The sequence below is a fragment of the Pseudocitrobacter faecalis genome, assembly GCF_965231525.1.
Lineage (GTDB): Bacteria > Pseudomonadota > Gammaproteobacteria > Enterobacterales > Enterobacteriaceae > Pseudocitrobacter > Pseudocitrobacter faecalis.
The window spans coordinates 4,544,074-4,601,253 of the sequence record NZ_CBDDNJ010000002.1 but is presented as its reverse complement, the minus strand read 5'-3'; the positions used below and the strand labels follow the sequence as shown (position 1 = coordinate 4,601,253).

Below are 57,180 nucleotides of genomic sequence, written 5' to 3'. Positions count from 1 at the left end.
TCACCTTAGCGGCGCCTGTCTTTGCGGGGAAGCTGGCGATTGTCATTGATGATTTTGGCTATCGTCCGCATAACGAAAACCAGGTGCTGGCAATGCCGTCAGCCGTCTCCGTCGCCGTTCTCCCTAATGCGCCACATGCCCATGAAATGGCGACTAAAGCGCATAATAGCGGGCATGAAGTGCTCATCCATTTGCCAATGGCGCCGCTTAGCAAGCAGCCGCTGGAAAGAGACACCCTGCGCCCGGAAATGAGCAGTGATGAAATCGAGCGCATTATTCGCGAAGCGGTAAACAAAGTGCCGTATGCCGTGGGCTTGAACAACCACATGGGCAGCGCGATGACCTCCAGCCTGTTCGGTATGCAGAAAGTGATGCAGGCGCTGAGCCGCTATAACCTCTATTTCCTCGATAGCATGACGATTGGCAACAGCCAGGCGATGCGCGCCGCCAGCGGCACGGGCGTGAAGGTGATTAAACGCAAAGTGTTCCTCGACGATACGCAGAACGAAGCCGATATCCGCCGTCAGTTTAACCGGGCGGTTGAGCTGGCACGCCGTAATGGTTCGGCGATTGCGATTGGGCATCCACACCCGACCACAGTTCGCGTGTTACAGCAGATGCTGCCCACGTTGCCGTCCGATATCACCCTGGTACGCCCGAGCAGCCTGCTGAATGAACCGCAGGTGGATACCTCGACGCCAAACGCGACGCCACCGAAAGGCACAACACCAGACGCACCGCGTAATCCGTTCCGCGGCGTGAAGCTGTGTAAAACGAAGAAAGCACCAGAACCGGTTTACGCCACCCAGTTCTTTACCGTAATGGCGGACAGCATCAGCAACAGCAGCGTGATGCAGTACCTGCGCTTACAGTGGCAGGGTTGGGATAAGCCGTAACCTGCGAAAATGCCCGGTGGCGCTTCGCTTACCGGGCCTACAGATCTCGCTGAACATTAACGCAGGCTAAGCGCCTTACGAGCCAGCCTGCGGCTCGCCAGTCCGCGATCCTGCCAGCTGTATAACCGCACCGACCACAGCAGCACCTGATACGCCATCTTCGGGCTACGAACATTCGCCACCATCCGTTTATACATCCCGGACGCAAATATCTCGGCGATCATCATTTTACGCGTAATCACATCCCGCTCTTTACGCACCGCATGACAAACACGTAATGCTTCATAGGTTATTTGCTGATAAAACTCGGGATACATCTTAATTTTATCCGCATAATCACGATTTAATTTATCCAGCAGACGGGTAATTTTAATGTAATGACGTTGATAGGAAAGGTTTTTACGTCCGGTACGTTTTTTACGGCTCACCGAAACATCATGCAGAAAATATTTATACAAAGATTCTTCGGTATATCGCGCGCGCGTGGCGTTATACATAAATTCCGTCGACCAGAGAATATCCTGGTGATGTAATCCCGGTACAAATTTGAGATTACATTGCTTAATTAATTCATGACGATAAACGCCCATCCAGACCACGTGCGTCCAGCGGCGGCTGGCTAACGCCATACGCAGCCACTCCGGGCCGCTCATTACACCGGTTGAGCGTATACGCTCCTGCGGAATGGATTGCCAGGTTTTGCCCGTCTCGCGTTCGCACCAATCAGCATTACACTGGGCGACGTCGAGATTATCCTGCAACGCCATGGTCATCAGCGTTTCATACATTTGCGGATAGGTAATATCATCGGCATCCACAAACGCGATGTACTCACCGTGTGCCAGCTCCAGACCGCGATTTCGGGCAACCGATGCCCCGGCGTTGGCCTGGTGCACCAAACGAACCTGCGGGTAATTCTCGGCATAATACGTTGCGATATCGACAGAATTATCCGTAGAGCCGTCATTCACAATGATAATTTCCAGCGCCGTCCAGGTTTGCGCCAGCAGAGATTCCATACAGGCTTTAAATGCATCGCCTGCGTTATAAAGAGGGATAATGACACTGAGTGTCCCTGGGCTATTCATCTTTTTCATTACCTGATCACCTTAACGTGTAGGTTACGTTTTATCCTTCACACCTTAAGAATGAATTAAGGGCGAAAGATATTTCGGCGTCATTCCTTCGATCCGGCGAAGTTTATTTTTATAAACAGAAGGTAGCGTGCAGCAGAGAGATTTGTAATGAAATAAGACTAACGCCCGAATACGAAACATTTATGACAATGACAAAGCTTTACATATATCAGGCGATTTTAAGATTAGCTTCAGGAAATACGCCTCATGCCTGAAGAGACATGAGGCGATGAGCCTTAATCCCAGCTCAGAACGACTTTACCAGACTGGCCCGAACGCATCGCGTCGAAGCCTTTCTGGAAATCATCAATGCCGAAGTGGTGGGTGATAATCGGCGTTAAATCGAGACCAGACTGAATCAGCGCCGCCATCTTGTACCAGGTTTCAAACATTTCGCGGCCATAAATCCCTTTGATAAACAGCCCTTTGAAGATGACCTTAGTCCAGTCGATCGACATATCAGATGGCGGAATACCCAGCATCGCAATACGCCCGCCGTGGTTCATGGTGTCGAGCATGGTGCGGAAGGCCGCTGGCGCGCCGGACATCTCCAGACCGACATCAAACCCTTCGGTCATACCCAGTTCAGCCATCACGTCAGTCAGGTTCTCTTTCGCGACGTTTACCGCACGGGTGACGCCCATTTTACGCGCCAGGTCGAGACGGTATTCATTCACATCAGTGATAACGACATTGCGTGCGCCCACGTGTTTGGCGACCGCCGCTGCCATCACGCCAATCGGGCCTGCGCCGGACACCAGTACATCTTCACCGACCAGGTCGAATGAGAGCGCCGTGTGTACCGCGTTGCCGAACGGGTCAAAAATAGAGGCTAAATCATCGGAGATATTATCCGGGATTTTGAAGGCGTTGAACGCCGGGATCACCAGATATTCTGCAAAACAGCCTGGGCGATTCACGCCCACGCCAATGGTGTTGCGGCACAGGTGCGTGCGCCCGCCACGGCAGTTACGACAGTGACCGCAGGTGATATGGCCTTCACCGGAGACGCGATCGCCGATTTTAAAGCCTTTTACTTCCTGGCCGATGCCGACGACTTCGCCGACATACTCATGACCCACCACCATCGGCACCGGGATGGTTTTCTGCGACCATTCATCCCAGTTATAGATGTGTACATCCGTACCGCAAATCGCCGTTTTACGGATTTTAATCAGCAGATCGTTATGGCCCACGTCCGGTTTCGGCACGTCGGTCATCCAGATCCCCTCTTCCGCTTTCAGTTTCGACAACGCTTTCATCTGGCTTCCTCAGGCAATCACGCCCAGTTGTTTACCAATGCGGATAAAGGCTTCCACCGCACGTTCGATTTGTTCAGGGGAGTGTGCCGCCGACATCTGGGTGCGAATACGCGCCTGACCCTTTGGCACCACCGGATAGAAGAAACCGGTCACGTAGATCCCCTCTTTTTGCAGCAAGCGCGCAAACTCCTGCGCCACCACCGCATCGCCCAACATCACCGGGATAATCGCGTGATCGGCACCCGCCAGGGTGAAACCTGCGGCACTCATTTTTTCGCGGAACAGGCGGGCGTTAGCCCACAGGCGATCGCGCAGTTCAGCGCCGCTGGCGACCATTTCCAGCACTTTGATAGACGCAGAGACAATCGCTGGAGCCAGCGAGTTGGAGAACAGATACGGGCGGGAGCGCTGGCGCAGCCACTCAACCACTTCTTTACGCGCCGCGGTGTAACCACCGGATGCGCCGCCGAGCGCTTTGCCGAGCGTGCCGGTGATGATGTCCACGCGGCCCATTACGTCGCAATATTCGTGGGAACCACGACCGTTTTCACCGACAAAACCGACGGCGTGGGAGTCATCGACCATCACCAGCGCGTCGTACTTGTCTGCCAGATCGCAGACACCTTTCAGGTTGGCAATCACGCCGTCCATTGAGAATACGCCGTCGGTGGCGATCAGCACGTGGCGCGCCCCGGCGTCACGCGCCTCTTTCAGACGTGCTTCCAGTTCCTGCATGTCATTGTTGGCGTAGCGGAAGCGCTTCGCTTTACACAGGCGCACACCGTCAATAATGGATGCATGGTTCAGGGCGTCGGAGATAATCGCATCTTCCGGGCCGAGCAGCGTTTCAAACAGGCCGCCATTGGCATCAAAGCAGGAGGAATAGAGAATCGCGTCTTCCATACCGAGGAATTCCGCCAGTTTCTGCTCCAGCACTTTGTGGTTATCCTGGGTGCCGCAGATAAAGCGCACGGACGCCATACCAAAACCGTGGCTGTCGAGGCCTGCTTTCGCGGCGGTAATCAGCGCCGGATGGTTCGCCAGCCCAAGGTAGTTATTGGCGCAGAAGTTGATCACGTGGCTGCCATCACCCACAGTGATATCTGCCTGCTGCGCAGACGTGATAATACGTTCTTCTTTAAACAACCCTTCCGCGCGGGCGGTATCCAGGTCACCGGCTAACTGTTTGTAAAAATCACCACGCATTGCAACTCTCCAGATTCGGCAAATGTCGGCACATATTACCTAAAGCTATACGTATGTACGAGATGACGCAGCACCAGTTACATTTTTTGTAGCATAAATCACGCGTCACACGGGGCTTTGATGGCGAAAGGCTGAAGGCGGGTCGATGTGATGTTATGATAAGAGTCATTAGCGCCCTGGATTGTCCAGGGTACTCACATTTCAAAGGTTACAGTTATGATCATCGTTACCGGCGGCGCTGGCTTTATCGGCAGCAACATCGTTAAAGCGCTCAATGACAAAGGCATCACCGACATTCTGGTGGTAGATAACCTGAAAGACGGCACCAAGTTCGTAAACCTGGTCGACCTGAATATCGCCGACTACATGGATAAAGAAGATTTTCTGATCCAGATTATGGCGGGTGAAGAGTTCGGTGAAATCGAAGCGATCTTCCACGAAGGCGCCTGCTCCTCTACCACCGAGTGGGACGGCAAGTACATGATGGATAACAACTATCAGTACTCCAAAGAGCTGCTGCACTACTGCCTGGAGCGCGAAATTCCGTTCCTGTACGCCTCTTCCGCAGCCACCTACGGCGGTCGCACCAGTGACTTCATCGAATCCCGCGAATATGAGAAACCGCTGAACGTTTACGGCTACTCGAAGTTCCTGTTCGACGAATATGTCCGTCAGATCCTGCCAGAAGCGAACTCACCGATTGTCGGCTTCCGTTACTTCAACGTCTACGGCCCGCGTGAAGGTCACAAAGGCAGCATGGCGAGCGTGGCCTTCCACCTCAACACCCAGTTAAACAACGGCGAAAGCCCGAAACTGTTCGAAGGCAGCGATGGCTTCAAACGCGATTTCGTCTATGTGGGCGATGTGGCAGATGTGAACCTGTGGTTCTGGGAAAACGGTGTATCCGGCATCTACAACCTGGGTACCGGTCGCGCGGAATCCTTCCAGGCCGTAGCGGATGCTGCGCTGGCATATCACAAAAAAGGCACGCTGGAATACATTCCGTTCCCGGAAAAACTAAAAGGCCGCTATCAGGCATTTACTCAGGCTGACCTGACAAACCTGCGCGCTGCTGGCTACGACAAGCCATTCAAAACCGTCGCCGAAGGCGTGGCGGAATATATGGCCTGGTTGAACCGCGACAGCGATACCCATTCACAAAATTAATCGAGCGGTATCAAGGCGGCAACCAAGTGAATCTCCGGGAGCTTACAAAAGTAAGTGACCGGAGTGAACGCGGGCAGCCAACGCAGAGACAGCTTGAAGGATGAAGTGAATGAATATTTTGGTGATTGGCCCGTCTTGGGTAGGCGACATGATGATGTCGCAAAGTCTCTATCGCACGCTCAAGGCGCGCTATCCCCAGGCTATCATTGACGTGATGGCACCCGCGTGGTGCCGTCCGCTTTTAGCACGAATGCCGGAAGTCAACGACGCGATCCCAATGCCGCTCGGCCACGGGGCGTTAGCGCTGGGTGAACGTCGCAGACTGGGTCACAGCCTGCGTGAGCGCCGCTATGACCGTGCGTACGTGCTGCCTAATTCGTTTAAATCGGCACTGGTTCCCTTCTTTGCCGGTATTCCACTGCGGACAGGCTGGCGTGGCGAAATGCGTTACGGCCTGCTCAATGACGCCCGCGTGCTGGATAAAGACGCCTGGCCGCTGATGGTCGAGCGTTATGTGGCGCTGGCCTTTGATAAAGGCGTGATGCGCTGCGCGAAAGATTTGCCGCAGCCGCTGCTGTGGCCGCAGTTGCATGTTGCCGAAGGCGAGAAATCGCAGATGTGCAACACGTTCAACATCTCCTCTGAACGCCCGATAATTGGCTTCTGCCCTGGCGCGGAGTTCGGCCCCGCAAAGCGCTGGCCGCACTACCATTACGCTGAACTGGCGAAGCAACTGATTGACGAAGGCTATCAAATCACACTGTTTGGCTCTGCGAAAGATCATGAAGCTGGCAATGAAATTCTCGCCGCGCTGAGTACCGAACAGCAGGCATGGTGCCGCAACCTGGCCGGAGAAACGCAACTGGAACAGGCGGTCGTCCTGATTGCCGCCTGCAAAGCGATAGTCACTAACGACTCCGGTCTAATGCACGTCGCCGCGGCCCTGGATCGCCCGCTGGTCGCCCTTTACGGCCCCAGCAGCCCGGACTTCACCCCGCCGCTGTCGAACAAAGCACGCGTCATCCGCCTGATTACCGGCTACCACAAAGTGCGCAAAGGCGATGCCGCGGAAGGCTACCATCAAAGCCTGATAGACATCACGCCTGCCCGCGTGCTGGAAGAGCTAAACGCCCTGCTGCTGGACGAGGAAGCCTGACGGATGCGGGTATTGATCGTTAAAACATCTTCCATGGGTGATGTATTACATACGTTACCTGCGTTAACTGACGCTATGCAGGCATTTCCGGGCATTCGTTTTGACTGGGTGGTTGAAGAGGGGTTCGCACAGATCCCTTCGTGGCACGAAGCCGTTGAGCGCGTTATCCCGGTGGCGATTCGTCGTTGGCGCAAAGCGTGGTTCTCTGCACCGATTAAAGCCGAGCGTAAGGCTTTTCGCGAGACGCTTCAGGCCGTGAAATACGATGCCGTGATAGATGCGCAGGGGCTGGTGAAAAGTGCAGCCCTCGTCACGCGTCTGGCCCATGGCATTAAGCACGGCATGGACTGGCAAACGGCCCGCGAACCGCTGGCAAGCCTGTTCTACAACCGTCGCCATCACATCGCCAAACAGCAACACGCCGTTGAACGCACGCGCGAACTGTTTGCAAAAAGTCTGGGTTATGCAAAACCTCAGACACAGGGCGACTATGCGATTGCACGTCACTTCCTGACGCAAACCGCTGCGGAGCCTTACGTCGTATTCCTTCATGCCACCACGCGTGATGACAAACACTGGCCGGAAACGCACTGGCGAGCGTTAATTGGCTTGCTGAAAGAGAGTGGGCTAAAGGTGAAATTGCCGTGGGGCGCGCCGCACGAAGAAGCACGCGCGAAGCGATTAGCGGAAGGATTTGATTATGTGGAGGTTCTGCCGCGCCTGAGCCTGGAAGCCATCGCACATGTGCTGGCTGGCGCAAACTATGTTGTCTCGGTGGACACGGGGCTTAGCCATCTTACGGCGGCGCTGGATCGACCGAATATTACGTTGTATGGCCCAACGGATCCTGGGTTAATTGGTGGTTATGGGAAGAACCAGGTAGCGTGCTGCTCTACCGATCGTGATTTAGCGCATCTGACTGCAAACGCCGTATGGCATGAGATCTCAGCCCTTAAATAAAGGACCTGTATGTTAGCCTCTACAACCGTACCAGGCTTGAAGGGTTATACCCAAAAAACCGCTTCCATTCTGGAAATTATCACTTTTGCGCTCTGTGCTGTGACATTACTGACCGCGCTAATAAATAATAACTTAAGTATGAAGTTATTTAATATTTCCGGTGTGCTGGCCATACTCACCTTAATCATCAGAGGAAAAACGGCCTCGCTAACAGGTAAAGCCTGCATCCTTCCGGCCACAATCCTGCTGATCGGTATCGTAGATGTTATCTGGTATTCCATGTTCAAGGTGGATAACTCACCTTTTCGGGCCACGTATCACAGCTATCTGAATACCGCGAAAATATTCCTGTTCGGAACATTTATTGTTCTGCTGGCATCGACCTCAAAATTTAAAGCAAAGAAGAATGCGCTGCTTTATCTCTTTTACGCGGTGTCATTCATTATTTTTGGCTATGCCGCATGGCTTAAATTTAATGCCGGTATGGCGCGAATTGATTTCGGCATCGGCACGGCAACAGGCGCGGCCTACTCCATCATGCTAATTGGCATTATCAGCGCAATATCTATTCTCTACGTAGAGAAAAGCCATCCTCTGCTGTTCCTGCTTAATACTGCCGCCGTCTTCACCGCACTTATCTTCACGCAGACTCGCTCTGCAGTGCTGCTGTTTCCGGTTATATGTGCCATTACGCTGGTGCTCTACTTTAGTAAGGCGCCCAAAAAGCTCTTTTTATCGGTCATTACGTTCCTTGCTTTATTAGTTGTCCTGAGCTTCATCTTCAGCAAGCCGATTTCTCAACGCTATGAAAGTGCGATGCGCGATATTGAGAAATACCAGACTAAAAACAACAGCCAGTCTTCATTAGGCGCACGCCTGGCGATGTATCAGGTCGGATTTGATATTTTTGAAGATGCGCCGTTGGCCTGGCGAAGCGCTGAAGAACGTGCGCAGAGCGCGAAGGCCATAGTGGCCAAGGATAAATCACTGATGGGGATAATGCCCTACCTCAATGTACATCTACACAATGAATTCATTGAGGCAGGGTCGTTAAAAGGGCTGGCAGGAGTGTTGTCTACGCTACTGTTCTATGCCGGGTTATTCTACGCCGTCTATTACTACCGTTCGCTCGGTCTGTTTACGTTTACTCTGGCTATAATAGGCCTGGGATTAAGCGATGTACTGGTCTGGTCGCGAAGTGTGCCAATCATTATTATCTGCGGCATCACGGTGCTGCTCTTCTTCCAGAGCCAGCGAGAACTCCCCGCAAAGCTGGAATCATAAAACTATAAAAAAAGTGAGCCATTAAGGCTCACTTTTTTAATGGAATAATCGTTTTAAGGCATCGAGCAATACTGTCTCTTCAATATCACATGCGCTACAAGTTGGCGATATTACCTGTTGCGCCCGTAGATTATTCGGCGCCCAAATAATCGGTGATGGATAATCTTCACGCCTCGCTTTCGGGTAGAAGGCCAGTGTTGGCCTGTCATACGCTGAAGCAATATGAACCAGTGCAGTATCTACGGAGATAACGTACTGGCAATATTTTGTCAGCGCGACGGCATGGATGAAATCTTTAAACGGCAGTGTTTCGATATTCTTAACCGGAATCAGCGGGAGATCTTTTGGATGCCCCGTATAGATAATTCGCAGCTCCGGATGATTCTCTTTTAACCAGCTATCGATAAGCTCAATTTGATGATTCGACATCCGACAAATTTTCTTCGCCCCGATGGGATTGACTATCACCACCTTTGTATCACCGACAAATTCTTGTAATTGCTGTTCAACGTCAGTGGGAAGCGGCAAATCATAGCGCTCATCATATTGAACGCCTTCGCCAAACAGATGCTCACAAATCACGCGCGTACGTGTCGCCATGTGCTCCGTTAACTGCTCATCATGCGGATGATAGCTGGAGTAGTAGCGTTTGTACCACTTATCGAAACCAAGGATATAGTGATGTCTTAACCCGGACAGAAGCAGCGCATGGCCAAAGCTGGGCTGTGTTTCAAAAGGATCTAACACTACATCGAATTGATGCTTGGCAAGCTCTCTACGAAGCTTCAGAACCTCTGAAATACTATTTGAATCCTTGATAAAGAAGTGAGAAATACCTGGATTGGCTTTCAAAAAAGCATGCCCAATACCGCAGGAGATTATAGACAACTTTATACCCCGTTCGGCCAGTGCCCGATATAAGGCACTTAAGACAATCAGATCACCGAGCTTACTATTATCATGAATCAGCAAACAGCTTTTGATGGAGTTTGCAGGTAAAAGTTTCACACCTTTATGGCTAAAAAGAAAAGAGAGAAAGTTGATTTTAATTTTATTAATTAATAATCTTTTTTTCTTGTGAAATGTTCCAAGGCGCATCTTTTTTACCAGCACATGGTGTTATTGATGAAACTATTCGATACGGCTTTTATGCATGAACACGCGCATCATCAGATGTGAATTTTTTTTTAGCACCCACGATCTTTTTTGGCGTAGCATCAGCCAGTTCTGAAGCTTCGATAAAAGGGATAATGTCGTAACTGATTGCCGTATCATCAGACAGATTATAGATCCGCATATCAGGCACATTGCGGCTCATAAACTTAAAGAACGGCAATATCTTATGCAGATCTTTGCTCAGTTCAGAAGGCATCGGATTATTGCTTTCATCGTAAAAACGCTGACAGGTACCGGTAAGATCGAGTCCTGAGCACACAATCCGCGAATAGCACAACGAGTAAGCAATCTGAATCGCGGTATAAGCAACGGTATGGCACGAGCAGTAGCCAATCGCAATGTCCTTACAAAAACCGACAAGACGCCCTCTCTTCGAGAAGGGTACCTTAATCAGTAAATTGCGGTACAAACGCCTCAGCACTGCGAGCTTAACTTTTTTGGCAAATCCGCCTTTCTCACGCTTATAAAACGCTTTGAGAATATAGCATTTTTCGCGGAGATATTTTTTATCTTCTTCTGAGGCCTCTTCATAAACATCCGTATTCACGATAGTAACGCGGCTACCGCGGCTGAAACGATAGAAATCGTCTCGGCGTTGATGCAAAAAACGCGCATCCGTCAAAATATAGATAAATGGCGTGATATTGTGACTGAGTAAATAATCCGCGGATCCATTCACCGTGATGACATCTTTACTTTCCAGTACAGAAAGTGGCGTCTTCTTTGATGTTGGGCCTGACAGAAAAATGATCGCATCATCCGATGTTTTCTGCTCAATCAGGCTCTGAACATCAGCATGTGTAATATATTTAATGTGTTTCATAAAAAACCTGTAGAGATAGGCTACTTTTCGCCGGCAAATGCAGCAAACTTTAAACTACGATGAACTCCACAAAAACGTATATAGCATATACAATTAAATCCAGCATTTATCTATAATATGTTATGTATAGCATTATCTACACTATCTATATTTCTAAAAAGTAGCGATACATATAATATTTAAATGATTTACCGAGCTTCCTTCCCTTTAAGCCTTCTAATGAAATTACGAAATTTTTTCTTAAAAATCAGACGATAATAACCCGCATCTTTAACCTCATTAATGATACCATAATGACGTTCAAGATCGATGCGGTCCTTAGCCATACGCATCGCAGACGGTGATTTACCAGACAAGTCGATAATCCTGACTACGCCATTTTCAATGATAAAGTTGCCTTTATGCGGATCGCCAGAAACCATGCCGTGCTGATGTAAACCGGAAATTGACGCCTTAATTTTTTGTTTGAGTTCATCGTCTATTTCAGGAATATCAACCAGTTCAACACCTTCAATATACTCAATCAGCATGATGTAGTAATGTGCAAAACGTAACGTTTTCTTCTCCGCTAACAGATAGAAATCGTTAACTGAATCCAGGCCTTCTTTTCTGACGCGCTCGGTTTGCTCGAACAGTTTCTCGTAGTAGTCGCCCTTCACCATTGCTTTGAGGAAACGTTCATTCTGCTTAACTTTTGGTGCAAAAATTTTTAAGATCATTTTCCCGTACTGGGTATCGATCAATAAAACTTTAGTGTCCTCAATATTACGGAATACTTTTATAATTTTGATATTGTAGGATAAAAAATCGTTAAACACATCGATGTATTTTTCACCATCTGACTTCGTGAAAACGACATAATCGTTAATGTGATGTTTAATACTCATAATAAACCAAAAGTTAATAAATTATTCAGCGAATGGAATGTTTTCTCAGCAAATAGGACACACCAGCAACAAACCCGGAGTAATATTTGTGTTGAACGAGCAGATGTTTGTAGCGCTTTTTCAATTCAACGATAGTCTGCGCATCGCGAGGAGGTTGGTCTTTCCAGGGCGATACAGCCAGTGCCTGCAAGTAATAACGAACAGAGGGATAAACAGCCCACTTATGCCACGGTTTGGTGACACCGGTATAATGGATGAGTACCGTTTCATCAAATATAGTTTCTTTATACTTTTGATGTGTTCGGTCTTTTAACTCGCTTTTTATTGTATAAATAGTATTAAATTTTCGCGGGAGGAACTTTATTTTACCTTTAAGTAAGATATTTAATACATCCTGATCAGGATATTTATAGACAATATCATTGTGATTTTCATGCGTCAGCATTGCCAGAATTCGGTGGGTTAAATCATTTTTCACCCACTCCTTCAGGTTGGCATAAACTACGCCAGAGTTGAAATAGTTTCCCTGAAGCTCAGGGTCTTTCAATCTATCGATCACTTTCTTCTGCATTGAATCAACATCTTTCACAACCGCAGCGATCTTTCCATTAAGATCGCAGGTTGCTAACTCATCCAGACGTCCTTTACAGAACACATCGGCGTCCAGATAAAGCAGCTTATCCAGTTTATTACTAAAGAGTTCGAATGCAAATAGTCGAAAGTACATGGCCCGAGACCAGACTTTAGTACGTGGCAGGCAGTCCAGTCGTTCCGCATTAATCAAGTATAGACTTATTTTAAGCTTATACTTTTTAGCTAACGCTTCAATATTGGCGAGGAAAGAGGAATTATATTCATCAGCAACAATATGATAATTGATATCAATACTGTTATTGATGACCACAGACGTAATAGAAATCCCCACCCAGTCAAGGTAGTTTCTGTCTACGCCATACGCGATATTTAACGCATCATTATCATCATGAGTATTTGTTCTATCATCAAAAACCTTATACTCAGATATTTCAATTACAGGAAGTGAGTTCACAGCATCACCTATATATATTTTATTTTGTGATTTTCTTTTTAAAATAAAGAACGTAACTCAAAATACCTTTAATAAATTGCTTTTGATGCAGCTGATGCTTGGCACAGTATCGGTATTGAGCCGCCGTTTTAGGCGTCAATAGTGCATCATCCTGCCATGGTGAATGTTTTTTGGCATTCAGGAAGCAGGCTGAAACCGGGTAATCTCCCCAGAGGTGCCACGGTTTCGTTGGGCCGATGTAATGGATAAACACAGTCTTATCATTCACCGGCCTGACAACGGATTTCTTCAGTTCATAGTTGAGACTGTACTGGGTATTAAACTTCGGATCGATAAAGCGCGCTTTTCCCACCAACAGCATGTTCAGGACATCCTGATCAAGGTGCGTTATCTTGCGGGTAACTTCCGGGTCGCGCAGCATTTCAATGGCTTTCTTCGAAATTTCTTCGGTATTCCATGCGGCGATATTAATGAGCAGGAAACCGGCATTGAAGTAACCCTCTGCCAGGCCCGGTGTCGACAGCGTTTCCGCGCGTTTTGTCCACCATGCGGTATTGCCTTCCATCACCACTGCCGCAATCTCATTATCGGTAAAGCGAAGATCAATGAGTTCCTGAACGCTTCCTTTACAGCCGATATCCGCATCCAGATAAAGCACTTTATCGCTTTTACCTGCAAAATAATCGGCGATGATGAAACGGAAGTACGTCGCGTAACTCCAGTTTTTAGTGCTGGGTAAGGACTTGAGCGTATCGCAATTCACCAGATAGATAACAATACGAGCCTGATACTGTTTCGCAAGCGCGGCAAATTTCTCTCGCACGCTGTCGGTCAGAAAATCAGTAAAAACGTGGAACGCCAGGCGATTATTGCGATTAGCAAACAGGATCGATGCTATTGAAATACCGCAGCCGTACAGGAAATTCTTATCAATCCCGTAAGCAATATCGAACGCGCCACTCTCTGAATCAGGCAGATAATTATAGTCATTGACTGAGAGAATGACGTCTCTCTCATCAAAGTAAGTCTGGTTCATTAATCACTCTTTCTCATCAATACGATGAATCAACGTTTCGCAATAGTGTTATCTGGCTTTTCACTAACCGTCAGGCATGCAGAAAAATCGTAGGCTAGTTTTTCGTCTTGCGAAACAAATAAATAACTCAGGGCTACAGATGCTTTCTTACAGTCCGCTCTCTGATACGTTCGGCTTTTGCTGCCGCCTGAACCATCAGATTTTTCTCGTCATGCAGAATATCTCGCAGCGGCTTCGCAAAATAAACCTTCAAAAAGCGGAAGATATCTCGCTGGGTCAATCCAATATTCATCGATGAAAAATAGAGCCCAATCAGGTCTTTATCACGCCAGCGCAGCGGTACCTGACTGCGCATTTGCGCGCGATGCAGGTCGATAACCGAAATCTTCAGATTCTCTTCATTGCCATCAAACGGCAGATGCAGCAGAAAGTGACAGATATAACAGTCGCGATGGTTAATCCCCGCGAGGTGCATCTTTCTTACCATTGTCGCGACACGGTTGATGATCATCCGTTTTACGCGCGGCTGCGGCGGATTGTTGACCCAATCTGCACAGTAATCTTCCAGACTGATCGTCGGGGTCAGATCTTCGGTGATGATAAACGACACTTTGCGCACAGGGTTCAGACCTTTTTCGCCGTAACCCACGCCGCACATAGTATCTACGCCGACATCGCGCAATTTATGGATCGCGTTCCACTCTCTGTCTGCACCGAGCACCGGCATACGCAGCGAAAGCAGATTTTTCACCACTTCTTTCATCGCGGTGCCGCGGTGCCACTTCAGGAAGTAGCTTTTCCCGGCCAGTTCAAAACGCAGCGTACGACGCGTTTCCAGCTCTCTGAAAACTTCCCCCTGCAGCTTTTTCACCTCTTCAAACGGATCTTTTCCGCGCCAGAGGGTCGCAAGAGGTTCTTTCAACTCAACCATGGACATCACCAATTATGATATCAGCCGCCTTCTCAGGCAGGCTGTAGAGATCCTGCGTATCCGCATAATGGCGGGCATTTTCGGCCCACGCCTGACGGAGTTGCGGATTCGTCAATGCATTACGTAGCGCATCATTAAGCGCTGACTGCTTCCAGGGCTCGCCCAGCACCTCGCCGCAGTTTGCCGCCGCGATGTAGTGCGCATAGCCGCAAACTTCACTTACCAACACCGGCAGGCCGCCGGTAATCGCTTCGAGCAGCACTATCCCGGCTGCTTCCTGATAAGCTGGATGCAGTAACACATCGGCGGCGGCCATCAGTTCAGAGACGTCATTACGCCCCGAGAAAAAGTGGACGTTCTCACGCACGCCACGCTTCGTGGCCAGCGCTTCAAATCGACCGGGTTTATCCTGCCCGACCACATAAAGCGTGGTTTTGCAGCGAAGGGCATCCGGTAGCGCCGCCAGTGCTTCAATCGAGCGGTCCACACCTTTTCGGCTGAAATCGGAACCGACCTGAAGCAACAAGAAATCGTGTTCACCAATGCCGTTTTTCGCGCGATACACTGTGCGAGCATCAGGAATTTGCTGACTATATTTGCGATCCGGGTAAATCCCCGGCGGCAAAATATGGAAGCGCTCAGGCTCGGTTTGATAATGCTTCTGGAAATCGGCGATCTGCTTATTCGTCAGCATCAGTAACTGTGTGGATTTGCCTTTCTCAAACGTAGCGCGTTCAAACGCCGCGTAGTGACGATAACGAGCGGTCAGTCGATAGAAAAAACCTTTCTCCTGCGCCACTTTCTCGGCATAACAAACGTCGGCGGCGTAATAAACATCCAGACCCGGCATTTTATTGAAACCAATAATACGATCCGCAGGATGCGCTTTCAGATGCGCCTGCACCCACGCGTAATACTCGGCGTTACGCCCGTGATTGGTTCGCGATTTCACCGGAACGGTAATCAATTCAAACTCAGCCGGGCAGTCTCCCTGCCAGGATTGCGTATAAACGCGCACGTGATGACCGCGCGCGGCAACGGTTTGTGCAATGCGCAAAAAATCGCGCTGCAGGCCACCGAACGGAAAATATTTATAGAGACAGAAGGCGACAATCATAGCGCCTCTCCCGACGGCAACATTTTCTCCGTTGCCGCAATCACATCGGCGGCAGGAATAACGGACATGTACTTTTTATTGCGATCGAGCTGCGAGCGCGGCGGCATCGCCTGATAATTCCCGGCCCAGAACTGAATAATATTTTCCGTCCAGGGGCGCCAGAAAACATGGTCGGTCGCGCCAAACAGACAAATCACCGGCGTTTTTACCGCAGCGGCAATGTGACCGGGTGCCGAATCGACGCCAATAAACAGTACGGCGTGGTCGATTAACGCGCCCAGTTCAGGAAAGCGCGTTTTTCCCGCAAGCCCCGTCACCGGGCGAGATTTACACTGCACGGCGATATCTTCCACACAAGCGAGATCCTCCGCGCTGGGCCCGGAGGTCAGCACGACCTGATAACCACGCTGCTGGAGCGAATCGATGACCTGCGCGAATTTATCGTTATCCCAGCACTTGAACGGTTGGCGTGCGGTCGGTTGAATAACGACATAGTTGTCACCCACGCCGAAAGCATCCAGTTGCTGCCGCATACGCTCCCAATGTTCCGGCGCGTAGGGCATGGATGTTTCCTGACAGATTTGAGTTAACCCCAGCGGCGCCAGCGCAGAGAGATTGCGTAGCACGCAGTGTTCGCCCTGAAACGGCGCAAGGTGGGTAAAACTTTTTTTCCAGAATGCCGACTGGCGATGGGCAAAATCCTGTGAGATTTTGACTTTAGCGTTCAACAAACGCACCAGCACCGCAATCATCCACTGATCGGTCAGATTGACAATCAGGTCATACTGATTCGCCCGCAGGGTTTTCACCAATCCGTAAAAATTCGCTATTTTCGCGGTTGCCGCTGTGCCTTTATTACTGATGCCATATAACGCATTGATTTGCGGATTTTCCGAAATAATGGGGATCGTATCCTGATACAGCAGCATATCGATTTTCGCATCAGGGTAATTACGTTTCAGCGTGCTGATAACTGGCGTAGTCAGCAACATATCCCCATGAAAACGCATTTTAATAACCAGAATTCGGGTGAACGTTTTTTCCACAAGCGGCTCTTTATGATGATAATAACCAGTCGAAATTGAAAAAAAGGCACGCTACCGCCCCAGGCTCACAGTTACCTGAATACTGACGTCGTGCTCTAATTGCGGCTTAGTGTATCACTTATTCCTAAGCAAACCGAATTGAATATTTTTTAACCTCAATTAAGTATATTCTTTTTTAAAACAATGAGTAATATGCTTACGCAACGGGTTTACTTTAAGAGTAAGACCCTTGAGCCACGCCTCAACAACCTCAATTAATCATATAAAAAAGCAAATATAGTTTAACGTTTAATGGTGCAAAGCCCTTTTTCCCGCTAAATCAGCTCAAATCGGCAAAAATGATGGTAAAGGTTGGGCTAAATACTTAGAATCCTCAGCACATTCCTAAGCCAGCTGCGTACTATGCTCCAATTGCTCTACACATCTCTCCTCTACCTTATTCAGCCTTTGATCTGGATACGGCTTTGGGTGCGTGGACGTAAAGCGCCGGCATATCGCAAACGCTGGGGTGAGCGCTACGGTTTTTATCGTAAGCCACTGATGCCGGGCGGCATTATGCTGCACTCGGTTTCCGTCGGTGAAACTCTGGCGGCCATTCCGCTGGTGCGCGCGCTCCGCCATCGCTATCCCGACCTGCCGATTACTGTGACCACCATGACGCCCACAGGCTCTGAGCGCGTCCTTTCCGCCTTCGGCAGTGACGTACAGCACGTCTATCTTCCTTACGATCTCCCGGACGCCATCAGTCGTTTTCTCGATAAAGTCGACCCCAAGCTGGTGCTGATTATGGAGACCGAGCTGTGGCCGAACCTTATTGCCGCGCTGCATAAACGTAAAATCCCGCTGGTGATTGCTAACGCACGTCTTTCTGCGCGCTCCGCAGCGGGTTATGCCAGGCTCGGCAAGTTTGTACAGACGCTGCTACGCCGCATCACGCTAATTGCCGCGCAAAACGAAGAAGACGGCGAACGGTTTATCGCGCTGGGTGCGAAACGCAATCAACTTTCCGTAACCGGTAGCCTGAAATTTGATATCTCCGTCACGCCACAACTGGCGACAAAGGCTATTACCCTGCGCCGCCAGTGGGCGCCGCATCGCCCGGTATGGATTGCCACCAGTACGCACGAAGGCGAAGAGAGCATCATGCTGGAAACACATCAGCAGTTGCTAAAAACCTTCCCCGACCTGCTGTTGATTCTGGTCCCGCGCCATCCGGAACGTTTCCCGGACACCATCAATCTGGTACGCCAGGCAGGTTTAAGCTTTATTACTCGCTCCTCTGGTGAAGTTCCCTCGGCGGGCACCCAGGTTGTCGTGGGCGACACAATGGGCGAACTGATGCTGCTTTACGGTATTGCGGATCTCGCTTTTGTGGGCGGTTCGCTGGTTGAGCGTGGTGGTCATAACCCGCTGGAAGCGGCGGCGCACGCCATTCCGGTGCTTATGGGGCCGCATACCTTCAACTTTAAAGACATCTGCGCGCGTCTCGATCAGGCCAGCGGCCTGATTACGGTGACCGACGCTGCGTCGCTGGCGAAAGAGATCTCCTCTTTACTGACCGACGAAGATTATCGTAACTTCTACGGTCGACACGCAGTTGAAGTGCTCTATCAAAACCAGGGCGCGCTACAGCGCATGCTGCAACTGCTGGAACCTTATCTGCCACCCAGAGCGCACTGAGGCTGTCATGCAAAAACGGGCGATTTATCCAGGCACGTTCGATCCCATTACTAACGGACATATCGATATCATTACCCGCGCGAGCAAAATGTTCGATCGGGTGATTCTGGCGATTGCCGCCAGCCCCAGCAAGAAACCGATGTTTGATCTCAATGAACGCGTCGCGCTGGCCCAGCAGGCGATTGCGCATCTGGATAACGTGGAAGTTGTCGGTTTTAGCGATTTAATGGCCAACTTTGCGCGCGATAGGCAGGCCACTATTTTGATTCGCGGCCTGCGCGCGGTGGCCGATTTCGAATATGAAATGCAGCTGGCGCACATGAACCGTCACCTGATGCCGGAGCTGGAAAGCGTTTTCCTGATGCCGTCAAAAGAGTGGTCGTTTATCTCCTCTTCTTTAGTCAAAGAGGTAGCGCGCCATCAGGGTGATGTCACCGACTTTTTGCCGCCTAACGTCCATCAGGCGTTAATGGAAAAGCTCAAATAGGTGTTTGCCGGATGGCGTCATCCGGCTCGCAGACCGCTCATTTCTGACACTGACGACAATAGAACGTCGCGCGCTGCGCGTGTTTGGTGGCAATAATCGGCGTACCACATACCCGGCAAGGCTCGCCCTTGCGACCGTACACCTGTAGCTCCTGGGCAAAGTAGCCCGGCTTACCGTCGCTTTGCAGGAAGTCTTTCAGCGTCGTTCCACCCTGCTCAATAGAGCGAAGCAAGACCGCCTTAATGGTACTTACCAGCAGCGCGCACTCCTGCGGCGACAGCGAGGACGCGAGTCGATCAGGATGAATCCCCGCCGCAAACAGCGATTCACTGGCATAAATATTCCCAACCCCAACGACCAGCTTGTTATCCATCAGCCAGGGCTTAATCGCTGTTTTCTTTTTCGCGCACTTCTGTTGCAGATACTCTGCGCTGAATTCGTCACTCAGCGGCTCAGGGCCGAGATGCGCCAGCACATTGTGACCTTCCAGCTCTTTAGCCCACAGCCAGGCACCAAAACGACGCGGGTCCGTATATCGCAGCACTTTGCCGTTACTCATCACCAGATCGACATGGTCGTGCTTTTCTGCCGGAAGTTCTTCCGTCAATATGCGCAGACTTCCCGACATGCCAAGGTGGATGATAATCCAGCCATCCGGCAGCTCCAGCAGCAGATATTTGGCGCGACGTTGAACGCTGAGGACGGGTTTGTCGCTCAGACGGTGGATTTCATCGGAGACGGGCCAGCGCAGGCGTCCGTTGCGGATGATCGCATACTGGATGGTGGCGCCAACCAGATGCGGTTCAATGCCGCGGCGGCTGGTTTCAACTTCGGGTAATTCAGGCATAACGTCTCCGACTGTTTAACTGATGTCTTCAATATGGGGACGGCCAGAAAACAAAAAACCCCGCCGGAGCGAGGTTTTTCGTGACATCGAATCTAAAATTATTTGATTTTAGCTTCTTTGTACAGAACGTGCTGACGGACAACTGGATCGAATTTTTTCAGTTCCAGTTTTTCCGGCTTAGTACGTTTGTTCTTCGTAGTGGTATAGAAGTGACCAGTACCAGCAGAAGAAACCAGCTTGATTTTCTCACGAATACCTTTAGCCATGATTTATTTCCTCTAAGTACTTAGTACTTTTCGCCACGGGCACGCAGTTCAGCCAGAACTGTATCGATGCCTTTTTTATCGATTACACGCATACCTTTAGCAGATACGCGCAGGGTGACAAAACGCTTCTCGCTCTCAACCCAGAAACGGTGAGAGTGCAGGTTCGGCAGGAAACGGCGTTTAGTCGCGTTCAGTGCGTGGGAACGGTTGTTACCGGTCACCGGACGCTTGCCAGTAACTTGGCAGACTCGGGACATGTCTATTCTCCAAAAATCAAATTAGCTCGAGCTTCGTATGGGGTATCGGCGCCTCGTCAGGCTTTACAGCCCGGTCATCGCATAGTTCTAAGTGAACTCTCGATTGCCAGGCCCAAATGCCAAACCCGAGATTCTCAAAGGTGGCGTAGTATACGCTGACCCGGCGTTATGCTCAAGTCCCGAACAGACAAAGATCCCGGTGGATCGCGTAATTATCGGCTAAATCCAGCCGCGTTCGGCAAAAGAGACATACTCACCTCGCCCAATAACAAGGTGGTCAAGGACGCGTATATCCATGAATTGGCATGATTTTACCACCCTTTCAGTGATAAGTCTGTCTGATTTACTGGGTTCAGCACTGCCTGAAGGATGATTATGCGCCAGGATCACCGCGGCCGCGTTCACTTTGATGGCTTCTCGTACAATTTCGCGCGGATGCACCTCCACGTGGCTAAGTGTGCCGGCAAAAAGCCGGCTGTGTTTCAGCACCCTGTTCTGGTTATCGAGAAAGATCACGATAAAGATCTCGCGCATTTCATCACTGAGCTGGCTTTGCAAAAATTCACGGGTCATCTCCGGGCTGAGTAACGCATTCTTCGCCAGCACCCGCAGGCTGAAATAGCGCCGCGCCAGCTCGGCAATACCTTTTAGCTGCGCGCACTTCGCCAGCCCCATACCATATTGCTCGGTGATGTCTTGCTCTGAAGCCGAAAGCAGCCCATACAGCGAGCCGAAGTGATGCAGTAAATCACGCGACCAGGTCATGACGTCTTTGTCCCGCGTGCCGGTGCGCAAAAACAGCGCTAACAATTCCACATCTGACAGCGATTCGATGCCCATTTTCTGCATTTTTTCGCGCGGCATCAGCGCATCTGAGCTATCCATAACGGCTCCTCCCTGACAATATTCGCCATCCTGCCACAGCAATGCACGACCTGCGCGGGTCACTTTTTACTCTTGCGTAGCCCCTCGCAAAGTGGATACTCCCTAACCGCACGACCCCGAAAATATTGTGATAAAATCCCACTTTCAGATGAACTCGACAGGAAAGAATCATGATGAGCCTGGCCGGAAAAAAAATTGTTCTCGGCGTGAGCGGCGGTATCGCGGCCTATAAAGCCCCCGAACTGGTGCGCCGTCTGCGCGACCGTGGTGCCGAGGTGCGCGTTGCCATGACCGAGGCGGCGAAAGCTTTCATCACCCCGCTGAGCCTGCAAGCCGTCTCCGGATATCCGGTTTCCGACAGTCTCCTCGACCCGGCGGCAGAAGCAGCAATGGGCCACATTGAGCTGGGTAAGTGGGCGGATCTCGTGATTCTCGCCCCTGCCACGGCAGACCTCATCGCTCGCGTAGCGGCCGGTATGGCTAACGATTTGGTATCCACCATTTGCCTGGCGACGCCATCGCCGGTTGCCGTGGTGCCTGCGATGAATCAGCAGATGTATCGTGCGGCGGCCACGCAGCATAATCTTTCAGTGCTGGCCTCTCGCGACTTGCTTATCTGGGGCCCGGATAGCGGAAGCCAGGCCTGCGGCGATATCGGGCCGGGCCGCATGCTCGACCCGTTAACCATCGTTGATATGGCTGCGGCGCATTTCTCGCCTGTCAAAGATCTGCAACATCTGAACATCATGATTACGGCTGGCCCCACCCGCGAGCCGTTAGATCCCGTTCGCTATATCAGCAATCACAGCTCCGGCAAGATGGGCTTTGCGATTGCTGAGGCTGCCGCACAGCGCGGCGCGAATGTCACTCTGGTGAGCGGCCCGGTTTCGCTCGCGACGCCTGCCTTCGTACAGCGCATTGACGTGACAACCGCGCAGGAGATGAATGCCGCCGTTCAGGCTGGCGCGCAAAAGCAGCATATTTTCATTGGCTGTGCCGCCGTCGCGGATTATCGTGCCTCCGTGATTGCCGAGGAAAAAATTAAAAAACAGGACACACAGGGCGATGAATTCACTATCAAAATGGTGAAAAACCCGGACATCGTAGCAGGCGTTGCCGCGCTAAAAACGCACCGCCCTTACGTCGTCGGATTTGCCGCCGAAACAAATAATGTGGAAGAATATGCGCGGCAAAAACGCGCCCGCAAAAACCTCGATCTGATCTGCGCTAACGATGTATCACAGGCAAATCAAGGCTTTAATAGCGATAACAATGCATTACACCTTTTCTGGCAGGACGGCGATAAACGCTTACCGTTAAGCAGCAAAGCGCTGCTGGGCCAACTTTTACTGAACGAGATCGTTACCCGTTATGATGAAAAAAATCGACGTTAAGATTCTGGACCCGCGTATTGGTCAGGAATTCCCGCTGCCAACTTATGCCACACCTGGCTCTGCCGGGCTGGATCTGCGTGCCTGCCTTGATAGCGCTATTGTGCTGGAACCGGGCCAAACGACACTGCTGCCAACCGGGCTGGCGATTCACATCGCTGATCCCTCTCTGGCGGCGATGATGCTGCCGCGCTCGGGTCTGGGCCACAAACACGGTATCGTTCTGGGCAACCTGGTCGGCCTTATTGATTCTGATTATCAGGGGCAACTGATGGTTTCTATCTGGAACCGTGGGCAAACCACCTTCACCATCGAACCGGGTGAACGTGTCGCACAAATGATTATTGTGCCGGTCGTACAGGCCGAGTTTAATCTGGTTGAAGATTTCGATGCCACCGAACGTGGCGAAGGCGGCTTCGGCCACTCCGGGCGTCAGTAACCGGTTCTGTCTCTGCCCGGCTTGATGCGGGGCGGAGACATTTGAACGCATCCCACAGCGTCATAATGCAATAACATCACTGCAAATTTGGATTTGCGGTCACTGTGTGGATGTCTGCCTGACGAGCATTTATTTTCAGGGGTATTTTAGAACATGGCAGAAAAGCAAACTGCGAAACGGAATCGTCGCGAAGAAATACTTCAATCTCTGGCGCTGATGCTTGAATCCAGTGATGGTAGCCAACGCATTACTACGGCAAAGCTGGCGGCTTCTGTGGGCGTTTCCGAAGCCGCGCTCTATCGACACTTTCCCAGCAAAACACGCATGTTCGATAGCCTTATCGAGTTTATCGAAGATAGCCTGATTACCCGCATCAACCTGATTTTAAAAGATGAAAAGGACACTACCGCGCGTCTGCGCCTGATTGTTCTGCTTATTCTCGGGTTTGGTGAACGTAATCCGGGCCTGACGCGTATTCTTACCGGTCACGCGCTAATGTTCGAACAGGATCGCCTGCAGGGGCGTATCAACCAGCTTTTCGAACGCATTGAAGCCCAGTTGCGCCAGGTACTGCGCGAGCGGAAAATGCGTGAAGGTGAAGGCTACGAGACGGATGAAACCCTGCTGGCAAGTCAGCTGCTCGCCTTCTGTGAAGGAATGCTCTCTCGTTTTGTCCGCAGCGAATTCAAATATCGCCCTACCGACGATTTTGACGCCCGCTGGCCGCTCATGGCCACGCAGCTTCGCTAACGTGTTTCAGGCAGAGCAATCTGCCTTATCATTTGCTGCACGTCACGCAGCGCCCTCCTGAATGCCCGGTCATCCGGGTTAACCTGTAGCAGCCAGGCGATTTTCCCCTGCAAACGCTGAAGGTAACACAGCGCCGATTCTGTCGATTTTCCGCTGTGACTCAGATGAGCCGCAACGCCAAATTTCAGACAATAGTGCACTTCCTGGCGCAACAATCGGCGTTGTTCCCGGGAAATGTGCAGCTTTTCGTTCACCACGATCCCCGTCACCGTCTGTTGTTTATATGCTGGTATCAATGCAGTTTTTCGTTTATTCAGCCGCAGCCCCAGTTCAGCCAGCAGCGCCGCCGCTTTATTACGCACCTGCCGGGCGGAAAATTCGCCGGAAAAAGTCATATCGTCGCAATAGCGGGTATAAACAATATGCCGCTCCTGACACCAGCGGCCCATCCGTTCATCAAAACGCCGCATGACCAGGTTAGAAATCGCCGGCGAGGTGGCCGCCCCCTGCGGTAACGCATCGCGATAACAACAAAGGTGGGTCAGCATCGTCACCACAGCGTTGGGTAATGTGGTCTGGCGGAAAACCCGCCACACCAGTAACCCACTGATATTGTCAAAAAAGCCTTCAATATCGAGCTTCAGAATCTGCGATTGAGAAAGGTGAGGCCGCGCGTTGTGAACCACGGTACTACCAGGGCGATAGGCCGTTGCAAAGGGTGAAACAGGGAAATGAGAGAGGACGTTCCTGAGGATATTGCGCTGCACCGTTTTCAACAAATAATCAGGCGCCAGGATCTGTCGCTCACCGCCGTCGCGCTTTGACAACACGATAGTCCGGTAATGCTTCGATGTGCTGTTGCTGAGTGCATACAGCCGGCGTATCTCTTCGTTCGCGCTCCAGCCCGGAGAGCTAAATAAGTCCAGCGCCAGAAGGCAAACCCGGGTCGCATCCATTCAACGCTCCACATCGCTGAGAAAAGTGGGTGCCAACAGCGGCGATACTCGAAAACCATCCCGAAGGCGTGGAAATGTACTTCGCGCGACAGCGCGCGCACGTGAAACGTGCCGAGGTACAATGGAACGACTTTGGGTATATGAGTGAACTGCGGGCGTGAAGTCGGCGACTCGCCGACCCTTCTGGATAACTCCAGAAACGCTATCGCCACTGCTGACACAGAAAGCATAACATGGGCATGACGGGGAAAACTATTCGGCATATCACGCTGCGGGCGGAACCCGCAGCGTAATGAATCAGACGCCGTAAGCTTCGCGATAGGCGCGAACGGCGGCAAGATGCTCCGCCATTTCTGGTTTTTCTTCCAGATAGGCAATCAGGTCTTTCAGGGTGATGATGGAGATAACTTTGCAACCGTAGTCGCGCTCCACTTCCTGAATCGCAGAAATCTCGCCACGGCCACGCTCCTGACGATCGAGAGAGATCAGTACGCCAGCCAGTGTCGCGCCGTTAGCCTGGATGATTTCCATTGATTCGCGGATCGCCGTGCCTGCGGTGATCACATCATCCACCAGCATCACGCGACCCTGAAGTGGGCTACCCACCAGGCTACCGCCCTCACCATGGTCTTTCGCTTCTTTACGATTGAAGCAGTACGGTAGATCGCGGTCATGATGCTCCGCCAGCGCGACCGCGGTGGTGGTGGCAATCGGAATACCCTTGTAGGCCGGGCCAAACAGCAGGTCGAACTCGATCGCGGAATCGACCAGCGCTTCGGCGTAGAAGCGGCCTAACAACGCCAGATCGCGCCCGGTATTAAACAGCCCGGCGTTGAAGAAATAGGGGCTCTTGCGCCCGGATTTCAGCGTAAATTCGCCAAACTTCAGTACCTGCTTGCTAAGCGCAAATTCAATAAACTGGCGCTGATACGGTTTCATGGATTCGCTCCTTACTTACTTTTCTACGGACAAAAAAAAGGCGACTCATCAGTCGCCTTAAAAATCAGTTTTCCAACGCCGCCTTCTGCGTCGCTACAATGGATTCGATACCCCCTCGGGCCAACGCCAGCAAGGTGAGTAGCTCTTCGTGGCTGAACGGCTCGCCTTCTGCGGTGCCCTGCACCTCAATCATGCGGCCATCTTCCATCATCACCACGTTCATGTCGGTTTCTGCCGCCGAATCTTCAACGTACTCGAGGTCACAACGCGCTTCACCATCGACAATGCCAACGGAAACCGCGGCCACCATACCTTTCATTGGGTTGGTTTTCAGTTTGCCGGCAGCAACCAGTTTGTTCAGCGCATCGGCCAATGCCACGCAGGCACCGGTGATAGATGCAGTACGGGTGCCGCCATCGGCCTGAATCACGTCACAGTCGAGGGTGATGGTGAACTCGCCCAGCGCTTTCAGATCAACCGCCGCGCGCAGCGCACGTGCAATCAGGCGCTGAATTTCCATGGTACGACCGCCCTGCTTGCCCTTCGCCGCTTCGCGTGCGTTACGGGTGTGGGTGGCGCGGGGTAACATGCCATATTCTGCGGTGATCCAACCCTGGCCCTGACCTTTCAGAAAACGTGGCACGCTCTCTTCTACAGAGGCAGTGCACAGGACTTTGGTTTCACCGAATTCGACGAGCACGGAGCCTTCAGCGTGTTTTGTATAATTACGGGTCAGGGTGACGGGACGCACCTGGTTAGCGCTACGGCCTGCTGGACGCATGATAAAATCTCCGGCTTGAAACGAATGTGGCTGCGCATTATACGGACTTCCGGCGGTTATTCCTATCCTGGCAGGTGAGTGATAGCTATAATCCCTCCATCACTCCTTTAAAAACAGGAACGTCTATGATCCGCAGTATGACCGCCTACGCCCGCCATGAAATCAAGGGCCAATGGGGCAGTGCCTCCTGGGAACTGCGCTCAGTGAACCAGCGTTATCTCGAAACCTATTTCCGTCTGCCTGAGCAGTTCCGCAGCCTGGAGCCGGTAGTCCGCGAGCGTCTGCGCACGCGTCTGACGCGCGGTAAAGTCGAATGCACCCTGCGTTTTGAGCCTGATGCCAGCGCACAGGGCGAGCTGATCCTCAACGAGAAACTGGCGAAACAGCTGGTTAACGCGGCAAACTGGGTCAAAATGCAGAGCGACGAAGGCGAGATTAATCCGGTCGATATTCTGCGCTGGCCGGGCGTGATGGCAGCACAGGAACAGGATCTGGACGCCATTACCACTGAAATTCTTTCGGCGCTGGATAAAGCTCTGGATTCCTTCATCATCGCTCGCGAAACGGAAGGTCAGGCGCTTAAAGCACTGATCGAGCAGCGCCTTGAAGGCGTCAGCAATGAAGTCACCAAAGTGCGTGCGCATATGCCGGAAATTCTGCAATGGCAGCGTGAACGCCTGGTTGCCAAACTGGAAGATGCCGAAGTTCAGCTGGAAAATAACCGCCTCGAACAAGAACTGGTGCTAATGGCGCAGCGCATCGACGTTGCCGAAGAGCTCGACCGTCTTGAAGCGCACGTTAAAGAAACCTATAACATCCTGAAGAAGAAAGAGGCCGTTGGTCGTCGTCTCGACTTTATGATGCAGGAATTTAACCGCGAGTCGAATACTCTGGCATCGAAATCCATCAATGCCGATGTGACAAATTCTGCTATCGAACTTAAAGTTTTGATTGAGCAGATGCGCGAACAGATCCAGAACATCGAGTAATCGGTTCTTCGTTGGCCCACCTCATGTGGGCCACTTTAGTTTTTCTAAGTTAAAATTCGTTTTTGAAAATGCTTCAACCCCGTTAACCCTCAGCCAAACAAAATTCCGCCATTACTTTTTCTAAGCCAAATCCCTTCACCTTAGAAAATCTCAATCGTGACGCCGCGCACAAATCGTTACCCTTCCGCCATCGATTTCGGGAGCTCATATGTTATTGCATGTTCTTTACCTTATCGGCATTACCGCCGAAGCCATGACCGGCGCGCTGGCTGCCGGGCGTCGACGTATGGATACCTTTGGGGTCATTATCATCGCGACCGCCACAGCGCTTGGCGGCGGTTCGGTGCGTGATATCCTGCTAGGCCACTATCCGCTGGGCTGGGTGAAGCACCCGGAATACGTGATTATCGTGGCAACAGCGGCAGTGTTGACGACTATTGTGGCCCCGGTCATGCCCTATTTGCGTAAGGTGTTTCTGGTGCTGGATGCGCTGGGCCTGGTGGTATTTTCCATCATCGGCGCGCAAATCGCGCTGGACATGGGCGAAGGCCCGGTCATCGCGACCATTGCTGCCGTCGTCACCGGCGTCTTTGGCGGCGTGCTGCGCGATATGTTCTGTAAGCGCATTCCCCTGGTGTTTCAGAAAGAACTTTACGCGGGCGTGTCGTTTTCCGCCGCCGTGCTCTATGTTGCCCTGCAGCACTATGTTAGCAACCAGGACGTCGTGGTGATCGCCACCCTGCTGTTTGGCTTCACAGCCCGCCTGCTGGCGCTGCGTTTGAAGCTGGGCCTGCCGGTGTTTTATTACAAGCACAACGCGCACTGAGTTTAAAATCCGGGGATTTTCTGGCTGGCAAGCCACTGCGCCAGCCGGGAAATGTCCGGATGATGTACCGCCTCCACCATCTGCTGCGCGCGCAGGTTTCCCATACCTGGAAAGCGTTGCCAGTCCTGAGCGCTTCTCGACGCCAACGTATCCCAGCGGTTATCCGCCAGCGCCCCCAGCGCCGCTTTGCTCAGCGGTAAGCCAAACGCCGTCACCCAGCGTTTGAACGGTTGCTGGCGTACCAGGTTGAATTGATGCCATAACTGCGTCGCACGGGAGGGTGTAATACCTGGCGTGCGGCGCAGTTGTTCCGGCGTCAGTGCCAGCCATGAGAAAAGATGTTCGAAAGATTGTGCCTGATGCAGCGTCTGCCAGCCCGCGCGGCCCAGTCCATCAATATCAAAAACCGCCTTCGAACTCAGCCATTCCAGCCGCGCCATAAACTGCTCTTCGCAGCCGGGCGTAGCGTAAAAGCAGGTGAGCGCATTGTATTTCTGCAAAGGCAGCGTGGGTTTGATACGCTGCGTACTGCGCCATACCACGCTATCAATACGTGGGATCCCCTGTCCGGCCAGGCTGACCAGCACCTGATCGCCCTCGGCGATATCCAGTGTTTGCCAGCGTGCGACTGAACCGATATTCACCCGCTGAACCTGTTTATCATCCAGCTTCACCGGCACAAGCTGGGCGACGACGGCAATCTTTCCTGTACGCCCCACCGTGAAGCTTACGTTTTTTACCTCAGCCACCTGTGCTGCCGGAACATATTTCCAGGCGACAACCCAACTGCCCTGCGTGGGTAGCCAGTGTTTCCCTTCTGGCTCATCGGCTGAGCGAACCACCACGCCATCGGTCACGAACGGCAGCGGCGAGGTAAACCAGCGGTCGCGCCAGCTCGCAATATCTTCAACCCGCATCACCGGTTTCGTGTAACGCTGCGCCAGCGGAAAGCCAGCCTGGCTCAGCAAGGCCAGCCGCTCTTCCATATGCTGCGGCCCATCAGGCCACGCCCAGATAAACACGCCAAGATTCGCCAGCGTTTTACTTTCACTTCGTTGCATCAGGGCACCGGCGACCTTAGCGCGGGCATTCACGCCCCCCATCTGCTTTTGAATATGGTCGTTGCGCTGCAGGAAAATCTCCCCCTGCAGCACACTTTCCGCCAGCCTGCCTGTGACGGTTTTGGGAATATCCGGGATGTGCCGCGCTTTCTCGGTCCAGTCTTCCCCTTTTAGCCCATCGCCACGGCTGATGACCTGCAGCAAGCGTCCCTGGTGATAAACCAGCGTCACCGCGACGCCATCGACCTTAGGCTGTACCCAGAGATTGTTTTTCCCTGCCATCCACTGACTGAACGCTTGCGCATCTGCCAGCTTCTGTACGCCTGTATGGGCAACCGGATGCATAGTGCCGGAAATCTGCCCCGGTGGCGTGCTCTCAGCCTCTTCGGTATAGCCAAAGCAGCGCTGCCACTGCGTCAATCGCGCTGAGAGCTGATCGTAAACGCCGTCGTTCACCTCGCTCGCGCCCTGCCGCCAGTAATCATCATTCCAGCGTGCAATTTGCATCGTAAGCTGCGCAACTTCTTGTTTCGCACGAGCAGGAGCCCAGGCAGGGCAAGTTGCCTGAGCCCCCGTTACGGTCGCGATTAACAGCAGCAGTATCCTTTTCACTTTCGCCCCTCCTTTTGCACTGTAAAGGCGTTGTACCGCCAGGCAAAAAAGATTGCGAATGCCTCATGCGAATTCTCCGAGGAGGCTTCCAGGGAAATTGATTTGTTGCAGCAACAGGTAAGGAAATCAGGAAAGTGGCACGCAAAATGAAAGAAACCAGCGCAAAAAGTGTGACAAAGACTACGTCACGATGCGCCGACGTGTATAATAAGCCCGTATGTAGAACTTCATTGCTGGCAACATACACAAATACTCATGGCTCAAGGCACGCTTTATATTGTTTCTGCCCCCAGTGGCGCAGGTAAATCCAGCCTGATTCAGGCTTTATTGAAAACCCAACCGTTATACGACACTCAGGTTTCTGTTTCGCATACCACGCGCGCGCCGCGTCCGGGTGAAGTGCACGGTGAACATTATTACTTTGTGAATCATGACGAATTCAAAAACATGATTAGCAGAGACGCGTTTCTTGAACATGCGGAAGTGTTTGGTAATTACTACGGCACTTCGCGTGAAACCATTGAGCAAGTGCTGGCAACGGGCGTCGATGTTTTCCTTGATATCGACTGGCAGGGCGCGCAGCAAATTCGCAGCAAAATGCCGCACGCGCGCAGTATTTTTATCCTGCCGCCGTCCAAAATTGAACTGGATCGCCGCCTGCGTGGCCGCGGTCAGGACAGCGAAGAGGTGATCACCAAACGAATGGCGCAGGCAGTTGCAGAAATGAGCCATTATGCGGAATATGATTACCTGATCGTGAACGACGATTTCGATACCGCTTTAGGCGATCTGAAAACGATTATCCGTGCTGAACGTCTGCGCATGAGCCGCCAAAAGCAGCGACATGACGCTTTAATCAGCAAACTATTGGCAGACTGAACCCACTTTCAGTATCATGCCCAGTCATTTCTTCACCTGTGGAGCATTAAAGTATGGCACGCGTAACTGTTCAGGACGCTGTAGAGAAAATTGGTAACCGTTTTGACCTGGTACTGGTCGCCGCGCGTCGCGCTCGTCAGATGCAAGTAGGCGGAAAGGATCCGCTGGTACCGGAAGAAAACGATAAAACCACAGTAATCGCACTGCGCGAAATCGAAGAAGGTCTGATCAACAACCAGATCCTCGACGTGCGCGAGCGCCAGGAACAGCAAGAGCAGGAAGCCGCTGAATTACAGGCCGTTACCGCTATTGCTGAAGGTCGTCGTTAATTACAGAGCGGGTCGCCCTTGTATCTGTTTGAAAGCCTGAATCAGCTGATTCAAAACTACCTGCCGGAAGATCAAATCAAACGTCTGCGGCAGGCGTACCTCGTTGCACGTGACGCTCACGAGGGCCAGACACGTTCAAGCGGTGAACCCTACATCACGCACCCGGTGGCGGTTGCCTGCATTCTGGCCGAGATGAAACTCGACTATGAAACGCTAATGGCGGCGCTGCTGCATGACGTGATTGAAGATACCCCTGCCACCTACCAGGATATGGAACAGCTTTTTGGTAAAAGCGTCGCCGAACTGGTAGAGGGGGTGTCGAAACTTGATAAACTCAAGTTCCGCGATAAGAAAGAGGCGCAGGCCGAAAACTTTCGCAAGATGATTATGGCGATGGTGCAGGATATCCGCGTCATTCTCATCAAACTCGCTGACCGTACCCACAACATGCGTACGCTGGGCTCACTTCGCCCGGACAAACGTCGCCGCATCGCCCGTGAAACCCTCGAAATCTACAGCCCGCTGGCACACCGTTTAGGTATCCATCACATCAAAACCGAACTCGAAGAGCTGGGTTTTGAGGCGCTGTATCCCAACCGTTACCGCGTGATCAAAGAAGTGGTGAAAGCCGCGCGCGGCAACCGTAAAGAGATGATCCAAAAAATCCTCTCAGAAATCGAAGGGCGTTTGCAGGAAGCGGGAATACCGTGCCGCGTCAGTGGTCGCGAGAAACATCTTTATTCGATTTACTGCAAAATGGTGCTCAAAGAGCAGCGTTTTCACTCGATCATGGATATCTACGCTTTCCGCGTGATCGTCAATGATTCCGATACCTGTTATCGCGTGCTCGGCCAGATGCACAGCCTGTATAAGCCGCGTCCAGGTCGCGTGAAAGACTACATCGCCATTCCAAAAGCGAACGGCTATCAATCTTTGCACACCTCAATGATTGGCCCACACGGTGTGCCGGTTGAGGTTCAGATCCGTACCGAAGATATGGATCAAATGGCAGAGATGGGTGTTGCCGCGCACTGGGCTTATAAAGAGCATGGCGAAACCAGCACTACCGCGCAAATCCGCGCCCAGCGCTGGATGCAGAGCCTGCTGGAGCTGCAACAGAGTGCCGGTAGCTCGTTTGAATTTATCGAGAGCGTTAAATCCGATCTCTTCCCGGATGAGATTTACGTTTTCACACCGGAAGGGCGTATTGTCGAATTGCCTGCCGGTGCAACGCCTGTCGACTTTGCGTACGCGGTGCATACCGATATCGGTCATGCCTGCGTGGGCGCACGCGTCGACCGTCAGCCTTACCCGCTGTCGCAGCCGCTCTCCAGCGGCCAAACCGTTGAAATCATTACCGCGCCGGGCGCTCGCCCAAATGCCGCTTGGCTCAACTTTGTCGTCAGCTCGAAAGCGCGCGCCAAAATTCGCCAGTTGCTGAAAAACCTCAAGCGTGATGATTCCGTAAGTCTGGGTCGTCGCCTGCTCAACCACGCGTTGGGTGGCAGCCGTAAGCTCGCGGAGATTCCGCCAGAGCATATCCAGCGCGAACTGGATCGCATGAAACTCACCTCACTTGACGATCTGCTGGCTGAAATCGGCCTCGGCAACGCCATGAGCGTGGTAGTGGCGAAAAACCTGCAACAGGGCGAAGCGACACCTTCCGCGCCGGGCGCCTCCGGCCATGCGCATCTGCCTATTAAAGGCGCGGATGGCGTGCTGATCACCTTCGCAAAATGCTGCCGTCCCATTCCGGGCGACCCGATTATCGCTCACGTCAGCCCAGGCAAAGGTCTGGTTATCCACCATGAATCCTGTCGTAACATCCGTGGCTATCAGAAAGAGCCCGAGAAGTTTATGGCGGTTGAGTGGGACAAAGAGACTGAGCAGGAATTTATCACCGAAATTAAGGTTGATATGTTCAATCATCAGGGGGCACTGGCCAACCTGACGGCGGCAATCAATACGGCGACGTCCAATATTCAGAGCCTGAATACTGAAGAGAAAGATGGCCGCGTTTACAGCGCCTTCATCCGCCTGACGGCGCGCGACCGCGTACATCTGGCGAATATCATGCGCAAAATCCGCGTGATGCCGGACGTCATTAAAGTCACCCGTAACCGAAACTAGTTTTATGAATGCACAGCGTTATGCGCGAATTTGCGAGATGCTTGCCAGACGGCAGCCTGATCTGACCGTCTGTATGGAGCAGGTCCACAAACCCCATAACGTTTCTGCGATCATTCGTACCGCAGATGCTGTTGGCGTACATGAAGTGCACGCCGTCTGGCCGGGTAGCCGCATGCGCACCATGGCCTCTGCAGCGGCGGGCAGCAACAGTTGGGTGCAGGTAAAAACGCACCCGACGATTGGCGAGGCCGTTTCGCATCTTAAAGGGCGCGGCATGCAGGTTCTGGCGACCCATCTTTCTGATAAAGCCGTTGATTTTCGCGAAATCGATTATACCCGCCCGACCTGTATTTTAATGGGTCAGGAGAAAACCGGCATCACTCAGGAAGCGTTAGCACTCGCAGACCAGGATATTATTATTCCGATGATCGGGATGGTGCAGTCGCTCAACGTCTCCGTGGCCTCGGCGCTCATTCTGTATGAAGCACAGCGCCAGCGGCAGAACGCCGGTATGTATCAGCGAGAAAACAGTATGCTGCCGGACGACGAACAACAGCGCCTGCTGTTTGAAGGCGGTTATCCGGTGCTGGCAAATGTCGCGAAGCGCAAAGGCCTCCCCTACCCGCACGTCAACGATCGCGGTGAGATCGAAGCCGACGAGACCTGGTGGGCCACCATGCAGGCCACGAGGTAATCCATGCAAGGTCGCCTGTTAGATGCTGTTCCACTCAGTTCGCTAACGGGTGTTGGCGCAGCGCAAAGTCAGAAGCTCGCCAAAATTGGCCTGCACACGGTGCAGGACTTACTGCTTCACCTGCCGTTGCGCTACGAAGACCGCACTCAACTCTATCCTATTGGCGAACTACTGCCCGGTATCTATGCCACGGTAGAAGGCGAAGTTCTCAACTCAAACATTACGTTCGGCGGCCGCCGAATGATGACCTGCCAGATTAGCGACGGCACGGGCATCCTCACCATGCGCTTTTTCAACTTCAACGCGGCAATGAAAAACAGCCTTGCAACCGGGCGTCGCGTGCTGGCCTACGGTGAAGCGAAGCGCGGTAAATTTGGCGCGGAGATGATCCACCCGGAATATCGCGTGCAGGGCGATTTGAGCGCACCGGAATTGCAGGAGACGCTCACGCCGGTTTATCCAACCACCGAAGGCATTAAGCAGGCGACGCTGCGCAAGCTAACCGACCAGGCGTTGGATCTCCTCGATACCTGCGCCATTGCCGAGCTACTGCCGCCAGAATTGGCCTCCGGCATGATGAGCCTGCCGGAAGCGCTGCGCACCTTGCATCGCCCACCGCCATCGCTACAACTCAGCGACCTGGAAACCGGCAAGCATCCGGCCCAGCGACGCTTAATTCTGGAAGAGTTACTCGCCCATAACCTGAGCATGCTGGCGCTCCGCGCCGGGGCGCAACGCTACCATGCCCTGCCGCTGAGTGCACAGGGTGAGCTAGAAAATCAGTTTCTCGATTCGCTGCCGTTCGAACCCACCGGGGCGCAAACCCGCGTGGTGGCTGAAATTGAACGCGATATGGCCCTCGACGTGCCGATGATGCGTCTGGTGCAGGGCGATGTGGGCTCAGGCAAAACGCTGGTCGCCGCGCTGGCAGCATTGAGGGCGATTGCCCACGGCAAGCAGGTGGCGCTGATGGCACCAACCGAACTGCTTGCCGAGCAGCACGCCAATAACTTCCGCAACTGGTTTGAACCGCTCGGTATCGAAGTGGGCTGGCTCGCCGGGAAACAGAAAGGCAAAGCGCGTCAGGCGCAGCAGGAAGCCATTGCCAGCGGCCAGGTACAGATGATTGTCGGCACCCATGCCATTTTCCAGGAGCAGGTGCAGTTTAACGGCCTCGCCCTGGTGATTATCGATGAACAGCACCGCTTTGGCGTCCACCAGCGTCTTGCGCTGTGGGAGAAAGGCCAACAGCAGGGCTTCCATCCGCATCAGCTAATTATGACCGCGACGCCAATTCCACGAACGCTGGCGATGACTGCCTATGCCGATCTCGATACCTCGGTGATCGACGAACTGCCGCCAGGCCGCACGCCGGTCACAACCGTCGCGATTCCGGACACGCGCCGCAGCGATATCATTAATCGTGTGCGTCACGCCTGCACCGAAGAGGGACGTCAGGCTTATTGGGTCTGTACGCTGATTGAAGAGTCGGAGCTGCTGGAAGCGCAGGCGGCAGAAGCCACGTGGGAAGAGTTAAAGCTGGCGCTGCCGGAACTGAACGTCGGCCTCGTTCACGGGCGTATGAAACCTGCAGAAAAACAGGCGGTAATGCAATCCTTCAAGCAAGGCGAACTGCATCTGCTGATTGCCACCACGGTAATTGAAGTGGGCGTCGATGTGCCCAACGCCAGTCTGATGATTATTGAAAACCCGGAGCGCCTGGGTCTTGCGCAACTGCACCAGCTTCGTGGCCGCGTGGGCCGTGGCGCAGTGGCTTCTCACTGTGTACTGCTCTACAAATCGCCGCTTTCCAAAACGGCGCAGATGCGTCTACAGGTGCTGCGCGACAGCAACGACGGCTTTGTAATTGCACAAAAAGACCTCGAAATTCGTGGCCCCGGCGAACTGCTCGGTACGCGCCAGACGGGTAATGCTGAATTCAAAGTGGCAGATTTATTGCGCGATCAGGCGATGATCCCCGAAGTTCAGCGCATCGCCCGCCACGTTCATGAACGTTATCCACAACAGGCCACCGCGCTGATTGAACGCTGGATGCCAGAGACCGAACGTTATTCCAACGCGTAGCGAACACACGACTCAAGCGCTTTCGCTGCGTGCCATTCATTTACTAACGAGTTTGCTATGAGACGAGAACTGGCTATCGAATTTTCGCGCGTCACGGAAGCGGCGGCGCTGGCAGGTTACAAATGGCTGGGCCGGGGCGATAAAAATGTCGCGGATGGCGCGGCAGTAAATGCGATGCGCATCATGCTCAACAAGGTCAACATTGATGGCACCATCGTGATCGGCGAGGGCGAAATTGATGAAGCGCCGATGCTCTACATCGGCGAAAACGTCGGCACAGGCAAAGGCGACGCGGTAGATATCGCCGTCGATCCGATTGAAGGCACCCGTATGACCGCGATGGGCCAGGCAAACGCGCTGGCAGTGCTGGCGGTAGGCGATAAAGGCTGCTTCCTGAACGCGCCGGATATGTACATGGAAAAGCTGATTGTCGGGCCGGGCGCAAAAGGTGTTATCGACCTCAACAAGTCGCTGGAAGAAAACTTGCGCAATATCGCAAGCGCATTGAATAAGCCTTTTGAAGCGCTGACGGTCACCATTCTGGCGAAACCACGCCACGATGTGGTGATTGCCGAGTTGCAAAAACTGGGCGTGCGCGTGTTCGCCATTCCTGATGGTGATGTCGCGGCGTCCATTCTGACCTGTATGCCGGACAGCGAAGTTGATGTTCTTTACGGTATCGGCGGCGCACCGGAAGGCGTGGTCTCTGCGGCAGTGATCCGCGCGCTGGATGGCGATATGCATGGCCGCCTGCTGGCGCGTCATCACGTCAAAGGCGATAGCGAAGAGAATCGCCGTATTGGTGAGGACGAACTGCGCCGTTGTCATGAGATGGGTATCGAAGCCGGGAAAGTGCTGACACTGGATGATATGGCGCGCAGCGATAACGTTATCTTCTCCGCCACCGGGATCACCAAAGGCGACCTGCTGGACGGCATCAGCCGCAAAGGCAATATCGCCACCACCGAAACGCTGCTGATTCGCGGAAAATCACGCACCATTCGCCGCATTCAGTCGATTCATTATCTCGATCGCAAAGACCCTGAGATCCAGAATCATATCCTGTAAATCATTTGTTCAATTGAGCTTTCCGGCCCCGCGGGGCTGGAAATCTTCTCCTGACACAGCGAAGATAGGGTAACAACGCGCAGAGGAGACGATCATGGCCGATTGGGTAACAGGTAAAGTCACAAAGGTGCATTTCTGGACCGATGCACTGTTTAGCCTCACCGTTCACGCCCCCGTTAATCCCTTCACCGCCGGGCAGTTCGCCAAGCTGGGTCTGGATGTTGACGGCGAGCGCGTGCAGCGCGCGTACTCCTACGTTAACGCCCCCAGCAATCCCGATCTTGAGTTCTATCTGGTCACTGTACCGGAGGGAAAACTGAGCCCGCGCCTCGCCGCACTGAAGCCGGGTGATGATGTGCAGATTGTCAGCGAAGCGGCTGGGTTCTTTGTGCTGAACGAAGTGCCGGACTGCGAAACCCTGTGGATGCTGGCGACCGGCACGGCGATTGGCCCGTATCTGTCGATTTTGCAGGAAGGGAAAGATTTAGAGCGTTTTAAGAATATCGTACTGGTTCACGCCGCGCGCTTTGCCGCAGACCTAAGTTATTTGCCGTTGATGCAGGAACTGGAGAAACGCTACGAAGGGAAGTTGCGCATTAAAACCGTTGTCAGCCGCGAAACGGTGGCGGATTCCCTGACCGGACGCGTGCCCGCACTGATCGAAAGTGGTGCGCTGGAAGAGGCGGTTGGCCTGCCAATGAACGCCGAAACCAGCCACGTGATGCTGTGCGGAAATCCGCAGATGGTGCGCGATACCCAGCAGTTGCTGAAAGATACCCGCCAGATGACCAAACATCTGCGCCGCCGCCCTGGCCATATGACGGCGGAACATTACTGGTAATCAGCGGTATTTCACGTCCTGCGTGTCTTTACCGTACTTGTTTTCCCCCTGGGTGCCGACAAACGCGCCCAGGTCAATGAGCATCATCACGATAATCAGCGTCGGAATAAATCGCCCCACGCCCCACTGCCAGACGCCCGGCAGCATCGCCCAGTTACCCGCCAGGAGCATCCACGCCAGCACCATCAGCAAAGCCCAGATGCCTGATTTACCGCGATCGTGCAGACGTTTTACCGTGACCGCCGCCGTTGGCCACAGCAGGCAAACCAGGATAAACGCCGCAGTCTGGATACTGAGCATTTTACCGCCGGCAAGCGTAAACAGAATCACCATCGCCAGCAGCCAGATCCCCATCCAGATCCAGAAATCGCGGCGACCAATGCGGCCCTTAATTGAAAACAACCATTGCTGTAGGGTCATGTCTGATTCCTTATTCTCATCATGCGGCGTAGTGTACCCTGAAACGCGCTCTTTTTGACAAGCGAGGCCGTTCCCGTTTTAATCGTCTGCTGGAGAATAGGAGAGCGACAAACATGAAGAAGTGGATCTCTGTGTGTCTTGCAGGCGTCATCGCCCTGAGCGCTGGCCGCTTCGCGTTTGCCGTTGAGTCGCCGGATACCACCGCGCCCTATTTACTCTCCGGCGCGCCGACGTTCGATCTCTCCATCAGCCAGTTTCGCGAAAGGTTTAATATCGATAACCCGTCGCTGCCCCTCAGTGAGTTCCGCTCGATTTCTTCCAGTCGCGACAAGATGAACCTGACGCGCGCAGCGAGCAAAATTAACGAGAATCTGTATGCGTCCACCGCGCTCGAACGCGGAACGCTGAAAATCAAGTCGATGCAGATAACCTGGCTGCCCATTCCGGGCCCTGAACAAAAAGCGGCGAAAGCGAAAGCGCTGGAGTACATGACGGCGCTGCTGCGTCTGTTCACCCCCACGCTCACCAAAGCGCAAAGCCAGCAGAAACTGCAAAAGCTGCTTACACAGGGCAAAGGAAAGCATTACTTCACCACCAGCGAGGGCGCAATTCGTTATGTTGTCGCAGATAATGGCGAAAAAGGGCTGACCTTCGCTGTTGAACCGATTAAGCTGGCGCTATCTGAAAATCTTGAAGTAGGCGAATAAATGATAAAAAGCAAAGCCTTCAGGATGAACACTCTCTATACTGATTCACAGACCATGCCGCCCACTCGGGCGGCCATATTCCTTAATTCGCTAACAAGCGTGGAGAATTAAAATGCGACATCCATTAGTGATGGGTAACTGGAAACTGAACGGCAGCCGCCACATGGTTCACGAACTGCTTTCTAACCTGCGTAAAGAACTGGCAGGTGTTGCAGGCTGCGACGTAGCGATCGCGCCGCCGGAACTGTACATCGATATGGCGAAACGTGAAGCTGAAGGCAGCCACATCATGCTGGGCGCGCAGAACGTTGACCTGAACCTGTCTGGCGCGTTCACCGGTGAAACGTCTGCTGCCATGCTGAAAGACATTGGCGCACAGTACATCATTATCGGTCACTCTGAGCGTCGTACTTACCACAAAGAGTCTGACGAACTGATCGCGAAAAAATTCGCTGTGCTGAAAGAGCAAGGTCTGACTCCGGTTCTGTGCATCGGTGAAACCGAAGCAGAAAACGAAGCGGGCAAAACGGAAGAAGTGTGCGCACGTCAGATCGATGCAGTCCTGAAAACTCAGGGCGCTGCGGCATTTGAAGGCGTCGTTATCGCTTACGAACCCGTATGGGCAATCGGTACTGGCAAATCCGCTACTCCGGCTCAGGCTCAGGCTGTTCACAAATTCATTCGTGACCACATTGCTAAAGCTGACGCGAAAATCGCTGAACAGGTCATCATCCAGTACGGCGGTTCCGTTAACGCTGGCAACGCAGCAGAACTGTTCACCCAGCCGGACATCGACGGCGCGCTGGTTGGCGGTGCATCCCTGAAAGCAGACGCTTTCGCGGTAATCGTTAAAGCAGCAGAAGCGGCTAAACAGGCTTAATGTTGTAATCCCCTCACCCTAACCCTCTCCCGCAAGGAGAGGGAACCGCCCAGCGCGGTTTTCGGTGAGGGCAACAACTCACAACTTCCCCAACACCTGATACCAAAGATAATCCAGCGGCAACAGCAGCAGATAACTCGCCGCCGCCAGCGCCAGACACAGCATCATCCCCGCTCTTGCAGGCACTTTTCCTAACGCCATCGCCACCACAATCGGCGACGCCTGATACGGCAGCAGCGGCGTTGAATACCCCAGCACCTGAATCATGATAACGCTCAACAGCGGGAAGTTTGTCGCCTCGGCAAAACTTTGCGCAAAGGTAGTGTAGAGTGCCGGCACACCGTTGGCGGTCATGATGAAGTTGAGCGCAGTCGTGATCCCTGTCAGCGCGACAAAGCTGGTGAACGGGCGTTCAGGGTCAAGCGGCATCACGCGTAGCAGCGCTTCGCCTACCGCATCGCCAATCCCCGTCTGGGTGACGGTGATAGCCAGCCCCAGAATACCTGCCACATAGATACAGGTGCGAATATTCACCCCTGCCGAAAACTCTTCGCCGTTGATAAACCCGACGCGCGGCAGCAACGTTACGCACGCCGCCGCCAGCCCCGTCCACGCCGGGCCGATGCCATGCCAGCTCTCCGTTACCCACAGAGTTAACACTATCGCCAGCAGCCAGGCCAGGCGCTTCTCTGCCGCGCTCATAGGCGGCGCCGCCTGTACCGATTTCGGCGGCTGCGGTTTTCCGGGGAATAGCCAGCAAATCAGCCCGATAAGCAGTGCGCCTTTCAACCAGCCGAGCACCGGCGTATGCAGCAACAGATAGGGTAGATAGTTCAGATGAATGCCCCACGCGCCTTCCGCCGCGCCGCTCATCACCAGGTTGGGCACGTTGGCGGGCAGAATGGTCGCAGAAAGCTGGAATGTGCCGAAACCAACCGCCAGCGCCAGTCCGTACCAGGGACGCGTGCCCTCTTTAATACCCGCACGAGTGGCCATCGCCGCGACAATCGGCATCAGTAGCGCGATTCGCCCCATATTGGATGGCATCACAAATGCCAGCGCATAGCTCAGCAGCACCACGCTCGCCACCATGCGCAGCCACGAATCAGTGAGCCTTGCCGAGAGCGCCCTCGCGGCCCGGTCGGCAAGCCCCGTTTTGCGGATCGCCACACCAAGTACAAAACCACTGAAGACCAGCCAGAAAGCCGATGACGCAAAACCGCCGAAAATCACCTCCGGCGGGGCGATTTTTGCCGCCATCGCAACGGTGAAGAATAAAAGCGCGGTGATAAATTCAGGCAGCAGAGAAGTCGCCCAGAGGATGATGGTGATGCCCACAATCAGCGATGGAAGGAACAGAGGGTGTGAAAACCAGAGCGCCATACCTGACTCCTGTCGTTTTTTTCAGCAAGCATACGACGACAGGTGGGCCAGGTAAACGCCAGAACGGGTAGGGTTACTTCAGAATATCACATTGATGATCCTGAATTTCCTCGGCAGACGCGCGGTTCAGCGCCAATAAATTACGCTGCGTCGCCAGAAGAACAAAGCTTTCGTCGCTCAAACGTACCATCGCCAGCGCATAGCTTCCCATATGGTCGCGCGCTTCTGGAACCTCTTCCGCCAGCATCATAAACGGGCTGGTTTTCACCATTTCACTTTCAGTGACCCGACGCGCCAGATATTCATTGCCACGCAGGCCTCCCGGCAACGGCAGCCAGCGAGTACTGATTTTCGCCATATTGGTATCCAGCTGATGACGAACATCCGTGCGCAGGCAGGAGATGTGAATGTGGAAGTGATTTTGCGTCCGTCCGCTCCGTGAGTTAATCGCCAGTGATACGGCGCTATCCGGGATCTCTTTGCCATATTTCTGGCTCATAAAGCTGCGCGCCTGCCAGGCCAGCCAGAAAAAGTTTGGCGTATAAGGCTCCAGCAGCATCGGGCTTTCCGTGCCGTTGATACGGTAAGTGGGCATGAGAAGATATTGCAGCGGGCCGTTGCGATCCTTGAACACCACGTATCCGGCATCCGGTTTCACATCGGCACACGGCGCGGGCTGCTGGTGTTGTAACTGATTTGGAAGAAATTGTTCGAGAACGATGTTACGCAGCGCATTCGGGTTTCCGGCCCATTTCCACCAGGCCGCGCCTGCGGCGAGAGCAATGACGATTATCGCCAGAATAAGATAGCCAGCTTTTTTCATTGTGCGTTCCCTGTATTTCGATGACTGGCAAGGGTACCGCATAATCGTGACAAATAAAAAAGCCCGGTATAATTACCGGGCCATCTTCATTCAACCGCGATTAACGTTTGCTAATCTGGTCAAAGGTACCGCCGTTAGAGAAGTGTGTCTGCTGTGCTTTCGTCCAACCGCCAAACTCTTCGTCGATAGTGAACAACTTCAGTTTCGGGAACGCGCTTTCATATTTTTTCGCCACTTCCGGATCGCGTGGACGATAGAAGTTTTTCGCCGCGATCTCCTGACCCTCTGGCGAGTAGAGGTACTTCAGATAGGCTTCTGCCACTTCTTTAGTGCCTTTTTTCTCAACCACTTTGTCGACCACAGAAACGGTTGGCTCTGCCAGAATCGACTCACTCGGCGTGACGATTTCGAATTTATCTTTACCCAGCTCATTTGCCGCCAGCAGCGCTTCGTTCTCCCACGCAATCAGCACATCGCCAATGCCGCGCTCAACGAAGGTATTCGTTGCGCCACGCGCGCCGGAATCGAGCACTTCAACGTTTTTGAACAGTGATTTGACGAATTCCTGGGCTTTGGCCTGGTCTCCATTATTGTGGTGCAACGCATAACCCCATGCAGCAAGGTAGTTCCAGCGTGCGCCGCCAGAGCTTTTCGGGTTCGGGGTGATGACAGACACACCCGGTTTCACCAGGTCGTTCCAGTCATGAATTTGTTTTGGATTGCCTTTACGTACCAGGAAAACGATGGTGGAGGTGTACGGCGCGGAGTTATCCGGCAGGCGTTTAATCCAGTTTTTATCGATGCGGCCACGCTCTGCGATCGCGTCAACGTCATAGGCCAGCGCCAACGTCACCACGTCAGCTTCGATACCGTTGATAACCGATGTCGCCTGTTTACCGGAACCGCCATGGGACTGACGAATCACCACGTTATCACCCGTTTCTTTTTTCCAGTGCGCGCTGAAGGCTTTATTGTACTGATCGTACAGTTCGCGCGTCGGATCGTAAGAAACGTTAAGTAATTGAATATCCTTAGCCAGTACGCTGGTGGAAGCCAGCAAAAGAGTTAAACCCACGCCCCACTTGTTCATCGCCCGCTCTCTTATGTTGTGTCGTTGATAAGGCTAGCGTGCCAGAAAGCAAATTGAACATTAAAGAATAAAAAAAGATTGATTATGTGATTTTGAAATATACGGAGGGGAGATAACGCAAAGAGAAGTCGCTGCCTTCCTGGCATAACGCCCGATGAAGGCAGCAAACTCAGAGGAAGATTACACTTCTTCCATACGGCCCAGCAGCGCCTGCAGACGATCCTGCCAGCCATTCTGCTGTTCTTTCAGCTGGTTGTTTTCGCGTTCCAGCTCTTCACGGCTGTGCTGTGCAGACTGAACGTCCTGCGCCAGCGCGTTATTCTTCTCTTTCAGTTCTTCGATTTCCATCTGCAACAGGGTGATGGTATCAATCGCCTGCTGAACTTTTGCTTCCAGTTTCTCAAATACTTCTAATGACATCGTCATACCTCTCCTGATCTTGCAAGGCGTTGATATCGTCCCGGGAACCCGGCGACGCCTTAACGAAAATATGCGCACTTCTGACCTTCGATTGTATGGAGCCCCGCTCCCCCTGTCCAGCGCCAGGGCACGTAGATTGCGGTTTGCAACAATTTTCAGTCTAGACCTGGAGCTTTCGGCGCATTTACCCCTTATTTGTTAACACGAGAAGTGAATGAAATGATTCAGCTCTCTTTTTTTAGTTCCGTAAAGAGACACAATCTGGCGCGAAATCGCTCATTTTATGACGTAGTACACACATTTTGATTTCGATATTTCTCGTTTATGTTCGTTAACGATAAATTAACACGATGCCTACATGGCAGCGTGGGTGTCTTCGACCACCACGACACAATAACTAGTAAACTGTCTTCAGGAACCGATTATGAGCCAAACTTCAACCCTAAAAGGCCAGTGCATTGCAGAGTTTCTTGGTACCGGGCTGTTGATCTTTTTCGGCGTAGGATGTGTTGCGGCATTAAAAGTCGCAGGGGCCAGCTTTGGTCAGTGGGAAATCAGTATTATCTGGGGTCTGGGCGTGGCGATGGCCATCTACCTGACCGCAGGGGTTTCCGGCGCACATCTTAACCCGGCGGTCACCGTTGCGCTGTGGCTGTTCGCCTGTTTCGAACGCCGTAAAGTGGTCCCTTTCATCCTTTCTCAGTTTGCCGGCGCGTTTTGCGCAGCGGCGTTGGTTTACGGGCTTTATTACAACCTGTTCTACGATTACGAATTAACCCATCATATGGTGCGCGGCAGCGTAGAAAGTCTTGATCTTGCTGGAATATTCTCCACTTACCCGAACCCACATATCAATTTTGTGCAGGCCTTCGCGGTAGAAATGGTGATAACCGCTATCCTGATGGGCGTCATCATGGCGCTGGGCGATGATGGCAACGGCATTCCACGCGGGCCGCTGGCACCGCTGCTGATTGGCCTGTTGATCGCCGTTATTGGTGCATCCATGGGGCCGCTGACCGGCTTTGCGATGAACCCGGCACGTGATATTGGGCCAAAAACGTTCGCCTGGCTGGCGGGCTGGGGCGACGTCGCCTTCACGGGCGGCAAAGATATTCCTTATTTCGTGGTGCCGATGTTCGCACCCGTGGTGGGCGCGGCGCTGGGTGCATTCAGCTATCGCAAACTGATTGGCCGCCATTTGCCGTGTGATACCTGTGTGGTTGAAGAAAAAGACACCACCTCCGGTAGCGCTCAACACAATGCTTCGCTGTAATCTGACTATGGAACACGCATTATGACTGACAAAAAATATATCGTTGCGCTCGACCAGGGCACTACCAGTTCCCGCGCCGTGGTAATGGATCACGACGCCAATATCATCAGTGTTTCACAGCGCGAATTTGAACAAATTTATCCGAAGCCAGGCTGGGTCGAGCACGACCCGATGGAAATCTGGGCAACCCAGAGCTCCACGCTGGTTGAAGTACTGGCGAAAGCCGATATCAATTCCGATCAGATTGCCGCGATTGGTATCACCAACCAGCGCGAAACCACCGTGGTGTGGGAACGCGAAACCGGAAAACCGATTTATAACGCCATTGTCTGGCAATGCCGCCGTACCGCCGATATCTGCGAACAATTGAAACGCGACGGTATGGAAGAGTATGTGCGTAAAGCTACCGGCCTGGTGGTTGACCCGTACTTCTCCGGCACCAAAGTGAAGTGGATCCTCGACCACGTAGAGGGTTCCCGCGAGCGCGCCCGCCGTGGTGAACTGCTGTTCGGTACCGTCGACACCTGGCTTATCTGGAAAATGACCCAGGGGCGCGTGCACGTCACCGATTACACCAACGCCTCACGTACCATGCTGTTCAACATCAATGAACTGGACTGGGACGACAAAATGCTCGAGGTGCTCGACATCCCGCGCGCTATGCTGCCGGAAGTGCGCAAATCCTCCGAAGTATATGGCCAGACCAACATCGGTGGGAAAGGCGGCACGCGTATTCCGATCGCCGGGATCGCAGGCGATCAGCAGGCGGCGCTTTTCGGTCAGCTGTGCGTGAAGGAAGGGATGGCGAAAAACACCTACGGCACCGGCTGCTTTATGCTGATGAACACCGGCGAAAAAGCGGTGAAATCGGAGCATGGCCTGCTGACCACCATTGCCTGTGGCCCGCGCGGTGAAGTGAACTATGCGCTGGAAGGCGCGGTGTTTATGGCTGGTGCCTCTATTCAGTGGCTGCGTGATGAAATGAAACTCATCAGCGACGCGTTCGACTCTGAGTATTTCGCCACCAAAGTGAAAGATACCAACGGTGTGTATGTGGTTCCGGCGTTTACCGGCCTTGGAGCCCCCTACTGGGATCCGTATGCGCGCGGCGCGATTTTCGGCCTGACGCGCGGCGTCAACTCGAATCACATTATTCGCGCCACGCTGGAATCCATTGCATATCAAACGCGCGACGTGCTGGAAGCGATGCAAGCTGACTCCGGCATTCGTCTGCACGCCCTGCGCGTGGATGGCGGCGCGGTTGCCAATAATTTCCTGATGCAGTTCCAGTCAGACATTCTGGGTACCCGTGTAGAGCGCCCGGAAGTCCGCGAAGTGACCGCGTTAGGTGCTGCGTATCTCGCGGGCCTGGCAGTAGGCTTCTGGCAGAATCTGGATGAATTGCAGGAGAAAGCGGTAATTGAGCGTGAATTCCGCCCGGGCATCGAAACGACCGAGCGTAATTATCGTTACAGCGGCTGGAAAAAAGCGGTGAAACGCGCGCTGGCGTGGGAAGATCACGACGAGTAAAAAACGATGGCGGGGGCGCTTCGCTTGCCCGCCCTACAAAGAATTGCGATCGATGTAGGGCGGGCAAGCGAAGCGCCCCCGCCACATTCCCCGCACTGATTAGCCAAACATCGGTAACATCAGATAGAGCTTAATCACCAGCGCATTGACGATATCAAGGAAGAACGCTCCCACCATTGGTACCACCAGGAACGCCGTATGCGACGGGCCGAAACGTTCGGTAATCGCCTGCATATTAGCAATCGCCGTTGGCGTCGCCCCCAGGCCAAAGCCGCAGTGACCTGCTGCCAGCACCGCCGCATCGTAGTTTTTACCCATCATCCGGTAGGTGACGAACATCGCGTACAGCGCCATCGCCAGCGTCTGTGCCCCCAGAATCGCCAACATCGGTAGCGCTAATGAAGCCAACTCCCACAGTTTGAGGCTCATTAAGGCCATCGCCAGGAAGAGTGACAGGCTGACGTTGCCAAGCACCGACACCGCACGTTCAAAGACACGATAAAACCCGACCAGCGCGAGGCCGTTACTCAGGATAACGCCAATAAACAGCACGCACACAAAGGTTGGCAATTCAAACATGGTGCCGGTCAGCAGTTGCGCAACGACTCGCCCGACCGTCAGACAAATCGCAATCAATGCGATGGTTTCAATCAACACCAACGAGGTGATAACGCGCCCAACGTCCGGCTTTTCAAACGCCGTCGGCACTTCCTGATCCTCTGGTGTACCGTCCGGCGAGGAAGAGTGTTTGACCAGATAACGCGCCACGGGCCCGCCAATCAGGCCACCCAGCACCAGGCCAAATGTTGCGCAAGCCATCGCGACTTCCGTTGCGCTGGTAAAACCGTAGCGTTCGGTAAACAGTTTGCCCCACGCCGCCCCGGTACCATGCCCGCCAGAGAGCGTAATCGAGCCTGCCAGTAAGCCCATTAGCGGATCCAGCCCCAGCATTTTCGCCATGCCAATGCCGATGGCGTTCTGCATCAGCAGCAGCCCCACCACCACTATCAGAAAGGTGCCTAATACTTTTCCGCCCGCTCGCAGACTGGAGAGGTTGGCGTTCAGACCAATGGTGGCGAAGAAGGCCAGCATCAGCGGGTCTTTCAGACTCATATCGAAGTCGATTTCCCAACCCATGCTTTTTTTCAGCACCAGCAGAGCCAGCGCCACCAGCAGCCCACCGGCGACCGGTTCTGGAATGGTATATTTTTTAAAGAAGGGGACGGAGTGAACCAGTTTGCGCCCTAACAGCAGCACCATAGTCGCCGCGACCAGCGTAGATAACGTATCGAGATGAAACATATTTGAAGCTCCTTACCTGACGCATGATTCATTCATACGCGACGTATTTCCTGTGTCGTTGAGATCTCATCGTAAGATCAGGGAGCAGATTGTAATCAATAAATGCGCAAAAATGACAGAAAAAGGTTAATCACGCCGATAAATCATTTATGTAATGAATAATTGATAAAAATTAAGATCCGGTATTTTTTTAACGCCTTCCCAAAGCAACCGTTTGCTTTTACCCACCAGTCCGATAAAATCGCCACTTTTCCACCACGAGATCGCCTCTGATGTCCGCCAACACCCTTGAGTCAGAAAATGCGCAACCGGTTGCGCACACTCAAAACAGCGAATTGATTTACCGCTTAGAAGACCGCCCGCCGCTGCCACAAACCCTCTTTGCCGCACTGCAACACTTGCTGGCGATGTTTGTTGCGGTGATCACGCCTGCCCTGCTGATTTGTCAGGCGCTGGGTCTGCCGGCAGCGGATACTCAGCACATTATCAGTATGTCGCTCTTCGCTTCCGGTGTGGCGTCCATCATTCAGATTAAAGCCTGGGGGCCGGTGGGTTCGGGTCTATTGTCTATTCAGGGCACCAGCTTTAACTTTGTTGCGCCGCTGATTATGGGCGGTACCGCGCTGAAAACCGGTGGTGCCGATGTGCCGACGATGATGGCGGCGCTGTTTGGTACGCTGATGCTGGCGAGTTGTACAGAAATGGTGCTTTCGCGCGTGCTGCATCTGGCGCGTCGTATTATCACGCCGCTGGTTTCCGGCGTGGTGGTCATGATTATCGGGCTGTCACTGATTCAGGTTGGCCTGACATCCATTGGCGGCGGTTATGCGGCGATGAGCAACAACACCTTTGGCGCGCCAAAAAATCTGCTGCTGGCGGGTATCGTACTGGTACTGATTATTCTGCTTAACCGCCAGCGCAACCCGTACCTGCGCATTGCATCGCTGGTCATTGCCATGGCGGCAGGTTATCTGATGGCCTGGTTCCTCGGCATGCTGCCAGAAAATACCGCGCCGACCAACACCGACCTGTTGATGATCCCAACCCCGCTGTACTATGGCCTGGGCATCGACTGGAACCTGCTGCTGCCGCTGATGCTGGTCTTTATGATCACCTCACTGGAAACAATTGGTGATATTACGGCGACTTCTGACGTCTCTGAGCAACCGGTCTCCGGCCCGGTATACATGAAGCGCCTGAAAGGCGGCGTGCTGGCTAATGGCCTGAACTCGTTTGTCTCTGCGGTGTTCAACACCTTCCCGAACTCCTGCTTTGGTCAGAACAATGGCGTAATTCAGTTGACCGGCGTTGCCAGCCGCTACGTTGGCTTTGTCGTTGCGCTGATGTTGATCGTGCTGGGTCTGTTCCCGGCGGTAAGCGGTTTTGTGCAGCACATTCCTGAGCCGGTTCTGGGCGGCGCAACGCTGGTGATGTTCGGCACCATCGCCGCATCCGGCGTGCGTATTGTTTCCCGCGAACCGCTGAATCGCCGCGCAATTCTGATTATTGCCCTTTCACTGGCCATCGGCCTGGGCGTTTCCCAGCAGCCGCAAATCCTTCAGTTTGCGCCGGACTGGCTGAAAAACCTGCTCTCCTCTGGTATCGCCGCTGGCGGTATCACCGCGATTGTTCTGAATCTGGTCTTCCCGCCAGAGAAAGAGTAATCCGCTTTGCCGGATGGCGGTGACGTCATCCGGCATTATCCCCACACGCTGACACCGAATTTCACCCTTCTTACCTTGAGCATTGCGCATAATTCGTGCATAACTGCCTTATGTGCCCTTCTCAGGATGGAAGATCATGAAATTTATTGGAAAGCTGATTCTCTGGCTTCTCGTTGCACTGCTGCTGGTCATTCTCGCCTTCTACTTCCTGCTGCAAACCCGCTGGGGCGCGCGTGAAGTCAGTCAGTGGCTCACGGAAAACACCGATTACCAGGTGACGTTCGATGCGATGGATCACCGTTTCTCATCGCCTTCCCATCTCTTGTTCAGAAATGTGACCTTCGGGCGCGATGGCAAACCCGCGACGCTGGTCGCTAAAGCTGTCGACATCGGCCTGAGCACCCGCCAGGTGACCGACCCGCTACACGTTAACACTATCCTGCTGCAAGACGGGACGTTAAATCTCTCGCCATCTAACGCGCCGCTTCCCTTTGCCGCCGATCGCCTGCAGCTCAATAACATGGCTTTCAACAGCCCGGAAACCGGCTGGGAATTAAGTGCGCAACGAGTTAACGGCAGCATTGCGCCATGGACGCCGGAAGCGGGCAACGTACTGGGCAAGAAAACGCATCTACAGGTGAATGCCGGTTCCCTGACGCTCAATGGCGTACCCACCAGCAACGCCGTTATCGAAGGGGATATTGACAACGGTGTAGTGACGCTCACCAGCCTTGGCGCGGAGGTCGCTCGCGGCTCGCTGGCTGGCGATGCCCGCCGCAACGCCGACGGAAGCTGGGTGGTGGATAATCTGCGCCTGAACGATATTCGTCTGCAAAGTGATAAAACATTGGTCGATTTCTTCGCCCCGCTCAGTACCGTTCCGTCGCTGCAAATTGGCCGCCTTGAGGTGGTGGATGCCCGTTTACAGGGGCCGGACTGGGCGGTGACGGACCTCGATATGAATGTGCGCAACCTGACCCTAAGCCAGGGGGGCTGGCAAAGTACGGACGGCAAAATCACCCTCAACGCCAGCGAGTTTATCTATGGCTCGTTGCATCTGCTGGACCCCATTTTCAACGGCGAGCTCTCAGACCAGGGCATCGCCCTGCGTCAGTTCACAACCCGCTGGGAAGGCAGCACGGTGCGAACGTCCGGTTTCTGGTTGCGCAACGGGCAGGCGCTGACGCTGGATGATGCGTCTGTTGTCGGCCTTGAATACACGTTACCCAATAACTGGAAACAGTTGTGGATGGACGCATTGCCAGAGTGGCTCAACAGCGTGACCCTGAAGAAATTCACCGCCAGCCGCAATCTGGTTATCGATATCGACCCAGCTTTCCCATGGCAGATTACGGCACTGGAAGGCAGCGCCACCAATCTTCAGCTGGTGAAAAATCGCCTGTGGGGCGTATGGGGCGGAAATGTGCAACTCAACGCGGCGGCGGCGACGTTTAATCGCGTAGACGTCAATCGTCCGAGCCTCGCGCTGTCGGCAAACGCCTCGACGGTGAATATCAGCGAACTTGCAGCATACACAGAGAAAGGCAGGCTCAACGCCACCGCCACGGTTTCTCAATTGCCGCAACGGCAGGTGAACGTCAGCCTCGACGCACGCGGCGTGCCGCTGAATACGTTGCAGGCCTGGGGATGGCCAGCACTGCCCATCAGCGGCGACGGTAACCTTCAGCTCACCGCCACCGGGGCAGTGCAGGCAGACGCACCGCTCAAGCCCACGGTAAACGGGCAACTGAGCGCGGTGAATATGGCGAAAGAGCAGGTGACGCAGGTGATGCGGGGTGGGGTGGTTTCACCCTCACCCCAGCCCTCTCCCTGAGGGAGAGGGTGAAAACCGGCGCAGGTCTTAACGTTATGCTCTATCCGTTCCCTCTCCCTCAGGGAGAGGGTTAGGGTGAGGGTGCCCCCTCATAGATGAATCACTGTCTCACCCCCTTCCGCTTTCACCACCACACCCAACTCACTTCCCGCATGTGCGCCGCCCTTAATACCGCTAATTTGCTGCACATTGCGCAGGCACAGCGTCCAGTCACGCGCGTTGCCTTCACCGGTCACCGTGATGGTATTACCCACCCGTACCGCTTTCAGGGTGAATGCGGCTGAACCATCCGTCGCCGGAACGGTGCAAATCGCTTCCCGGCCATCATCCAGACAGAAGAGCTGGAATTTAGTGCCTTCATGCCACGCGTAGTTTGGTTTCTGGCTGTTGTTGCCCAGTGCCAGCAGGGTGTTGTCGCGAACGTATACCGGCAGGCTCAGGAAGTCGTGCTGCTGTTTATGCCAGCGGCTGCCCTGTACTTCATCGTTGTGCCACAGGTGCGTCCAGCGGCCTTCCGGCAGGTAGAACTGCACATCGCCCACTTCCGAGAACACCGGCGCCACCATAACGGAGTCGCCGAGCATATACTGGCGGTCGAGGTAGTCGCATGCCGGGTCGTTCGGGAACTCCAGCATCATTGCGCGCAGCATCGGCGTACCCTGCTCGTGCGCCAGCGCCGCCTGACGATAGAGGTACGGCATCATGCGGCACTTCATTTCGGTGAAGAAGCGCACCACGTCGCAGGACTCTTCATCGTACGCCCACGGTACACGGTAGGATTTGCTGCCGTGCAGGCGGCTATGGCTTGAGAAGAGACCGAATGCGCACCAGCGTTTGTAGACATCCGCCGGGGCGGTGTTTTCGAAGCCGCCAATATCGTGGCTCCAGAAGCCGAAGCCAGAGAGACCGATCGACAGGCCGCCGCGCAGGCTTTCTGCCATCGATTCATAGTTGGCATAGCAGTCACCGCCCCAGTGAACCGGAAACTGTTGCGCGCCCACGGACGCGGAACGGGCAAACAGTACCGCCTCTTCCTCGCCCACCGTGTCTTTCAACACATTCCACACCAGTTCGTTGTAGATAAAGGCGTAGTGGTTATGCATTTTCTGCGGATCGGAACCGTCGAACCACTGAACGTCCGTCGGAATACGTTCGCCGAAGTCGGTTTTGAAGCAATCGACGCCGATATCCACCAGGCCTTTCAGCTTGTCGGCGTACCACTGGCAAGCATCCGGGTTGGTGAAGTCGTAAATCGCCAGGCCAGGCTGCCATTTATCCCACTGCCACAGGGAACCGTCCGGGCGTTTAAGCAGATAGCCCTTCTCTTTCAGCTCCTTGAAGATCGGTGATTTTTGGCCGATGTACGGGTTAATCCACACACAGACCTTCAGCCCTTTCTCTTTCAGGCGTTGAATCATGCCTTTCGGGTCAGGGAAGGTCACCGGATCCCACTCGAAATCACACCACTGGAAAGCTTTCATCCAGAAGCAGTCAAAGTGGAAAACGTGCAGCGGCAGGTTGCGCTCAGCCATACCGTCGATAAAGCTGTTCACGGTCGCTTCATCGTAGTTAGTGGTGAACGACGTGGTAAGCCACAGGCCGAACGACCATGCTGGCGGCAACGCCGGGCGACCGGTGAACCGGGTATAGCGATTGAGCACCTCTTTAGGTGTTGGGCCGTCGATAACGAAATATTCCAGATATTCGCCTTCCACGCTGAACTGCACTTTAGAGACTTTTTCGGAGCCGATTTCGAACGAGACGTTTTCCGGGTGATTCACCAGCACGCCGTAACCGCGATTGGTAATGTAGAACGGAATGTTTTTATAGGACTGCTCAGTACTGGTACCGCCGTCGCGGTTCCAGGTATCCACCGTCTGACCGTTACGCACCAGCGCGGTAAAACGCTCGCCCAGGCCATAAACCGTTTCACCTACGCCCAGATCCAGACGCTCGAACAGGTAGTTTTTACCGGTATTGCTATCCTGCACGTAGCCATTGTTTTTCACCTGAGAACCGGTAATACGTACGCCGTTACGCAGGAAATCGAGCGACCAGAATTCCCCTTTAGTGACGCGCACGCTCAGGTTGCCGCTTTTCAGTTCAGCGAAATCGGTGGTGTTTTGCATCTCGACTTTCACATCTTTCAGGACGTTCAGCGGATAGTGCGGGCCGTTGTTTAACGCGCCCTGGAAGTGCTCGATACGCACACCCACCACGCCTTCCTGCGGGGCGAAAAAGCGCAGCGTAAACATCGGAGTATCCAGTTGCCAGGTACGCTCACGTACATCGCGCGGCGCGGCATAAACCACCATCTCATTGCCATGCTGCTCGACATCGAACACCTGGATGGGGTGGATAAGATTGAGCCCCGGTTGGATCAGCCAGTTTCCATCACTGATTTTCATAGTTCGTCCTCTTAACTCTGTAATGATTTTGATTCGGGTACATGTTCAAATTCTTGTTGATTGCGACGTGCGCCCTGCGCCAGCTCGCCCAAAATTTTCAGCAAGAACGGCGTTTTCAGGGTGTAGTAGCGTTTCGCAATGATGGCGCTCAGCAGATAGCAAATCGCAGGGACGAGAGTAAACAGCGCGATAATGATGCTGATGGTGGTGCTGTTCTGCACTTTCGCAGCCGCATCGTAGCCCCCACCCGCCAGCATCCAGCCAATCATCGCGCCGCCTAACGCCAGGCCCAGCTTGAGCACGAACAGCGTGCCTGCAAAACTGATACCGGTAAGGCGTTTACCGTTGCACCACTCACCGTAGTCGACGGTGTCGGACATCATCACCCACTGAATCGGCGTGACCAGTTGGTGCAACACGCCAATCACGAAAATAAAGCCGAACATCAGTACGTTGGCATTCATGGGGACAAAGAACATCGCCAGGCTCAGACCCGCCAGAACGGCATTAGTCCACCAGAAGACGCTCACTTTGCATTTCCAGTCAGTGAGCGGTTTAGCCATTGCGGAGCCAATCAGGTTACCGACGCAATAGGTGGTCAGGAAGGCGGTAAACAGCGCCGGAGAGCCCATAATCCAGGTGACGTAATACATCATTGCGCCACCGCGCACACAGACGGCAAGAATATTCAGAATGGTAAGCAAGCCGACGATGCGCCACTGATCGTTCTGCCAGATATCGCGCAGATCTTCACGCATGCCAGTAGTGCTTGGTGGCACCTGAATACGTTCTTTGGTGGTGAAGAAACAGAACGCCAGCATCAGGAACGCAACCGCCGACAGAACGGCAATGCCGCCCTGGAAACCGAGGGCTTTATCCTCGCCGCCGATTAAATTCACCAGCGGCATCATCAGCACGGTAGAGAGCATGCCGCCCGCCGTCGCCAGCACAAAGCGCCAGGATTGCAGCGAGATACGCTGTGTCGGGTCGTTAGTGATCACGCCGCCCAGCGCGCAGTAAGGGATATTGACCACGGTATAGAGTAGGGTCAGCAGCGTATACGTTACGGCGGCGTAAATCATTTTGCCGTTCAGGCTGAGGTCTGGCGTGCTGTATGCCAGCACACACACCACGCCGAACGGCAGCGCGCCAAACAACACCCACGGACGGAACTTACCCCAGCGGCTACGCGTACGGTCAGCCAGCAGGCCCATACAGGGGTCGGAAATAGCATCCAGCACACGCGCCAGCAGAAACATTGTGCCGACAAAACCGGCAGGAATACCGAAAATATCGGTGTAAAAAAACATCATGTACAACATGACGTTATCAAAAATGATATGGCTGGCGGCGTCGCCCATGCCATAGCCAATCTTCTCTTTGACGGATAAAACTTCGCTCTTCATGCCGAAATCCTTCTTGGGCCGACTCCACGCTGGTACCGGTTACTGTTTTTGTAAACCATCCGTTCGCTAAGATGAATTCCGATATCTCGTTATCAAATTACGTTTCTTAATTTCTGTGATCGGTGTAGGACTAGAGAATGTGTCGAAGTGTAACTTGCGGATTTTATGGGATTTTGTACTGTGGCGAAGATTCACTGGCGGGAGATGTGCCAAATGAATCCAAAAAAGGTGCATTAAAAGATGTGGTAAATGCCTGAAAGTAGCTATAATGCGCCCCGCCTCCATGTAGCAATCGAGGCGCGGAAGATCGTCATCTCCGGTGAGGTGGCTGGACTTCAAATCCAGTTGGGGCCGCCAGCGGTCCCGGGCAGGTTCGACTCCTGTGATCTTCCGCCAGTTTGCTCCCCTTTTGTCCTGAAGTATCACCCACCTCTCGCCCCCAATCACCCTTGCCCTTAGCGACACGATAATTATTCGAACGATCACCGCGCTAAAATGAAGGCAAAAAAAAAGCCCTCCCGGCAGGGAAGGCCATTTTATTACGTCGGGCTGTACGCCCTTCGGTAATCCACGCGGATTAGTAGAGCATTTTCGCGCAGTCTAACCAGTCACCTTTGAACGGACGCTTCATGTTTTCGATAGCGTCGATGATGTCGTGGTGAACCAATTTTTCGTTCTGAATGCCGACGCAACGGCCACCAAAGCCCTGCAGCAGCAGTTCAATGGCATACGCCCCCATGCGGGAAGCCAGAATACGGTCATAAGGCACCGGGGAGCCGCCGCGCTGGATGTGGCCCAGTACGGTTGCGCGGGTTTCACGACCCGTTTCTTTCTCAATGAAGTGCGCCAGCTCATCGATATCACACATATGTTCGGTAATCGCCACGATAGCGTGTTTTTTACCTTTCGCGATACCGGCTTTGATTTCTGCAACCAGGTCGTCACGGTTAAATTCAACTTCCGGCAGAACCACGAATTCACAACCACCAGCAATCGCTGCCGCCAGGGTCAGGTCGCCGCAGTAACGACCCATCACTTCAACAACGGAGATACGCTGGTGCGAAGAAGAGGTGTCACGCAGACGGTCAATCGCTTCAACCACGGTGCTCAGTGCGGTGAAGAAACCGATGGTGTAGTCAGTGCCTTTGATATCGTTGTCGATGGTGCCCGGCAGGCCGATGCACGGGAAGCCCATTTCGGTCAGACGCATGGCACCCATGTAGGAGCCGTCACCGCCGATAACGACCAGCGCATCCAGACCGCGTTTTTTCATGTTTTCGATAGCCACAGCGCGGATATTCTCATCACGGAATTCCGGGAAACGCGCTGAACCGAGGAAGGTACCGCCACGGTTGATCATATCGGAGACGCTGTAACGGTCGAGCTGAACCATACGGTCTTCATACAGACCAAGGTAACCGTCATAGATACCAAATACTTCCAGACCTTCCGTTAACGCAGCGCGCACAACACCACGAATGGCAGCGTTCATACCCGGCGCATCACCGCCGCTTGTCAACACACCGATTTTCTTAATCATGACTACCTCTGAACTTAGGAATGCTAATAATTAATTCTTCTGCCCGAAGCGCTCCCTGTAGGGAGAGAACGACCTTATTACAGATAGTATATCAAGTGCTTCGTGCTGAATTGATTCAGGTCAGGCCAAATGGCGGTTATTTGAACAAAAAATGCCGATCGACCCCACACTTTTACA

General features: G+C 53.2%; 53 protein-coding genes and 1 tRNA gene (1 of these 54 only partly in view). 26 read left to right on the top strand and 28 right to left on the bottom strand.

All coding sequences use genetic code 11. The annotated features are described in order from the left end of the window. Positions 1 to 896, top strand: the 3' portion of a protein-coding gene (locus tag ACOXYR_RS22185) for a divergent polysaccharide deacetylase family protein (protein ID WP_421355888.1). It extends 37 nt beyond the left edge of the window; 896 of the gene's 933 nt are visible here — the last part of the coding sequence; the start codon falls outside the window, past its left edge; the stop codon is at positions 894 to 896. Between the two features lie 56 nt (positions 897 to 952). Here the strand turns inward: ACOXYR_RS22185 and ACOXYR_RS22180 are convergent, their stop codons facing one another. The 3 genes from ACOXYR_RS22180 to kbl form a co-directional block, all read right to left on the bottom strand. After that, positions 953 to 1,984: a glycosyltransferase gene (locus ACOXYR_RS22180; RefSeq protein WP_421355903.1), complete on the bottom strand. Its 1,032-nt coding sequence runs from the start codon at positions 1,982 to 1,984 to the stop codon at positions 953 to 955. A gap of 284 nt (positions 1,985 to 2,268) precedes the next feature. After that, a complete protein-coding gene (gene tdh / locus ACOXYR_RS22175; protein ID WP_108476518.1) occupies positions 2,269 to 3,294 on the bottom strand; it encodes an L-threonine 3-dehydrogenase in 1,026 nt (341 codons plus the stop codon). A 9-nt stretch (positions 3,295 to 3,303) separates the two neighbouring features. Further along, positions 3,304 to 4,500, bottom strand: coding sequence for a glycine C-acetyltransferase (gene kbl / locus ACOXYR_RS22170; RefSeq protein WP_113858322.1), 1,197 nt, complete (start codon positions 4,498 to 4,500; stop codon positions 3,304 to 3,306). A 216-nt stretch (positions 4,501 to 4,716) separates the two neighbouring features. Between kbl and rfaD the strand changes: the two genes are divergently transcribed. The 4 genes from rfaD to ACOXYR_RS22150 all read left to right on the top strand — a co-directional run bounded on the left by rfaD (position 4,717) and on the right by ACOXYR_RS22150 (position 9,067). After that, positions 4,717 to 5,667, top strand: coding sequence for an ADP-glyceromanno-heptose 6-epimerase (gene rfaD, locus ACOXYR_RS22165; RefSeq protein ID WP_113858321.1), 951 nt, complete (start codon positions 4,717 to 4,719; stop codon positions 5,665 to 5,667). Between the two features lie 109 nt (positions 5,668 to 5,776). Continuing rightward, positions 5,777 to 6,823, top strand: a complete 1,047-nt coding sequence (gene rfaF / locus ACOXYR_RS22160; RefSeq protein WP_421355889.1) for an ADP-heptose--LPS heptosyltransferase RfaF — start codon at positions 5,777 to 5,779, stop codon at positions 6,821 to 6,823. Positions 6,824 to 6,826: 3 nt separating this feature from the next. Then, positions 6,827 to 7,783 carry a lipopolysaccharide heptosyltransferase RfaC gene (gene rfaC, locus ACOXYR_RS22155; protein ID WP_350436553.1) on the top strand — a complete coding sequence of 319 codons (957 nt, stop codon included), beginning with the start codon at positions 6,827 to 6,829 and terminating at the stop codon, positions 7,781 to 7,783. Positions 7,784 to 7,921: 138 nt separating this feature from the next. Then, the gene (locus ACOXYR_RS22150; protein ID WP_421355890.1) at positions 7,922 to 9,067 is read left to right on the top strand and encodes an O-antigen ligase family protein; all 1,146 of its coding nucleotides are present in this window, start codon (positions 7,922 to 7,924) and stop codon (positions 9,065 to 9,067) included. A gap of 36 nt (positions 9,068 to 9,103) precedes the next feature. On the opposite strand, the gene ACOXYR_RS22145 is transcribed toward ACOXYR_RS22150, so the two are convergent. From ACOXYR_RS22145 to rfaQ, 8 genes are all read right to left on the bottom strand, one after another. Beyond that, complete coding sequence (locus ACOXYR_RS22145) at positions 9,104 to 10,165, bottom strand: glycosyltransferase family 9 protein (protein WP_421355891.1); 1,062 nt, start codon at positions 10,163 to 10,165, stop codon at positions 9,104 to 9,106. Between the two features lie 49 nt (positions 10,166 to 10,214). Next, entirely contained in the window at positions 10,215 to 11,066 is an 852-nt protein-coding gene (waaZ, locus tag ACOXYR_RS22140) for a 3-deoxy-D-manno-oct-2-ulosonate III transferase WaaZ (protein ID WP_113858316.1), read from the bottom strand. Between the two features lie 188 nt (positions 11,067 to 11,254). Beyond that, positions 11,255 to 11,953 (bottom strand): lipopolysaccharide core heptose(II) kinase RfaY, encoded by a 699-nt coding sequence (gene rfaY, locus ACOXYR_RS22135; protein WP_350436550.1) that lies wholly within the window; start codon positions 11,951 to 11,953, stop codon positions 11,255 to 11,257. A gap of 25 nt (positions 11,954 to 11,978) precedes the next feature. After that, positions 11,979 to 13,001, bottom strand: a complete 1,023-nt coding sequence (locus ACOXYR_RS22130; protein WP_113858313.1) for a glycosyltransferase family 8 protein — start codon at positions 12,999 to 13,001, stop codon at positions 11,979 to 11,981. A 19-nt stretch (positions 13,002 to 13,020) separates the two neighbouring features. Next, positions 13,021 to 14,037, bottom strand: coding sequence for a lipopolysaccharide 3-alpha-galactosyltransferase (gene waaO / locus ACOXYR_RS22125; RefSeq protein WP_113858312.1), 1,017 nt, complete (start codon positions 14,035 to 14,037; stop codon positions 13,021 to 13,023). Between the two features lie 133 nt (positions 14,038 to 14,170). Next, positions 14,171 to 14,968 (bottom strand): lipopolysaccharide core heptose(I) kinase RfaP, encoded by a 798-nt coding sequence (gene rfaP, locus ACOXYR_RS22120; protein ID WP_350436548.1) that lies wholly within the window; start codon positions 14,966 to 14,968, stop codon positions 14,171 to 14,173. Next, on the bottom strand, positions 14,961 to 16,085 hold the full coding sequence (locus ACOXYR_RS22115; protein ID WP_108476531.1) for a glycosyltransferase family 4 protein: 1,125 nt from the start codon (positions 16,083 to 16,085) through the stop codon (positions 14,961 to 14,963). The genes rfaP and ACOXYR_RS22115 overlap by 8 nt, the downstream gene beginning before the upstream one ends. Then, positions 16,082 to 17,131: a lipopolysaccharide core heptosyltransferase RfaQ gene (gene rfaQ / locus ACOXYR_RS22110; RefSeq protein ID WP_421355892.1), complete on the bottom strand. Its 1,050-nt coding sequence runs from the start codon at positions 17,129 to 17,131 to the stop codon at positions 16,082 to 16,084. Before rfaQ ends, ACOXYR_RS22115 begins: the two co-directional genes overlap by 4 nt. A gap of 402 nt (positions 17,132 to 17,533) precedes the next feature. On the opposite strand from rfaQ, the gene waaA reads away from it, so the two are divergent. After that, positions 17,534 to 18,811: a lipid IV(A) 3-deoxy-D-manno-octulosonic acid transferase gene (gene waaA / locus ACOXYR_RS22105; protein ID WP_407731779.1), complete on the top strand. Its 1,278-nt coding sequence runs from the start codon at positions 17,534 to 17,536 to the stop codon at positions 18,809 to 18,811. 7 nt (positions 18,812 to 18,818) lie between these two features. After that, positions 18,819 to 19,298 (top strand): pantetheine-phosphate adenylyltransferase, encoded by a 480-nt coding sequence (coaD, locus tag ACOXYR_RS22100; RefSeq protein WP_108476534.1) that lies wholly within the window; start codon positions 18,819 to 18,821, stop codon positions 19,296 to 19,298. Between the two features lie 37 nt (positions 19,299 to 19,335). Here coaD and mutM read toward each other — a convergent pair whose 3' ends face one another. The 4 genes from mutM to radC form a co-directional block, all read right to left on the bottom strand. After that, positions 19,336 to 20,145: a bifunctional DNA-formamidopyrimidine glycosylase/DNA-(apurinic or apyrimidinic site) lyase gene (gene mutM / locus ACOXYR_RS22095; RefSeq protein WP_108476535.1), complete on the bottom strand. Its 810-nt coding sequence runs from the start codon at positions 20,143 to 20,145 to the stop codon at positions 19,336 to 19,338. A gap of 98 nt (positions 20,146 to 20,243) precedes the next feature. Then, complete coding sequence (gene rpmG, locus ACOXYR_RS22090; RefSeq protein ID WP_003024094.1) at positions 20,244 to 20,411, bottom strand: 50S ribosomal protein L33; 168 nt, start codon at positions 20,409 to 20,411, stop codon at positions 20,244 to 20,246. Positions 20,412 to 20,431: 20 nt separating this feature from the next. Next, the gene (gene rpmB, locus ACOXYR_RS22085) at positions 20,432 to 20,668 is read right to left on the bottom strand and encodes a 50S ribosomal protein L28 (protein WP_000091955.1); all 237 of its coding nucleotides are present in this window, start codon (positions 20,666 to 20,668) and stop codon (positions 20,432 to 20,434) included. A 219-nt stretch (positions 20,669 to 20,887) separates the two neighbouring features. Continuing rightward, the gene (gene radC, locus ACOXYR_RS22080; protein ID WP_108476536.1) at positions 20,888 to 21,553 is read right to left on the bottom strand and encodes a RadC family protein; all 666 of its coding nucleotides are present in this window, start codon (positions 21,551 to 21,553) and stop codon (positions 20,888 to 20,890) included. Positions 21,554 to 21,726: 173 nt separating this feature from the next. On the opposite strand from radC, the gene coaBC reads away from it, so the two are divergent. The 3 genes from coaBC to slmA all read left to right on the top strand — a co-directional run bounded on the left by coaBC (position 21,727) and on the right by slmA (position 24,133). After that, positions 21,727 to 22,947 (top strand): bifunctional phosphopantothenoylcysteine decarboxylase/phosphopantothenate--cysteine ligase CoaBC, encoded by a 1,221-nt coding sequence (coaBC, locus tag ACOXYR_RS22075; RefSeq protein WP_189624146.1) that lies wholly within the window; start codon positions 21,727 to 21,729, stop codon positions 22,945 to 22,947. Further along, a complete protein-coding gene (gene dut, locus ACOXYR_RS22070; protein WP_015962466.1) occupies positions 22,925 to 23,383 on the top strand; it encodes a dUTP diphosphatase in 459 nt (152 codons plus the stop codon). Before coaBC ends, dut begins: the two co-directional genes overlap by 23 nt. A gap of 153 nt (positions 23,384 to 23,536) precedes the next feature. Then, positions 23,537 to 24,133 (top strand): nucleoid occlusion factor SlmA, encoded by a 597-nt coding sequence (gene slmA, locus ACOXYR_RS22065; RefSeq protein WP_108476537.1) that lies wholly within the window; start codon positions 23,537 to 23,539, stop codon positions 24,131 to 24,133. On the opposite strand, the gene ACOXYR_RS22060 is transcribed toward slmA, so the two are convergent. The 3 genes from ACOXYR_RS22060 to rph all read right to left on the bottom strand — a co-directional run bounded on the left by ACOXYR_RS22060 (position 24,130) and on the right by rph (position 26,809). Then, entirely contained in the window at positions 24,130 to 25,089 is a 960-nt protein-coding gene (locus ACOXYR_RS22060; RefSeq protein ID WP_421355893.1) for a reverse transcriptase domain-containing protein, read from the bottom strand. The two genes, slmA and ACOXYR_RS22060, sit on opposite strands and share 4 nt — an antisense overlap. Positions 25,090 to 25,386: 297 nt before the next feature. Next, the gene (gene pyrE, locus ACOXYR_RS22055; RefSeq protein WP_108476539.1) at positions 25,387 to 26,028 is read right to left on the bottom strand and encodes an orotate phosphoribosyltransferase; all 642 of its coding nucleotides are present in this window, start codon (positions 26,026 to 26,028) and stop codon (positions 25,387 to 25,389) included. A 64-nt stretch (positions 26,029 to 26,092) separates the two neighbouring features. Continuing rightward, positions 26,093 to 26,809 (bottom strand): ribonuclease PH, encoded by a 717-nt coding sequence (gene rph, locus ACOXYR_RS22050; protein WP_015962461.1) that lies wholly within the window; start codon positions 26,807 to 26,809, stop codon positions 26,093 to 26,095. A 125-nt stretch (positions 26,810 to 26,934) separates the two neighbouring features. Here rph and ACOXYR_RS22045 point away from each other — a divergent pair, with 125 nt between their 5' ends. Together ACOXYR_RS22045 and ACOXYR_RS22040 are read left to right on the top strand one after the other, a co-directional pair. Further along, positions 26,935 to 27,798 carry a YicC/YloC family endoribonuclease gene (locus tag ACOXYR_RS22045; protein WP_421355894.1) on the top strand — a complete coding sequence of 288 codons (864 nt, stop codon included), beginning with the start codon at positions 26,935 to 26,937 and terminating at the stop codon, positions 27,796 to 27,798. Positions 27,799 to 28,006: 208 nt separating this feature from the next. Continuing rightward, the gene (locus tag ACOXYR_RS22040) at positions 28,007 to 28,624 is read left to right on the top strand and encodes a trimeric intracellular cation channel family protein (RefSeq protein WP_108476541.1); all 618 of its coding nucleotides are present in this window, start codon (positions 28,007 to 28,009) and stop codon (positions 28,622 to 28,624) included. 2 nt (positions 28,625 to 28,626) lie between these two features. Here ACOXYR_RS22040 and ligB read toward each other — a convergent pair whose 3' ends face one another. Continuing rightward, entirely contained in the window at positions 28,627 to 30,297 is a 1,671-nt protein-coding gene (gene ligB, locus ACOXYR_RS22035; protein WP_421355895.1) for an NAD-dependent DNA ligase LigB, read from the bottom strand. A gap of 255 nt (positions 30,298 to 30,552) precedes the next feature. Here ligB and gmk point away from each other — a divergent pair, with 255 nt between their 5' ends. The 7 genes from gmk to fpr all read left to right on the top strand — a co-directional run bounded on the left by gmk (position 30,553) and on the right by fpr (position 38,323). Beyond that, complete coding sequence (gmk, locus tag ACOXYR_RS22030; protein WP_108476543.1) at positions 30,553 to 31,176, top strand: guanylate kinase; 624 nt, start codon at positions 30,553 to 30,555, stop codon at positions 31,174 to 31,176. Between the two features lie 53 nt (positions 31,177 to 31,229). Beyond that, positions 31,230 to 31,505, top strand: a complete 276-nt coding sequence (rpoZ, locus tag ACOXYR_RS22025) for a DNA-directed RNA polymerase subunit omega (RefSeq protein WP_000135058.1) — start codon at positions 31,230 to 31,232, stop codon at positions 31,503 to 31,505. A gap of 18 nt (positions 31,506 to 31,523) precedes the next feature. Continuing rightward, positions 31,524 to 33,635, top strand: coding sequence for a bifunctional GTP diphosphokinase/guanosine-3',5'-bis pyrophosphate 3'-pyrophosphohydrolase (gene spoT, locus ACOXYR_RS22020; protein WP_108476544.1), 2,112 nt, complete (start codon positions 31,524 to 31,526; stop codon positions 33,633 to 33,635). Positions 33,636 to 33,639: 4 nt separating this feature from the next. After that, positions 33,640 to 34,329, top strand: a complete 690-nt coding sequence (trmH, locus tag ACOXYR_RS22015; RefSeq protein WP_108476545.1) for a tRNA (guanosine(18)-2'-O)-methyltransferase TrmH — start codon at positions 33,640 to 33,642, stop codon at positions 34,327 to 34,329. Between the two features lie 3 nt (positions 34,330 to 34,332). After that, on the top strand, positions 34,333 to 36,414 hold the full coding sequence (gene recG, locus ACOXYR_RS22010) for an ATP-dependent DNA helicase RecG (protein WP_421355896.1): 2,082 nt from the start codon (positions 34,333 to 34,335) through the stop codon (positions 36,412 to 36,414). A gap of 57 nt (positions 36,415 to 36,471) precedes the next feature. Continuing rightward, a complete protein-coding gene (gene glpX, locus ACOXYR_RS22005; protein WP_421355897.1) occupies positions 36,472 to 37,482 on the top strand; it encodes a class II fructose-bisphosphatase in 1,011 nt (336 codons plus the stop codon). 94 nt (positions 37,483 to 37,576) lie between these two features. Next, positions 37,577 to 38,323 (top strand): ferredoxin--NADP(+) reductase, encoded by a 747-nt coding sequence (gene fpr / locus ACOXYR_RS22000; protein ID WP_113858303.1) that lies wholly within the window; start codon positions 37,577 to 37,579, stop codon positions 38,321 to 38,323. Here fpr and ACOXYR_RS21995 read toward each other — a convergent pair whose 3' ends face one another. Beyond that, on the bottom strand, positions 38,324 to 38,743 hold the full coding sequence (locus ACOXYR_RS21995) for a DUF805 domain-containing protein (protein WP_421355898.1): 420 nt from the start codon (positions 38,741 to 38,743) through the stop codon (positions 38,324 to 38,326). 113 nt (positions 38,744 to 38,856) lie between these two features. On the opposite strand from ACOXYR_RS21995, the gene ACOXYR_RS21990 reads away from it, so the two are divergent. Next, positions 38,857 to 39,450 carry a YiiQ family protein gene (locus tag ACOXYR_RS21990; RefSeq protein ID WP_108476549.1) on the top strand — a complete coding sequence of 198 codons (594 nt, stop codon included), beginning with the start codon at positions 38,857 to 38,859 and terminating at the stop codon, positions 39,448 to 39,450. A 112-nt stretch (positions 39,451 to 39,562) separates the two neighbouring features. Next, positions 39,563 to 40,330 carry a triose-phosphate isomerase gene (tpiA, locus tag ACOXYR_RS21985; RefSeq protein ID WP_108476550.1) on the top strand — a complete coding sequence of 256 codons (768 nt, stop codon included), beginning with the start codon at positions 39,563 to 39,565 and terminating at the stop codon, positions 40,328 to 40,330. 78 nt (positions 40,331 to 40,408) lie between these two features. Here the strand turns inward: tpiA and ACOXYR_RS21980 are convergent, their stop codons facing one another. The 4 genes from ACOXYR_RS21980 to zapB all read right to left on the bottom strand — a co-directional run bounded on the left by ACOXYR_RS21980 (position 40,409) and on the right by zapB (position 44,052). Further along, a complete protein-coding gene (locus ACOXYR_RS21980) occupies positions 40,409 to 41,713 on the bottom strand; it encodes an SLC13 family permease (RefSeq protein ID WP_421355899.1) in 1,305 nt (434 codons plus the stop codon). Positions 41,714 to 41,786: 73 nt separating this feature from the next. Further along, positions 41,787 to 42,536 (bottom strand): CDP-diacylglycerol diphosphatase, encoded by a 750-nt coding sequence (locus ACOXYR_RS21975; protein WP_421355900.1) that lies wholly within the window; start codon positions 42,534 to 42,536, stop codon positions 41,787 to 41,789. Between the two features lie 100 nt (positions 42,537 to 42,636). Beyond that, the gene (locus tag ACOXYR_RS21970) at positions 42,637 to 43,626 is read right to left on the bottom strand and encodes a sulfate ABC transporter substrate-binding protein (RefSeq protein WP_108476553.1); all 990 of its coding nucleotides are present in this window, start codon (positions 43,624 to 43,626) and stop codon (positions 42,637 to 42,639) included. Positions 43,627 to 43,806: 180 nt separating this feature from the next. Beyond that, a complete protein-coding gene (zapB, locus tag ACOXYR_RS21965; protein ID WP_108476554.1) occupies positions 43,807 to 44,052 on the bottom strand; it encodes a septal ring assembly protein ZapB in 246 nt (81 codons plus the stop codon). Positions 44,053 to 44,470: 418 nt separating this feature from the next. On the opposite strand from zapB, the gene ACOXYR_RS21960 reads away from it, so the two are divergent. After that, the gene (locus ACOXYR_RS21960) at positions 44,471 to 45,319 is read left to right on the top strand and encodes an MIP/aquaporin family protein (RefSeq protein ID WP_108476555.1); all 849 of its coding nucleotides are present in this window, start codon (positions 44,471 to 44,473) and stop codon (positions 45,317 to 45,319) included. Positions 45,320 to 45,340: 21 nt separating this feature from the next. Then, positions 45,341 to 46,849, top strand: a complete 1,509-nt coding sequence (gene glpK, locus ACOXYR_RS21955) for a glycerol kinase GlpK (protein WP_108476556.1) — start codon at positions 45,341 to 45,343, stop codon at positions 46,847 to 46,849. 99 nt (positions 46,850 to 46,948) lie between these two features. Here the strand turns inward: glpK and gltS are convergent, their stop codons facing one another. After that, positions 46,949 to 48,151, bottom strand: a complete 1,203-nt coding sequence (gene gltS, locus ACOXYR_RS21950; RefSeq protein WP_113858300.1) for a sodium/glutamate symporter — start codon at positions 48,149 to 48,151, stop codon at positions 46,949 to 46,951. A gap of 272 nt (positions 48,152 to 48,423) precedes the next feature. Here gltS and ACOXYR_RS21945 point away from each other — a divergent pair, with 272 nt between their 5' ends. Continuing rightward, on the top strand, positions 48,424 to 49,815 hold the full coding sequence (locus ACOXYR_RS21945; protein WP_015343983.1) for a nucleobase:cation symporter-2 family protein: 1,392 nt from the start codon (positions 48,424 to 48,426) through the stop codon (positions 49,813 to 49,815). A 136-nt stretch (positions 49,816 to 49,951) separates the two neighbouring features. After that, entirely contained in the window at positions 49,952 to 51,649 is a 1,698-nt protein-coding gene (locus ACOXYR_RS21940) for an AsmA family protein (protein ID WP_421356683.1), read from the top strand. An 89-nt stretch (positions 51,650 to 51,738) separates the two neighbouring features. Here ACOXYR_RS21940 and yicI read toward each other — a convergent pair whose 3' ends face one another. Continuing rightward, positions 51,739 to 54,057, bottom strand: coding sequence for an alpha-xylosidase (gene yicI / locus ACOXYR_RS21935; RefSeq protein WP_421356682.1), 2,319 nt, complete (start codon positions 54,055 to 54,057; stop codon positions 51,739 to 51,741). Positions 54,058 to 54,068: 11 nt separating this feature from the next. Next, positions 54,069 to 55,463, bottom strand: a complete 1,395-nt coding sequence (locus ACOXYR_RS21930; RefSeq protein ID WP_421356681.1) for a glycoside-pentoside-hexuronide family transporter — start codon at positions 55,461 to 55,463, stop codon at positions 54,069 to 54,071. A gap of 301 nt (positions 55,464 to 55,764) precedes the next feature. Between ACOXYR_RS21930 and ACOXYR_RS21925 the strand changes: the two genes are divergently transcribed. Beyond that, positions 55,765 to 55,859, top strand: a tRNA-Sec gene (locus tag ACOXYR_RS21925). A gap of 181 nt (positions 55,860 to 56,040) precedes the next feature. On the opposite strand, the gene pfkA is transcribed toward ACOXYR_RS21925, so the two are convergent. Next, complete coding sequence (gene pfkA / locus ACOXYR_RS21920; protein ID WP_015966510.1) at positions 56,041 to 57,003, bottom strand: 6-phosphofructokinase; 963 nt, start codon at positions 57,001 to 57,003, stop codon at positions 56,041 to 56,043. Positions 57,004 to 57,180 lie beyond the last annotated feature (177 nt).

Bases quoted from the DNA above. Each gene is read 5' to 3' on its own strand.
- coaD (WP_108476534.1), top strand. From the start codon at position 18,819: ATGCAAAAACGGGCGATTTATCCAGGCACGTTCGATCCCATTACTAAC.
- rfaY (WP_350436550.1), bottom strand. From the start codon at position 11,953: ATGAGTATTAAACATCACATTAACGATTATGTCGTTTTCACGAAGTCA.
- glpX (WP_421355897.1), top strand. From the start codon at position 36,472: ATGAGACGAGAACTGGCTATCGAATTTTCGCGCGTCACGGAAGCGGCG.
- ACOXYR_RS22045 (WP_421355894.1), top strand. From the start codon at position 26,935: ATGATCCGCAGTATGACCGCCTACGCCCGCCATGAAATCAAGGGCCAA.
- slmA (WP_108476537.1), top strand. From the start codon at position 23,537: ATGGCAGAAAAGCAAACTGCGAAACGGAATCGTCGCGAAGAAATACTT.
- pyrE (WP_108476539.1), bottom strand. From the start codon at position 26,028: ATGAAACCGTATCAGCGCCAGTTTATTGAATTTGCGCTTAGCAAGCAG.
- rpoZ (WP_000135058.1), top strand. From the start codon at position 31,230: ATGGCACGCGTAACTGTTCAGGACGCTGTAGAGAAAATTGGTAACCGT.
- fpr (WP_113858303.1), top strand. From the start codon at position 37,577: ATGGCCGATTGGGTAACAGGTAAAGTCACAAAGGTGCATTTCTGGACC.
- ACOXYR_RS22150 (WP_421355890.1), top strand. From the start codon at position 7,922: ATGAAGTTATTTAATATTTCCGGTGTGCTGGCCATACTCACCTTAATC.
- tpiA (WP_108476550.1), top strand. From the start codon at position 39,563: ATGCGACATCCATTAGTGATGGGTAACTGGAAACTGAACGGCAGCCGC.
- zapB (WP_108476554.1), bottom strand. From the start codon at position 44,052: ATGACGATGTCATTAGAAGTATTTGAGAAACTGGAAGCAAAAGTTCAG.
- ACOXYR_RS21960 (WP_108476555.1), top strand. From the start codon at position 44,471: ATGAGCCAAACTTCAACCCTAAAAGGCCAGTGCATTGCAGAGTTTCTT.
- rpmB (WP_000091955.1), bottom strand. From the start codon at position 20,668: ATGTCCCGAGTCTGCCAAGTTACTGGCAAGCGTCCGGTGACCGGTAAC.
- recG (WP_421355896.1), top strand. From the start codon at position 34,333: ATGCAAGGTCGCCTGTTAGATGCTGTTCCACTCAGTTCGCTAACGGGT.
- ACOXYR_RS22060 (WP_421355893.1), bottom strand. From the start codon at position 25,089: ATGGATGCGACCCGGGTTTGCCTTCTGGCGCTGGACTTATTTAGCTCT.
- ACOXYR_RS21940 (WP_421356683.1), top strand. From the start codon at position 49,952: ATGAAATTTATTGGAAAGCTGATTCTCTGGCTTCTCGTTGCACTGCTG.
- trmH (WP_108476545.1), top strand. From the start codon at position 33,640: ATGAATGCACAGCGTTATGCGCGAATTTGCGAGATGCTTGCCAGACGG.
- ACOXYR_RS22180 (WP_421355903.1), bottom strand. From the start codon at position 1,984: ATGAATAGCCCAGGGACACTCAGTGTCATTATCCCTCTTTATAACGCA.
- ACOXYR_RS21975 (WP_421355900.1), bottom strand. From the start codon at position 42,536: ATGAAAAAAGCTGGCTATCTTATTCTGGCGATAATCGTCATTGCTCTC.
- ACOXYR_RS21945 (WP_015343983.1), top strand. From the start codon at position 48,424: ATGTCCGCCAACACCCTTGAGTCAGAAAATGCGCAACCGGTTGCGCAC.
- coaBC (WP_189624146.1), top strand. From the start codon at position 21,727: ATGAGCCTGGCCGGAAAAAAAATTGTTCTCGGCGTGAGCGGCGGTATC.
- ACOXYR_RS22040 (WP_108476541.1), top strand. From the start codon at position 28,007: ATGTTATTGCATGTTCTTTACCTTATCGGCATTACCGCCGAAGCCATG.
- mutM (WP_108476535.1), bottom strand. From the start codon at position 20,145: ATGCCTGAATTACCCGAAGTTGAAACCAGCCGCCGCGGCATTGAACCG.
- ACOXYR_RS21970 (WP_108476553.1), bottom strand. From the start codon at position 43,626: ATGAACAAGTGGGGCGTGGGTTTAACTCTTTTGCTGGCTTCCACCAGC.
- ACOXYR_RS21990 (WP_108476549.1), top strand. From the start codon at position 38,857: ATGAAGAAGTGGATCTCTGTGTGTCTTGCAGGCGTCATCGCCCTGAGC.
- waaO (WP_113858312.1), bottom strand. From the start codon at position 14,037: ATGAACCAGACTTACTTTGATGAGAGAGACGTCATTCTCTCAGTCAAT.
- kbl (WP_113858322.1), bottom strand. From the start codon at position 4,500: ATGCGTGGTGATTTTTACAAACAGTTAGCCGGTGACCTGGATACCGCC.
- ACOXYR_RS22145 (WP_421355891.1), bottom strand. From the start codon at position 10,165: ATGCGCCTTGGAACATTTCACAAGAAAAAAAGATTATTAATTAATAAA.
- dut (WP_015962466.1), top strand. From the start codon at position 22,925: ATGATGAAAAAAATCGACGTTAAGATTCTGGACCCGCGTATTGGTCAG.
- ACOXYR_RS21995 (WP_421355898.1), bottom strand. From the start codon at position 38,743: ATGACCCTACAGCAATGGTTGTTTTCAATTAAGGGCCGCATTGGTCGC.
- pfkA (WP_015966510.1), bottom strand. From the start codon at position 57,003: ATGATTAAGAAAATCGGTGTGTTGACAAGCGGCGGTGATGCGCCGGGT.
- glpK (WP_108476556.1), top strand. From the start codon at position 45,341: ATGACTGACAAAAAATATATCGTTGCGCTCGACCAGGGCACTACCAGT.
- waaA (WP_407731779.1), top strand. From the start codon at position 17,534: ATGCTCCAATTGCTCTACACATCTCTCCTCTACCTTATTCAGCCTTTG.
- tdh (WP_108476518.1), bottom strand. From the start codon at position 3,294: ATGAAAGCGTTGTCGAAACTGAAAGCGGAAGAGGGGATCTGGATGACC.
- ACOXYR_RS21980 (WP_421355899.1), bottom strand. From the start codon at position 41,713: ATGGCGCTCTGGTTTTCACACCCTCTGTTCCTTCCATCGCTGATTGTG.
- rph (WP_015962461.1), bottom strand. From the start codon at position 26,809: ATGCGTCCAGCAGGCCGTAGCGCTAACCAGGTGCGTCCCGTCACCCTG.
- gmk (WP_108476543.1), top strand. From the start codon at position 30,553: ATGGCTCAAGGCACGCTTTATATTGTTTCTGCCCCCAGTGGCGCAGGT.
- rfaC (WP_350436553.1), top strand. From the start codon at position 6,827: ATGCGGGTATTGATCGTTAAAACATCTTCCATGGGTGATGTATTACAT.
- waaZ (WP_113858316.1), bottom strand. From the start codon at position 11,066: ATGAAACACATTAAATATATTACACATGCTGATGTTCAGAGCCTGATT.
- rfaD (WP_113858321.1), top strand. From the start codon at position 4,717: ATGATCATCGTTACCGGCGGCGCTGGCTTTATCGGCAGCAACATCGTT.
- radC (WP_108476536.1), bottom strand. From the start codon at position 21,553: ATGGATAGCTCAGATGCGCTGATGCCGCGCGAAAAAATGCAGAAAATG.
- yicI (WP_421356682.1), bottom strand. From the start codon at position 54,057: ATGAAAATCAGTGATGGAAACTGGCTGATCCAACCGGGGCTCAATCTT.
- rpmG (WP_003024094.1), bottom strand. From the start codon at position 20,411: ATGGCTAAAGGTATTCGTGAGAAAATCAAGCTGGTTTCTTCTGCTGGT.
- ACOXYR_RS22115 (WP_108476531.1), bottom strand. From the start codon at position 16,085: ATGATTGTCGCCTTCTGTCTCTATAAATATTTTCCGTTCGGTGGCCTG.
- ACOXYR_RS21930 (WP_421356681.1), bottom strand. From the start codon at position 55,463: ATGAAGAGCGAAGTTTTATCCGTCAAAGAGAAGATTGGCTATGGCATG.
- gltS (WP_113858300.1), bottom strand. From the start codon at position 48,151: ATGTTTCATCTCGATACGTTATCTACGCTGGTCGCGGCGACTATGGTG.
- rfaF (WP_421355889.1), top strand. From the start codon at position 5,777: ATGAATATTTTGGTGATTGGCCCGTCTTGGGTAGGCGACATGATGATG.
- rfaP (WP_350436548.1), bottom strand. From the start codon at position 14,968: ATGGTTGAGTTGAAAGAACCTCTTGCGACCCTCTGGCGCGGAAAAGAT.